The sequence below is a fragment of the Stenotrophomonas sp. AS012628 genome (assembly GCF_010608305.1).
Classification (GTDB): domain Bacteria; phylum Pseudomonadota; class Gammaproteobacteria; order Xanthomonadales; family Xanthomonadaceae; genus Stenotrophomonas; species Stenotrophomonas geniculata.
In genome coordinates this window covers 1-55545 of record NZ_VMBJ01000022.1, presented here as the reverse complement: position 1 = coordinate 55545, position 55545 = coordinate 1, and the positions used below count along the sequence as shown (strand labels likewise).

The 55545-nt window shown below is 67.4% G+C and carries 55 protein-coding genes, 2 pseudogenes and 1 riboswitch (1 of these 58 only partly in view); of the genes and pseudogenes, 23 read left to right on the top strand and 34 right to left on the bottom strand.

Annotation, left to right across the window (positions count from 1 at the left end):
* Positions 1 to 1191: the start of a transporter substrate-binding domain-containing protein gene (locus G5A07_RS11710; protein WP_191863342.1), read on the bottom strand. Its footprint begins 2406 nt before the window's first position; 1191 of the gene's 3597 nt are visible here — the first part of the coding sequence; its start codon is at positions 1189 to 1191; its stop codon lies off the left edge, out of view.
* Positions 1192 to 1265: 74 nt separating this feature from the next.
* Between G5A07_RS11710 and G5A07_RS11705 the strand changes: the two genes are divergently transcribed.
* From G5A07_RS11705 to pnuC, 7 genes are all read left to right on the top strand, one after another.
* Positions 1266 to 1904: a response regulator transcription factor gene (locus tag G5A07_RS11705; RefSeq protein WP_010487129.1), complete on the top strand. Its 639-nt coding sequence runs from the start codon at positions 1266 to 1268 to the stop codon at positions 1902 to 1904.
* 378 nt (positions 1905 to 2282) lie between these two features.
* Positions 2283 to 3053 carry a hypothetical protein gene (locus tag G5A07_RS11700; RefSeq protein WP_191863341.1) on the top strand — a complete coding sequence of 257 codons (771 nt, stop codon included), beginning with the start codon at positions 2283 to 2285 and terminating at the stop codon, positions 3051 to 3053.
* 111 nt (positions 3054 to 3164) lie between these two features.
* Positions 3165 to 5156 carry a peptidoglycan-binding protein gene (locus tag G5A07_RS11695; RefSeq protein ID WP_053443778.1) on the top strand — a complete coding sequence of 664 codons (1992 nt, stop codon included), beginning with the start codon at positions 3165 to 3167 and terminating at the stop codon, positions 5154 to 5156.
* Positions 5157 to 5402: 246 nt separating this feature from the next.
* Positions 5403 to 5810 carry a glycine zipper 2TM domain-containing protein gene (locus tag G5A07_RS11690; protein ID WP_005411889.1) on the top strand — a complete coding sequence of 136 codons (408 nt, stop codon included), beginning with the start codon at positions 5403 to 5405 and terminating at the stop codon, positions 5808 to 5810.
* 128 nt (positions 5811 to 5938) lie between these two features.
* A complete protein-coding gene (locus G5A07_RS11685) occupies positions 5939 to 7063 on the top strand; it encodes a phosphotransferase (RefSeq protein ID WP_191863340.1) in 1125 nt (374 codons plus the stop codon).
* 43 nt (positions 7064 to 7106) lie between these two features.
* Positions 7107 to 7202, top strand: a riboswitch (TPP riboswitch).
* 70 nt (positions 7203 to 7272) lie between these two features.
* A complete protein-coding gene (locus G5A07_RS11680; protein ID WP_191863339.1) occupies positions 7273 to 9462 on the top strand; it encodes a TonB-dependent siderophore receptor in 2190 nt (729 codons plus the stop codon).
* 8 nt (positions 9463 to 9470) lie between these two features.
* Positions 9471 to 10040, top strand: a complete 570-nt coding sequence (gene pnuC / locus G5A07_RS11675) for a nicotinamide riboside transporter PnuC (RefSeq protein WP_019338380.1) — start codon at positions 9471 to 9473, stop codon at positions 10038 to 10040.
* Positions 10041 to 10146: 106 nt separating this feature from the next.
* Here the strand turns inward: pnuC and G5A07_RS11670 are convergent, their stop codons facing one another.
* The 5 genes from G5A07_RS11670 to G5A07_RS11650 all read right to left on the bottom strand — a co-directional run bounded on the left by G5A07_RS11670 (position 10147) and on the right by G5A07_RS11650 (position 13648).
* Positions 10147 to 10563, bottom strand: coding sequence for a hypothetical protein (locus tag G5A07_RS11670; protein ID WP_049480475.1), 417 nt, complete (start codon positions 10561 to 10563; stop codon positions 10147 to 10149).
* Positions 10564 to 10648: 85 nt separating this feature from the next.
* Positions 10649 to 11623 (bottom strand): Dyp-type peroxidase, encoded by a 975-nt coding sequence (locus G5A07_RS11665; protein ID WP_049480473.1) that lies wholly within the window; start codon positions 11621 to 11623, stop codon positions 10649 to 10651.
* Between the two features lie 121 nt (positions 11624 to 11744).
* Entirely contained in the window at positions 11745 to 12113 is a 369-nt protein-coding gene (locus G5A07_RS11660; protein ID WP_049410042.1) for a VOC family protein, read from the bottom strand.
* Between the two features lie 68 nt (positions 12114 to 12181).
* On the bottom strand, positions 12182 to 12949 hold the full coding sequence (locus G5A07_RS11655; protein ID WP_191863338.1) for a DUF6597 domain-containing transcriptional factor: 768 nt from the start codon (positions 12947 to 12949) through the stop codon (positions 12182 to 12184).
* Positions 12950 to 13072: 123 nt separating this feature from the next.
* Positions 13073 to 13648, bottom strand: a complete 576-nt coding sequence (locus G5A07_RS11650; RefSeq protein ID WP_004134798.1) for an Ax21 family protein — start codon at positions 13646 to 13648, stop codon at positions 13073 to 13075.
* 206 nt (positions 13649 to 13854) lie between these two features.
* Here G5A07_RS11650 and G5A07_RS11645 point away from each other — a divergent pair, with 206 nt between their 5' ends.
* From G5A07_RS11645 to G5A07_RS11635, 3 genes are all read left to right on the top strand, one after another.
* The gene (locus G5A07_RS11645) at positions 13855 to 14805 is read left to right on the top strand and encodes a DUF2268 domain-containing putative Zn-dependent protease (protein WP_099559720.1); all 951 of its coding nucleotides are present in this window, start codon (positions 13855 to 13857) and stop codon (positions 14803 to 14805) included.
* 212 nt (positions 14806 to 15017) lie between these two features.
* The gene (locus G5A07_RS11640) at positions 15018 to 15290 is read left to right on the top strand and encodes a hypothetical protein (protein WP_010487149.1); all 273 of its coding nucleotides are present in this window, start codon (positions 15018 to 15020) and stop codon (positions 15288 to 15290) included.
* A gap of 157 nt (positions 15291 to 15447) precedes the next feature.
* Positions 15448 to 16134, top strand: coding sequence for a hypothetical protein (locus tag G5A07_RS11635; RefSeq protein ID WP_049480469.1), 687 nt, complete (start codon positions 15448 to 15450; stop codon positions 16132 to 16134).
* A 23-nt stretch (positions 16135 to 16157) separates the two neighbouring features.
* On the opposite strand, the gene arsH is transcribed toward G5A07_RS11635, so the two are convergent.
* Positions 16158 to 16886 carry an arsenical resistance protein ArsH gene (gene arsH, locus G5A07_RS11630; protein WP_029380128.1) on the bottom strand — a complete coding sequence of 243 codons (729 nt, stop codon included), beginning with the start codon at positions 16884 to 16886 and terminating at the stop codon, positions 16158 to 16160.
* Between the two features lie 17 nt (positions 16887 to 16903).
* Here arsH and G5A07_RS11625 point away from each other — a divergent pair, with 17 nt between their 5' ends.
* The 5 genes and pseudogenes from G5A07_RS11625 (at position 16904) to G5A07_RS11610 (ending at position 20103) form a co-directional block, all read left to right on the top strand.
* On the top strand, positions 16904 to 17233 hold the full coding sequence (locus G5A07_RS11625) for a metalloregulator ArsR/SmtB family transcription factor (RefSeq protein ID WP_010487154.1): 330 nt from the start codon (positions 16904 to 16906) through the stop codon (positions 17231 to 17233).
* 1 nt (position 17234) lies between these two features.
* A pseudogene (arsN2, locus tag G5A07_RS22490) lies at positions 17235 to 17654 on the top strand (arsenic resistance N-acetyltransferase ArsN2); the annotation flags it as partial.
* A gap of 36 nt (positions 17655 to 17690) precedes the next feature.
* A complete protein-coding gene (locus G5A07_RS22485; protein WP_049480513.1) occupies positions 17691 to 18194 on the top strand; it encodes an arsenate reductase ArsC in 504 nt (167 codons plus the stop codon).
* A 13-nt stretch (positions 18195 to 18207) separates the two neighbouring features.
* Positions 18208 to 19239, top strand: a complete 1032-nt coding sequence (gene arsB / locus G5A07_RS11615) for an ACR3 family arsenite efflux transporter (protein ID WP_019338372.1) — start codon at positions 18208 to 18210, stop codon at positions 19237 to 19239.
* A 489-nt stretch (positions 19240 to 19728) separates the two neighbouring features.
* The gene (locus G5A07_RS11610; RefSeq protein WP_010487161.1) at positions 19729 to 20103 is read left to right on the top strand and encodes a hypothetical protein; all 375 of its coding nucleotides are present in this window, start codon (positions 19729 to 19731) and stop codon (positions 20101 to 20103) included.
* A gap of 60 nt (positions 20104 to 20163) precedes the next feature.
* On the opposite strand, the gene G5A07_RS11605 is transcribed toward G5A07_RS11610, so the two are convergent.
* Complete coding sequence (locus tag G5A07_RS11605) at positions 20164 to 20838, bottom strand: Ivy family c-type lysozyme inhibitor (RefSeq protein ID WP_019338210.1); 675 nt, start codon at positions 20836 to 20838, stop codon at positions 20164 to 20166.
* Between the two features lie 135 nt (positions 20839 to 20973).
* On the opposite strand from G5A07_RS11605, the gene G5A07_RS11600 reads away from it, so the two are divergent.
* Positions 20974 to 21426, top strand: a complete 453-nt coding sequence (locus G5A07_RS11600) for a nuclear transport factor 2 family protein (protein WP_010487164.1) — start codon at positions 20974 to 20976, stop codon at positions 21424 to 21426.
* A 142-nt stretch (positions 21427 to 21568) separates the two neighbouring features.
* On the opposite strand, the gene G5A07_RS11595 is transcribed toward G5A07_RS11600, so the two are convergent.
* The 5 genes from G5A07_RS11595 to G5A07_RS11575 form a co-directional block, all read right to left on the bottom strand.
* Positions 21569 to 22594, bottom strand: coding sequence for an NAD(P)H-dependent glycerol-3-phosphate dehydrogenase (locus G5A07_RS11595; RefSeq protein ID WP_191863336.1), 1026 nt, complete (start codon positions 22592 to 22594; stop codon positions 21569 to 21571).
* A gap of 20 nt (positions 22595 to 22614) precedes the next feature.
* Positions 22615 to 23133, bottom strand: coding sequence for a protein-export chaperone SecB (gene secB / locus G5A07_RS11590; RefSeq protein ID WP_004153553.1), 519 nt, complete (start codon positions 23131 to 23133; stop codon positions 22615 to 22617).
* Positions 23134 to 23232: 99 nt separating this feature from the next.
* Complete coding sequence (locus G5A07_RS11585; RefSeq protein ID WP_004153552.1) at positions 23233 to 23670, bottom strand: rhodanese-like domain-containing protein; 438 nt, start codon at positions 23668 to 23670, stop codon at positions 23233 to 23235.
* Between the two features lie 57 nt (positions 23671 to 23727).
* Positions 23728 to 24153, bottom strand: a complete 426-nt coding sequence (locus G5A07_RS11580; RefSeq protein WP_071306495.1) for a hypothetical protein — start codon at positions 24151 to 24153, stop codon at positions 23728 to 23730.
* A 32-nt stretch (positions 24154 to 24185) separates the two neighbouring features.
* Positions 24186 to 24653: a YiiD C-terminal domain-containing protein gene (locus G5A07_RS11575; protein WP_005407593.1), complete on the bottom strand. Its 468-nt coding sequence runs from the start codon at positions 24651 to 24653 to the stop codon at positions 24186 to 24188.
* A 35-nt stretch (positions 24654 to 24688) separates the two neighbouring features.
* Here G5A07_RS11575 and G5A07_RS11570 point away from each other — a divergent pair, with 35 nt between their 5' ends.
* From G5A07_RS11570 to G5A07_RS11560, 3 genes are all read left to right on the top strand, one after another.
* Positions 24689 to 25498: a uroporphyrinogen-III synthase gene (locus tag G5A07_RS11570; RefSeq protein WP_191863335.1), complete on the top strand. Its 810-nt coding sequence runs from the start codon at positions 24689 to 24691 to the stop codon at positions 25496 to 25498.
* A gap of 104 nt (positions 25499 to 25602) precedes the next feature.
* Positions 25603 to 26580: a uroporphyrinogen-III C-methyltransferase gene (locus G5A07_RS11565; RefSeq protein WP_029380131.1), complete on the top strand. Its 978-nt coding sequence runs from the start codon at positions 25603 to 25605 to the stop codon at positions 26578 to 26580.
* Between the two features lie 6 nt (positions 26581 to 26586).
* Positions 26587 to 27882 (top strand): heme biosynthesis HemY N-terminal domain-containing protein, encoded by a 1296-nt coding sequence (locus G5A07_RS11560; protein ID WP_019338206.1) that lies wholly within the window; start codon positions 26587 to 26589, stop codon positions 27880 to 27882.
* Between the two features lie 118 nt (positions 27883 to 28000).
* Here the strand turns inward: G5A07_RS11560 and G5A07_RS11555 are convergent, their stop codons facing one another.
* Positions 28001 to 29296: an acetyl-CoA C-acetyltransferase gene (locus G5A07_RS11555; RefSeq protein WP_029550824.1), complete on the bottom strand. Its 1296-nt coding sequence runs from the start codon at positions 29294 to 29296 to the stop codon at positions 28001 to 28003.
* A 93-nt stretch (positions 29297 to 29389) separates the two neighbouring features.
* Between G5A07_RS11555 and G5A07_RS11550 the strand changes: the two genes are divergently transcribed.
* Complete coding sequence (locus tag G5A07_RS11550) at positions 29390 to 30277, top strand: hypothetical protein (protein ID WP_191863334.1); 888 nt, start codon at positions 29390 to 29392, stop codon at positions 30275 to 30277.
* 212 nt (positions 30278 to 30489) lie between these two features.
* Here G5A07_RS11550 and G5A07_RS11545 read toward each other — a convergent pair whose 3' ends face one another.
* The 11 genes from G5A07_RS11545 to glnA all read right to left on the bottom strand — a co-directional run bounded on the left by G5A07_RS11545 (position 30490) and on the right by glnA (position 42810).
* The gene (locus G5A07_RS11545; protein WP_019336498.1) at positions 30490 to 31116 is read right to left on the bottom strand and encodes a superoxide dismutase family protein; all 627 of its coding nucleotides are present in this window, start codon (positions 31114 to 31116) and stop codon (positions 30490 to 30492) included.
* 31 nt (positions 31117 to 31147) lie between these two features.
* Positions 31148 to 31717 carry a superoxide dismutase family protein gene (locus G5A07_RS11540; protein ID WP_010487189.1) on the bottom strand — a complete coding sequence of 190 codons (570 nt, stop codon included), beginning with the start codon at positions 31715 to 31717 and terminating at the stop codon, positions 31148 to 31150.
* A 93-nt stretch (positions 31718 to 31810) separates the two neighbouring features.
* A complete protein-coding gene (gene ntrC, locus G5A07_RS11535) occupies positions 31811 to 33259 on the bottom strand; it encodes a nitrogen regulation protein NR(I) (RefSeq protein ID WP_043400755.1) in 1449 nt (482 codons plus the stop codon).
* Positions 33252 to 34313 (bottom strand): ATP-binding protein, encoded by a 1062-nt coding sequence (locus G5A07_RS11530; RefSeq protein WP_029380135.1) that lies wholly within the window; start codon positions 34311 to 34313, stop codon positions 33252 to 33254. Before G5A07_RS11530 ends, ntrC begins: the two co-directional genes overlap by 8 nt.
* A gap of 114 nt (positions 34314 to 34427) precedes the next feature.
* On the bottom strand, positions 34428 to 36473 hold the full coding sequence (locus tag G5A07_RS11525; protein WP_191863333.1) for a TonB-dependent receptor: 2046 nt from the start codon (positions 36471 to 36473) through the stop codon (positions 34428 to 34430).
* Between the two features lie 138 nt (positions 36474 to 36611).
* Positions 36612 to 36926, bottom strand: coding sequence for a hypothetical protein (locus tag G5A07_RS11520; protein WP_134958154.1), 315 nt, complete (start codon positions 36924 to 36926; stop codon positions 36612 to 36614).
* Between the two features lie 84 nt (positions 36927 to 37010).
* Complete coding sequence (locus tag G5A07_RS11515; RefSeq protein WP_191863332.1) at positions 37011 to 38195, bottom strand: MltA domain-containing protein; 1185 nt, start codon at positions 38193 to 38195, stop codon at positions 37011 to 37013.
* Positions 38196 to 38262: 67 nt separating this feature from the next.
* Positions 38263 to 39009 carry an N-acetylmuramoyl-L-alanine amidase gene (locus tag G5A07_RS11510; protein ID WP_099559727.1) on the bottom strand — a complete coding sequence of 249 codons (747 nt, stop codon included), beginning with the start codon at positions 39007 to 39009 and terminating at the stop codon, positions 38263 to 38265.
* Between the two features lie 257 nt (positions 39010 to 39266).
* A complete protein-coding gene (gene amt, locus G5A07_RS11505; protein WP_043400789.1) occupies positions 39267 to 40694 on the bottom strand; it encodes an ammonium transporter in 1428 nt (475 codons plus the stop codon).
* Between the two features lie 22 nt (positions 40695 to 40716).
* Positions 40717 to 41055: a P-II family nitrogen regulator gene (locus G5A07_RS11500; RefSeq protein ID WP_004134334.1), complete on the bottom strand. Its 339-nt coding sequence runs from the start codon at positions 41053 to 41055 to the stop codon at positions 40717 to 40719.
* A gap of 345 nt (positions 41056 to 41400) precedes the next feature.
* Positions 41401 to 42810: a type I glutamate--ammonia ligase gene (glnA, locus tag G5A07_RS11495; protein WP_010487206.1), complete on the bottom strand. Its 1410-nt coding sequence runs from the start codon at positions 42808 to 42810 to the stop codon at positions 41401 to 41403.
* A gap of 224 nt (positions 42811 to 43034) precedes the next feature.
* Here glnA and G5A07_RS11490 point away from each other — a divergent pair, with 224 nt between their 5' ends.
* Entirely contained in the window at positions 43035 to 43829 is a 795-nt protein-coding gene (locus G5A07_RS11490) for an undecaprenyl-diphosphate phosphatase (protein WP_010487209.1), read from the top strand.
* A gap of 73 nt (positions 43830 to 43902) precedes the next feature.
* Positions 43903 to 44730 carry an META and DUF4377 domain-containing protein gene (locus G5A07_RS11485; RefSeq protein WP_010487212.1) on the top strand — a complete coding sequence of 276 codons (828 nt, stop codon included), beginning with the start codon at positions 43903 to 43905 and terminating at the stop codon, positions 44728 to 44730.
* Positions 44731 to 44859: 129 nt separating this feature from the next.
* Here G5A07_RS11485 and G5A07_RS11480 read toward each other — a convergent pair.
* The 9 genes and pseudogenes from G5A07_RS11480 to G5A07_RS11440 form a co-directional block, all read right to left on the bottom strand.
* Positions 44860 to 45470, bottom strand: a pseudogene (locus G5A07_RS11480) (YbhB/YbcL family Raf kinase inhibitor-like protein).
* A 10-nt stretch (positions 45471 to 45480) separates the two neighbouring features.
* Positions 45481 to 47550 carry a tetratricopeptide repeat protein gene (locus G5A07_RS11475; RefSeq protein ID WP_191863331.1) on the bottom strand — a complete coding sequence of 690 codons (2070 nt, stop codon included), beginning with the start codon at positions 47548 to 47550 and terminating at the stop codon, positions 45481 to 45483.
* 56 nt (positions 47551 to 47606) lie between these two features.
* Positions 47607 to 48596, bottom strand: coding sequence for an alpha/beta fold hydrolase (locus tag G5A07_RS11470; protein WP_029380138.1), 990 nt, complete (start codon positions 48594 to 48596; stop codon positions 47607 to 47609).
* 52 nt (positions 48597 to 48648) lie between these two features.
* The gene (locus G5A07_RS11465; protein WP_019337597.1) at positions 48649 to 49440 is read right to left on the bottom strand and encodes a lysophospholipid acyltransferase family protein; all 792 of its coding nucleotides are present in this window, start codon (positions 49438 to 49440) and stop codon (positions 48649 to 48651) included.
* Between the two features lie 120 nt (positions 49441 to 49560).
* Entirely contained in the window at positions 49561 to 49995 is a 435-nt protein-coding gene (locus tag G5A07_RS11460; protein WP_010487227.1) for a hotdog fold thioesterase, read from the bottom strand.
* A 10-nt stretch (positions 49996 to 50005) separates the two neighbouring features.
* Entirely contained in the window at positions 50006 to 52057 is a 2052-nt protein-coding gene (locus tag G5A07_RS11455) for a phospholipase D family protein (protein ID WP_191863330.1), read from the bottom strand.
* The gene (locus tag G5A07_RS11450; RefSeq protein WP_043400783.1) at positions 52054 to 52671 is read right to left on the bottom strand and encodes a YceI family protein; all 618 of its coding nucleotides are present in this window, start codon (positions 52669 to 52671) and stop codon (positions 52054 to 52056) included. The genes G5A07_RS11455 and G5A07_RS11450 overlap by 4 nt, the downstream gene beginning before the upstream one ends.
* A 4-nt stretch (positions 52672 to 52675) precedes the next feature.
* Positions 52676 to 53152 (bottom strand): histidine phosphatase family protein, encoded by a 477-nt coding sequence (locus G5A07_RS11445; RefSeq protein ID WP_191863329.1) that lies wholly within the window; start codon positions 53150 to 53152, stop codon positions 52676 to 52678.
* Between the two features lie 49 nt (positions 53153 to 53201).
* On the bottom strand, positions 53202 to 53831 hold the full coding sequence (locus tag G5A07_RS11440) for a ParA family protein (protein WP_010487235.1): 630 nt from the start codon (positions 53829 to 53831) through the stop codon (positions 53202 to 53204).
* 123 nt (positions 53832 to 53954) lie between these two features.
* Here G5A07_RS11440 and G5A07_RS11435 point away from each other — a divergent pair, with 123 nt between their 5' ends.
* Complete coding sequence (locus tag G5A07_RS11435) at positions 53955 to 55439, top strand: AAA family ATPase (protein ID WP_019337592.1); 1485 nt, start codon at positions 53955 to 53957, stop codon at positions 55437 to 55439.
* The last annotated feature ends 106 nt before the right edge of the window (positions 55440 to 55545 follow it).

The window sequence follows — 55545 nt, the reverse complement described above, 5'->3', positions numbered from 1 at the left end:
CAGCACCCGCCTGCCCTGCAGGTCGGACAGGCCCAGCAGCGCCGGGCTGTCACGCTGGCTGACGATCACGTTCGGCACGCTGATGAAGGGCTGGCTGAACACCCAGTCCGGGCCCAGGTAGCGCGAATCGGCAGGAATGCCCATTACCGCCTGCAGCTCGCCGCGGCGTGCCTTCTCGCGCACCTCGTACCAGTCATGGCTGTTTTCCACCTGCAGGTTGGCGCCGGCCTGCAGCAAACGCCGCAGGTATTCGCTGGCCAGGCCGCTGGGTCTGCCATCCTGGTCCGCGAACGACAGCGGCGCCGCGTTCGGCGCGAAGCCGATCTTCAACGGCTGCTCCAGTACCCGCTTCTCGGCCTGGCTCAGCGCCAGCTGTGCCGATGCCGACCACCGCGGAGGTGGCAGCCAGCGCTGCACCAGCGCATCGCGCTGGGCCTGGCTGGTCGCGGCCAGCGCCAGGTCCAACGCTTCGGCCAGCGGCTGCTTGCTGTTGGGAATGCCGAAGTGCAGCCGTTCGGGCGGCAGATCGCTGGGGCGCAGCAGCACGACCCCCTGCAGGTCCTCGCGGGCGATCAGTTCGGTGGCTACGTACGCATTGCCGATGTAAACGTCAGCCTTGTCGTCTCTGACCATCTCCAGCGCCGCCAGCGAGCTGTTTGCGACAAGCTGTCGTGCCCGGGGGAAGCGCGCCCGCACCTGCGGGCCGGTCAGGAAGTCCTGCTCGATCACCACCCGCAGTCCATCCAGGTCGGGGATGTCGGAGGCACGCAGGTCATCCGGGCGTCCCACCAGGGCCAGCGGCGCCTCGCCATAGGCGGCGGTATAGACCATGCAGCGGGTGAGGTCGGCACTGAGACCGACATTCATCACCACGTCGATCTCACCACGACATGCCGCGTCCAGCACGGATGTCCAGTCGGAATAGCGCCTCGCCTCGACCTTCATGCCTAGCTGACGGGCGAGAAGCGACAGATAATCGGGTCCGAGGCCGACCTGCTGGCCATCACGGAGGGACTCGAACGGCGGCCAGCCACTGTCATACTGGCCCACGACGATGCTCGGATGCGCGGCAACGTACTCGCGCTGCAGCGGGGTGAGCGGCAACGGTCCAGGCACCGCCTGTGCCAGCGCCGCAGGCAACGCCAGCACGGCCAGCAGCAGGACCAGCCCGCGAACAGCCCAGCTACGCATCGGCGTCGATCTCCTAGAATCTGCCAGGAGCCGCGATGGTCGCGGCCCGGCCTGCCCGGTGGTCATACTAGAGCATGAGCTTGCGCATCATCATCGCAGACGACCACCCGGTGGTCCGTATCGGTACCCGCGCCGTCATCGAATCGAGCGGGGTTGGCCGCGTGGTCGGCGAAGCCGACAGTGCACAGGCGCTGATGGCTCTGCTTGGCAGCCAGCCCTGCGACCTGCTGGTGACCGACTACTCCATGCCCGGCAGCCCACAGGCCGACGGCTTCGCCATGATCGGCATGATCCGCCGGCGCCATCCCGACCTGCCTGTACTGATGCTCAGTGTCTCCAACAATCTGGCGATCCTGCGCATGGTGCTCGACAGCGGCGTGCTCGGCCTGGTCGACAAGAGTTCGTCGATGGACGAACTGCCGCAGGCCATCCAGTCGGTCTACCGGGGCCAGCCCTACATCAGCCGAAGCCTGCGCGAGCGGGTCGAGGCCGCCGGCAGCTGGCGCATGCGCGAGGGCGACGGCAAGCCGCTGTCGCCACGCGAAGTGGAGGTGCTGCGGCTGCTGGGCACCGGCATGACCGTGAAGGAAATCTCGCTGCAGCTGCACAAGAGCGTCAGCACCATCAGCCGGCAGAAGGGTGACGCCATGCTCAAACTGGGCCTGAAGGGCGACGCCGAGCTGTTCGATTACCTGCGCGACGGCAATATCTGAGAGCCAGATCACACAAGAAGGGCATCTGCCGCCGCCCTCTTTGACCCGCCGCCGATCTGTGCCAAGATGGACCGGCATGAGTTCTCAATGCGAGGTCGAAGGAATCGACCGGCTCATGTCCTCGCTCCCGTCCCTGGTGGATGGGGTGCGGTTTCCTGCCGGCCGTCTGGCCCGGCAACGCTGACCATGGAGAGGCGCATGCATCATTCCCCCAAGCTACGTTGGACCCTGCCGGTGCGACCCCTGCGCGCATTCGCGGCGTGCCTGCTCGTCTCTCTTTCCGCTGCCGCCTGCAGCGCCGCCGATCCGGCCCCCTCGTCCTCCCAGCCCGGCGCTCCTGCGCAGGCTGCCAATGCGCCCCGACAGGATGTTGCCCCGATGCAGACCCCCACCCCCGATGCCGCCGTCACCCCGCCCGACGCGCCGACCGTCATGTATTTCACCTACCAGGTGGACGGCGATGGCGCGACCTCCTATGAGGTCCAGAACGGCAGCGTGGCGACCTTCTGGTTCGGCCACACCTTCACCCTCGGTGGCACCACGTACTACACGGGTTTCTCCTGGGATACCCGCGAGCACTACGGCAAGCCGGGCGAGCAGACGCCGGCCGGTCCGGATGACCGCGCCAACCTCGCCGAGGCCACCTTCGTGCTGGCCGGCACCGACGCCAGGAAGCCATGGAAGTTCCGTGGCCAGGAATGGACCATCGGCGCACTGGGCGCGTACGACAAGGCCGACGATGTCGATACCCGGCGCAAGCCACTTGAACATCGCACCGCCGACGGCCGCCTGCTGCTGGCGGTGCCGACCCGCAGCTTCGACCGCGGCATCAGCAGCACCGGCTATGCGCTGCTGCTGTTCAACCCCAAGCGCAGCGAAGACGACGTGGACAGCAAGGTCTGGCGCTATGTCGGCTCGGTGCGCACCGGTGAGGACAACAGCGCGGCCTGCGACGAAGGCAACGTGATGCCCTGCACCGGCAGCGACGGCGAACTGGCCTTCGCTGCCGAGGGCAACGGCCTGCCGCGCCTGACCGTGACCTTCAAGGGCACCACCATCGAAGGCCCCGGCAAGACCCGCGCCCTAGGTGCCAGCGACGCCGTGCACTACACCTTCGACAGCGCGACCCAGCAGTACGTCGCGCCCTGATAGCACCCGCCACGCGCGGGTTCCCTGTTGACCGACATGTTCTTGACTCACGGATGAGTCCGGTTGGCGATTCGCGGCATGCGCCGCTCCATCAACCCCGAGGAAAACGTCATGGCACAGCATGACTACAGCAGAAAGGAAGTCCTGGACATCGTCGAGCAGGTCGCCCGGCAGAAAGGCATTCCGGTCGATGACTTCATGCGCTTCGCGCACATCGAGACGGGCGGCACCTTCAACGAGCGCGCCCACAACACCTCGTCCGGCGCCAAGGGCCTGTTCCAGTTCGTGCCCGGCTCCGCGCGCCAGTACCACCTGACCGGCCACGAGTTCGACCCTACCCGCAACACCGAGGCGGCCGCGCAGATGTACCAGGACAACCTGGACTCGATGGCGCGCCGCAACGAGCGCACCGGCAACCCGTACCTGTCCGGGGGCAACACGCCCACCGGCCTGGACCTGTACCTGGCCCACCAGCAGGGCAGCGCCGGCTATGGCTCGGTGCAGACCGCCATTGCCACCGGCACCTTCGGCGTGGTGCGCAACAGCCACGGCGAAGAGATCAACATGCGCCGCAACGTGCTGAACCAGATCGGTTCCGACGCGAAGGCGCTGACCGGCCACACCCTGGCCGAGATGCGCGGCATGAACGATGGCGACCTGGCGCGGACGTTCTCCAGCTACTACATCCACAAGTACGCAGCGATCAGCATTCCGGAAAAGAACATCGAACCGCAGGCGGTGGCGCAGGGCCAGGGCCAGACCGCGGCAGCGCCCGCACAGGTCAGCGCAGCCGTAGCGGCCGGTGCTGCCACGTTGGCGGCAACCGCAACAGCCGCTGCCGCGCCGAAGCCGGGCATCGAACTGCAGGCCGCCTACGAGGCCGGCGTGAAGTACGACCACGTCAAGTACGCCATCAACATCCCGGGTCACGCGCTGTACGTGCCGGGCAAGACCGGCAAGAACGTGGAGCAGGGTTACATCGACTGTTCCGGTTGGGTCGGCACGCTGCAGAACCGGACCATGGACGAGATCAACCAGAAGGCCGGGCATGCGGTGTTCAGCAAGGCTGACCGCATCGACCTGGGCAACCTGGGTTCCGGTGGCATCGTGCGCAAGGCGTTTGACCAGTCCGGCGTGCTGCTGGACCGCGACGCGATCCTGAAGCCCGATGCGCTGAAGGAAGGCATGATCATCGGCCTGGATACGGCCAGGACCCGCCATGAGCACTGGAACGGCATCGACCACATCGTGATGGTGGTGCGCGACCCCAACACCGACAAGCTGCTGATCAGCCAGTCCACCGGCAGCAAGGGCGTGCACACCATGCCGGTCGAGGACTACCTCAAGCAGGTGAAGGAGCACCCGAACTGGAAGCTGTACGCCTCCGATCCGCTGTCCAAGGCGCGCGACCTGCTGGAAAACCGCACCCAGTCGCACGAGCAGACACAGGGCAAGCCTGCGGCCGAGCACAAGGCCGCTGCCACCCCGCACGCCGAACTGTACAAGCAGGGTGCGCACAGCGAGGGCGTGCGCAGGGTGCAGGAGCAGCTGGGCCACCTCGGCTACGTCGGTGCCGACGGCAAGCCGCTGGTCGAGGATGGCCGCTTCGGCCGCAACACCGACGCGGCGGTGCGCCAGCTGCAGAAGGACAACGGCCTGGTGGCCGACGGCATTGTCGGGGCGAAGACCCTGGAGGCGATCAAGGACGCCCGCGAACGGCCATTGCTGAACGACGAGCGGCACCCGCGCAATCCATTGTTCATCCAGGCCAGCAAGGGTCTGGAACTGATGCCGGCAGGCACCTTCAAGGATCGCCACGCGCTGGAAAGCGCCGCTGCGGCCCTGACCAAGGAGGCGCATGCCGCCGGCCTGCAGCGCATCGACACGGTGGTGCCGAGCCCGAACGGTGAGCGCCTGTTTGCCGTGCAGGGCACGATCGGTGACCCCGCCGCCAGCCGCGTGGCGGTGGATACCCGTGCCGCCAGCGAGCAGAGCCTGGCGCTCAGCAGTGGTGCCGTGCAGGGTGCGCCCAACGTGCTGCACCAGCAGCAGGATGCCCAGCAGGAGCAGGCCCGGCAGGCACAGAAGGCGATGGGCATCTAAGCCCGCAGCGCCTTGGGAGAGAAGGGAGGGCCACGTCCGCGTGGCCTTTTCCCTTTCTGCCAGCTGAGCGGCCGAGGCCGCTTTCAGCCTCGCTTCATGCCACCTGCCGCTAGATGAATGCGCAAGCCGCACGGTGGACCAGGCAATGTTCCGGCAACGTTGGAACGCCAGCGTGGACACCACGGCAGCCGGGGCGCCCCGCGCCCTCCCTGCCCAGCGTGGCATGCACCTCACAGGAGAACTTACATGCTCAGTACTTCCGCACTCAGCTTCCGTGGTCTGGCGATGGCTCTGGCACTGGTGGCCGGTGTTGCCGTGGTCAGCGATGCCAGCGCGATGTCGAGGAAGGACAAGCGCACCCTGGTCGGCGCCGTGGTCGGTGGCGTGGCCGGCAACCTGCTCTCCAACGGTGATCCTGCCGCCACCGTGGGCGGCGCCGTGGCCGGCGGGGCGATCGGCAACCTGACGACCTCCGACCGCCGCGACCGTCGTTACTACGACAATCGCCGTTACGACGACCGCTACGATCGCCGTTACGACCGTGGCTACTACCGCAGCGGCTACTACGACCGCGGTGACGACCGTCGCTGGCAGCGCGAGCGCTACTACGACAACCGCTACTACCACGACCGCGGCCGCCATCGCGGCTGGTAGGCCGCGCGGCGGCATCACCGCAGCTGATGCACGGACGGGCGGGTCGATGACCCGCCCGTTTGCGTTGGCCGCGTGCATGGCGTTGAATGCGCAGCCTTGGATGTGACTTTCCCCACCGGGGCTGCGGCATGAATTCTTCTTCCCACCGCGTGCAGGGCCTCAACAACGACGAGGTCGCTGCCGACTGGCCACCGATCAGCGCGGCGGACATCGCGTGGCTGCGCCAGCGTTACCCGCAGCTGGGCGAGCACAGCCAACCGCGCTGGCACAGCCCCCGACCGCTGTCGGCCGCCGCCATCGTCGACGGCGTGGACGGCGCGCTGTTCATCAAGCGCCACCACCACAGCGTGCGCAGTGCGGCCTGCCTGGAAGAAGAACACCACTTCATCGCCCATCTCGCCGCCGCCGGCGTGCCGGTAGTACAGGTGCTGCCGGCCACCGATGGCCACACTGCCGTCGAGCATGGCGAATGGACCTTCGAGCTGCATGCGGTTGGCGTCGGTGAGGACCTGTATCGCGACGCGGTGTCGTGGTCGCTGCTGACCGATATCGCGCAGGCCCGTGAAGCCGGACGCGCACTCGCACAGCTGCACCGTGCCGCAGTCAGCTACCACGCGCCCCAGCGCAGCACCCATGTGCTGGTCGCGCGCGACGATCTGATCCGCGCCGACGATCCGGTCGCGGCCATCAAGGCAGGACTGCACGAGCGCCCCGGGCTGGCCCGCTATCTCGCGCGCATTCCGTGGGAAGCGCAGCTGCAGCGTGACGTGTTGCCGTGGCATGCCGGCCTGGCCAGGCGCCTGCGCGACGAGCCGCGGCTGTGGGCCCACAACGACTGGCATGTTTCCAACCTGCTGTGGCGCGATGGGCAGATCAGCACCGTGCTGGATTTCGGCCTGGCCTCGCCCACCAGCGCACTGTTCGACCTCGCCACCGCGATCGAGCGCAACGCGGTGGCGTGGCTGGAGCTGGAGCGCGGCATGGAGGCGGTGCGCATCGATATCGCGCTGGCCCTGCTCGACGGCTACCGCCAGGTGCTGCCGCTGTCGGCGGCACGCGTGCACCTGCTGGCCGACCTGCTGCCGATGGTCCATTTCGACTTCGCACTGTCCGAAGTGGAGTACTTCGAAGGTGTCACCGGCTCGACCGCGAATGCCGACGTGGCGTGGCAGCCCTTCATGCTGGGGCACCCGGCGTGGTTCCACAGCGCGCCGGGACAGGCACTGCTGCAGGCCCTGCACGCGGCAGCCTGAAGGGCGCCGGCTCGCAAATCCGTACCATTTGTAGTGAAATGGTCACCTGAAGCGGGGGTGCCTGGATCTGCCAGGCTGAGAGAGTCCCTTGGAACCTGATCCGGTTTGCACCGGCGTAGGGAGCTTTGAGCCGCAGCCACACCCCCGTCATGGGCCGGTGCACCTGCGCGCCGTCGCTTCGTCTCCCTTGTTGTCCGAAGACGAATCGAATGAACCGCTGCCTTCGCCCCACCCTGCTCTCCCTCGCCCTCTGCGCCGCGCTGCCGCTGCACGCCAGCGAGGCCGAGGCGTCCCCTGATGCGGCTGCCAATGGCGCCGAACGCTCGCCGACCGAATTGGCAGCGGTGCGCGTGCAGGCCGGCAAACCGAAGGCCGATACCTCACGCGTGAACGCCTTCGGTGGCGGCAGCTGGAAGGACACGCCGGCCTCGGTGAACGTGCTCGAGCGCGACTACCTCGATCGCCGCCAGGTGCGTTCGCTGTCCGAGCTGGCCAGCAACGATGCCTCGCTGGGTGATGCGTATGCGCCGGTGGGCTACTACCAGAACATCGCCATCCGTGGCTTCGCGCTGGACGCCGCCACCGGCTACCGCTTCAACGGCCTGTCCATCGCCGGCGAACAGCGCCTGGCGCTGGAGAACGTGCAGTCGGTGGAGATCCTCAAGGGTGAAGCCGGCCTGGCCGCAGGCGTGATGGCGCCCGGCGGCATCATCAACTACATCGGCAAGCGCCCGGCCGAAGTGCGCACCGCCACGCTCGGTACCGATTCGGAAGGCTCGCGCTACGTCGCCGTCGATGTCGGCCACTGGATCACCCCGCGCTTCGGCCTGCGCCTGAATGCCGCGTGGGATTCCAGCAATTCCTATGTCGAGCACGCCGATGGCCGCCGCAATTTCTACTCGCTCGCGGCCGACTGGCTGATCGGCGAACGCGGCAAGCTGGAAGTGGATGCCAACTACCAGACCAGCTCGCAGCGTTCGGTGTCCGGCTACCAGCTGCTGGGCGCGCGTGACCTGCCGCGCGGCGTCGACCGCGAGCACCTGCTCGGCTACCAGCCGTGGCAGCGCCCGGTGGATATCGCCAGCACCAACATCACCGCACTGCACACCTACGACTTCAATGACGCCTGGCAGTCGCGCGTGTCGCTCGGCCACAGCCGCTCGGTGATCGATGACAACGTCGCCTTCGCCTACGGTTGCTACTACGCCACGCAGTGCGCCGACGGCAGCGTGCCGGGCAACTACTTCGCACCCAATGGCGACTACGACGTCTACGACTACCGCAGCCCGGACGACACCCGCCGCAACCAGCAGGCCCGTGCCGAGCTGCGCGGCCGTTTCGAGACCGGCAGCGTCGGCCATGAGCTGACCCTCGGTGCCGACTACTTCCGCCGCACCGTGGACAAGCGCCCCAGCGTCAACGAGTACGTCGGCACCACCAACATCCACGAGGCACCGGTGCCGGTGTTCGAGCCGTCGCCGAAGATGCCCGGCCCGTCCGCACGTCGCCTGGACAGCCGCCAGACCTCGTTCTTCGCGCTGGACCGGATGAGCCTCGGTGACGACTGGCAGTGGCTGGCCGGTGGCCGCTTCGTGCGCCTGGACGAGCGGGCCTACGACAAGCGCGGCACCCCGCAGCGCCACAGCCGCCTGTCGCGCTTCCTGCCGCAGACCGCGCTGGTATGGAAGGCCACCGACCAGCTCAACGCCTATGCCAGCTACGTGCGTGGCATTTCGCTGGGCCAGGAAGCGCCGTTCTGGACCAGCAATGCCGATACCTTCCTGCCGTCGGTGCAGTCGCGCCAGCTGGAAGTGGGCGTGAAGTACGTACCGGTCGAGGCGTTGACCCTGGGTGCGGCCGTGTTCCGCATTTCGCAGCCGTACCAGTACGCCAGGCCGGACAACAGCGACGTGGGCTACACCTTCGTCGAGGAAGGCACCCAGGCCCACACCGGCCTGGAGCTGACCGCCAACGGCCAGCTGACCGACGCATTGCAGATCGTGGCCAGTGCCAGCGTGCTGCAGGCGCGTGCGCGCGACACAGGCACGCCGGCTTATGAAGGCCATCAGCTGGTGAATGTGCCGAAGGTGCGGGCCAGCGTGCATGTGGCCTATGCGCTGCCGTTCGTGCAGGGCCTGGATGTCACTGGCGGCTGGCGTTATGCCGGTGCCAACGTCGCACGTGGCGACGGCGGCGTGCGCGCACCGGACTACTCGGTGTTCGACGCTGGTCTGCGCTTCCAGCATCGCCTGCACGAGCGTGCGGTGACCTGGAACCTGTCGGTGGACAACGTGTTCAACCGCTTCTACTGGCGCGATACCGGCAGCAGCGGCGGTGACTACTACCTGTTCCCCGGCGCACCGCGACAGGCCCGCCTGTCGGTGACGTTCGCGCTGTGAGCGGCGTGATGCTCGAGTGGACCGCCGCACTGTGCAGCATCCTTGGCGTCTGGCTGATGGCCCGGCGCCGGCTGGTGGCGTGGCCGGTGGGCCTGCTGTCGGTGACGCTGTACGGGCTGGTATTCGCCGAGGCCAAGCTGTACTCGGACACCCTGCTGCAGGTCGCCTTCGGTGGCTTCCTGGTCTACGGCTGGCTCAACTGGCGGCAGCATGCCGCCGATGAGGGCAGCATCCGCATCGTGCCGCTGGCGCGCGGCAAGCTGCTGCGCGACCTGGCCATCGGCCTGTGTGGTGGCGTGGCGCTGGGTGCGGCCATGCATACCTTCACCGATGCCGCACTGCCCTGGCTGGACGCGATGCTGACCGCGCTGAGCCTGGTCGGCCAGTGGTGGCAGGCACGGCGGCATGTGGCGTGCTGGTGGGTGTGGATTGCGGTGGACGTGGTCTACGTGGGTGCGTACCTGTTCAAGTCGCTGCACGTGACCGCCGCGCTGTACGTGTTCTTCCTCGGCCTGGCCGTGTTCGGCCTGCGCGCATGGAGCGCGGCCGCGCGTGAACCGCAGGTGGCAACGCAGTAGAGCCACGCCATGCGTGGCTGGGGGCCACCGGTAGTCGCCAACCTTGGTTGGCGTGCCTGCCGACCAAGGTCGGCATCTACCAGGCATATCCACGCATGGTGTGGATCTACTGGGTAAGCACCAGGCCCAGCCGCAGCGGCTGGCGCATGTCGGCCGGTGGCGCCGCCTGCAACGGCGCTGCCTGCAGGGTCGCGCGCAGGTCTGCATCAACCTGGGCATCGCCCAGGCTGTCGAATTCCAGCTTCGAGATGCGGCCATCCGCCGCGATCCACACGCTCACCGGCAGCGGCGTCGGTGCGTCCGGATGTGCCTGCAGCCATTCCAGCACGCGCTGCGCCTGCGGGTCCTGCTCCTGCTGCAGGCGCTGCTGCAGTTGGCCCCCCACGGCGGCGGCATAGGCCATCCAGTGTGCAGGAGCTTCCTGCGCGGACACCGCGGCGCTCCCCAGTGCCAGCGCACCGAACAACGCGGCCAGCGGCCGCCACCAGCGGCGTGCGCCGGTTGTGTTCCTTGCCATCGCCATCGCCTGCCTCCTGCACTCGCATCCAACAGCAGATGGTCGGGGCGGTAGATGACAGGCAGATGGCGGTCGCCGCTGCCCGGCGCGATCAATCGCCCAGATCGGCCAGCACTTTGCGCGAGGGCGCGAAGAAGGTCACGCCGGTGGTGGCGGTGGAGAAATCGAGGATGCGGTCGTGCAGCGGCGCGGGATTGCCGATGAACATGCGCTCGAGCATCTTCTCGATCACCCACAGGCGGCGGGTGTAGCCGATGAAGTAGGTGCCGTACTCACCACGGCCCGGGTTGGCGAACGGCATGTTGTCGCGCAGGATCTCGTGCTCGCCGTCGGCGTCTTCAATGGTGCACAGGGTCTTGTGCGACTTCTGCGCATCCGCCGGTGCGTCATCCAACTCGATGTTGTCGTGCTTGGTGCGGCCGATGATGGCTTCCTGCGCTTCGGTCTTCTGTGCGCGCCAGGCATCAAGGTTGTGCAGGTACTTCTGCACCACCACATAGCTGCCACCGGCATGTTCGGGATCTTCCTCGCCCACGATGGTGGCTTCCGGCAGCGACAGCCCTTCCGGATTGGCGGTGCCATCGACGAAATCGAGCAGGTCGCGGCCATCGAAATAGCGGAAACCGGCTACGTCATCGACCGCTTCCACCGCATCGCCGAAGGCCATCAGCAGGTTGCGCTCGAACGCCACGATCAGGTCCATGGTGCGTGCACGGATGTGGTACAGCAGGTCACCCGGCGTGGACACGGCGGTGTGGGTCGCGCCCTTGATCTCGCGGAACGGCTGCAGCTCACGCGGCGGCGTGGTGCCCACCAGCGGCTTCCACACGCGGTGACCAATGGCCACGTTGCAGGTGAAGGTGCGCTCGATCTCGCGGATGGCGGTGTTCTTGATCAGGTCATCGGTGCTGGCCAGGACCTCGCGTGCCTTGGCGATCGACGCCTCGTCGTCCTTCACCTTCAGCACCAGGAACGCCGCCGAATGGGTCAGTGGCGCAGTGATCTGCTGCGGCTCGTTGTCGAGCGTGTGGTTGAGGGCGGTGATCGGTGCGGGCTGGGAGTTCACGGCGGTTCCTGCTGGCTTGAGGCGGGCGCATCGCGTGGCGATGTGCGGGCGATCATAGCGGAACCACCTGGCCGGGGACGGAGCGGTTCTCGTTCCGTCCACCAGCGAAGGTACGAAGACCTCAATCCACATCACTCCAGACCGCCAACTCGTAGCCATCCAGATCGCGGAACTGGAAGCGGCGGCCACCAGGGAACGCGAACACCGCCTGCACCACCTCGCCCCCAGCGGCATTCACACGCTGCTGTGCATCGGCCAGGTCCGCGCAGTAGAGGATCACCAGCGGCCCGCCGTGGGCACGCACCGGCGCGTCGGCCACGAAGCCGCCTTTCAGGCGGCCATCGTCGAACTCGGTGTAGGCCGGCCCGTAGTCGGTGAAGTGCCAACCGAACACCTCGCCGTAGAAGCGTTTGCTGCGAGCAATGTCGGCGACGTTGAATTCGATGTTGTCGATGCGGCATTCGGCATCGTGGGGTGCGACGTGGCTCATGGCGTGGCTCCGTGGTGGGAGCCCCAGCTTCAATCAGCGCGGTATCGAGGTCTTGAACGAAACGGCCATCATTGGCCCCACTCCAGACGCAGTTCGCGTGCGGTCATGCCACCCAGCTCACGCGCCTCGCGACTGAGATGGGCCTGGTCGGCATAGCCGGCCTCGGCGGCCAGCATCGCCAGCGAGTGCTGCGGCAGCGCGCGGCTGCGGCGAAGAAAACGTTGCAGGCGCAGGATCCGCTCCAGCGTCTTGGTGCCGTAGCCGAACTGCGACTGGCTGAAGCGCCGCAGGCTGCGCGGACTCAGGCTCAGGCGTGCCGCCAGCGTATCCAGCGTGGCGTCACCAATGGCGAGCGCCTGGAACAGGGCATGTGCACGCTGCGCCGGGGTATCGAGCGCGGACGCACCCATATGCTGTTGCAGGCAGTGCGCCATCCGCTGCAGGCGCTGTGCAGGCGCGGTGTCACCAATGGAGGCCGCCGCCTTGCTCGCCCACGCGCCCTTCAGATCGGCCAGTGGCACGGCCTGGCCGATGATCTCGGCCAGGGGCAGGCCCAGCGCGGCCAATGCCTGGCCGGGACGGAAGCGTGCCCCCAGCACCTGCGCACCGGGTGCCAGCGCCGGGTGCGCGGCCACGCGGTCCGGGCCGACCACGAACAACGCACCGTCGCGCCAGAGGATATCCACGCAGCCATCGGGCAGTACGGTGATGTGCCCATCGGCATCGTCAGGAAGCTGGCTCTGCCACAGCTGACCAAAGTGGCCGCGCAGCGGCGCAGGCGCCGGATGCTCCTGGTAGGCCGTGCCAGTACCTGCGAGGGGGGAAGAGTCGCCCATGCCGCATTGTCGCGCTACAGGGCCCATAAAAGTGAAGCCCGGCGCGAGGCCGGGCTTCGGTTGGCGTGTGGGAGAGAGAGAGAGTCACACGCCAGCACAACACGCACTAACGACAGGCGTTTGTTACCAGGTGAAGCGCGGGCCCACGAACCACTCGCGGTCGCCAGCCTTGGCCAGCTTCACTTCGCCGCTCAGGCCCCAGTTCTGGTTGAACTTGGCGGTGGCGCCGACACGGCCGTAGAACTCGCCGTCCGGGTTGTAACCGTGCTTCTTGCTGAAATCTTCGTAGCCGGCCATCACGTAGCCTTCCACGTACGGGTTGAACGCGGTGCGCACGCCCACTTCAGTGGAGTAGCCGTTGAAGTCCAGGCCGCGCTTCTCGTCGTACTTCTGGTACGCAACACGGGCCACCAGATCGGTGTTCGGTGCGATGCCGTAGTTGTAGCCGACACCCAGGCGCCACTGGTCGACGTCATTCTTGAACTTGTCGGTTTCCTGGGCGCTGTAGTCGCCAAAGACGTGGAAGTTCGGGTGCACCGCAACGGAACCCTTCACCTTCCAGCCATCGGCGTCGCCGCCCTTGGCATCGGTGTTCACGTAGCCGCCTTCAACGTAGTTGTACGACAGGCCATCGGTTGCCGATGCAGCGAACGGCAGGGCAGCCAGAAGACCCAGGGCAAGCAGCGAATTCTTGTTCATCGGGACACACCTTTAATTATTTTGGTTTCGTCGACCGCCTCCCGGGAGGGGGAGAGAAAGGAGGCGGTCGACAGGTGTGAATTATCCGTTAGGGGGTCTAATCAACCCTGAATATTGAACTGACTGGTGTATAAATAAGGCTGGCGTTCAGGGAACTCTGCATGGCACCGCTGCCGGCTTCTTATACGCACCACGCTCGATGCTTGATGTGGGCACTGATCCTGATCGCCTCGCCGGTCGCGCTGCTGCAGGCACAGGCGGCTGAGCGCATCGTTTCTGCCGGGCACATCGTCGTGCAGACAGACGATGTCACGCGCTTCTTCAAGGTGATGGACGCCAACCAAGGGCGCCCAAGCGCCGATGAACTGCAACACGGCTATCTGGATGCGGGTACGGATGCCCTGCGCAGCTTCACCGACAGCCGTATCGGCTCGATGGAGCGGCTGGCCAGGGCCATCCAGGACAAGCCGGCATTGTTTGCGAAAGCGGGAACCTGCGCGACAGCATTGCCATCGATCCGCACGCGCGTCGCCGCTGCCGTCGATCAGCTGGGCGCCTTGTTGCCGTCTGCGCGCTTTCCCCCGGTCACCGTACTGGTGGGCCGCGGCAACAGTGGTGGCGTGACCACCGAAGCAGGCGTGGTCATCGGCCTGGAAGCGCTGTGCAACGCCGACTGGATGCAGGCCGATGTGAGTGACCGCTTCGTGCATCTGATCGCCCATGAGTATGTGCACGTGCAACAGCCTGGTGCACGCGTGGAGGTCGAGCAGCCCACCCTGCTCTATCAGACGCTGCTGGAAGGCGGCGCCGAGTACGTGGCCGAACGGATCTCCGGGCAACCGGCCAACGCGCATCTGCAGCGTTGGACGCAGGGTCGTGAGTGTGCGCTGGAGCGCGCGTTCCTGCAGGACAGCATGGGCACCGATCTTTCGAGGTGGCTGTACAACGGCCCCGGCGACGATGCGCGCCGTGGAGATCTCGGCTACTGGATCGGCTACCGCATTGCCCATGCCTACGTTGCGCGCGCGCCCGACACGCGCAACGCCATCGCCGAACTGCTGAATGTCCAGCCTGGAAACGCTGCAGCGCTGCTGGAAGCAAGTGGATGGCAACCTGCGTGCGCAGCAGGCGAAAGCGCGCAGGCGCAGATACCGTGATGCCGGCTTCATGCTGGTGAATGGGTGATATTGAACAGGCACAAGGCGCTTGGCCGGCGCAGATCAGCTCGCCTGATCCCGCTTGTTAAGGTTTGTTGATTTACAGGCCTTCACAGCCCATCCACGTACTCAAATTCCAGCTGAAAGCGCTTGGTAGCGACGGGAACAAACGCCGCTATATTCCAGCTTCCCCAGACGAAGGAGGGAGTGCAATGAACCTGAACCCGCAACACATGAAGACGGCCCGCGCACTTGCTGTAGCGCTCATCGCCACCGTCAGCCTTGGCGCCTGCGCCTCTTACAAGAACGAGTTTGCAACCATCAACTCGCGTCTCGATCAGCTCGACGTCAAGGTGCAGGGTGCTGCGCAGAGTGCGGAATCCGCCAACCAGTCCGCACAGCAGGCCAACCAGCGTCTGGACCAGATCGAAGGCCGCGTGCAGCAGCTTGAAAGGGCACCGGCCGGCCGCAAGCCGCGCGGGTAATCGCTCCCTCACTGCTTGAATTGATCCATCTCTGTATCGGGAACCAGTGGCCTTCGCCGGCCACTGGCGTCCTTCCACCCAAGACTGCATTGCAAGGAGCCGTCTCATTCGTACCTACTCCTCCCCTGCACGCCGCGCCCTCCATGCCGCACTGGCCATGGCACTGGTCGTTGCGTGCAGCGGCGTAGCCAACGCCAGGGACAAGGACGCACCTGCATCACCGGTAGCCGCCGTTGATGAACTTCCGGCTGACCAGAGCGTGTCCGAAACGGTGATCGAGCTGGCCGGCTGGGTCGTCGCCAGCAAGGACAACCAGGGCTATCCGTTCGCAGTCATGGACAAGGCGGCGGCGCAGGTTCTGATCTTCAGCGGCGACGGCAAGCTGCGTGGCGCGGCACCGGCGCTGTTCGGTTCGGCCATCGGCGATCATTCCGCACCCGGCGTCGCCAAGCTGGCACTGAGCGCGATTCCCGGCCACGACCGCACCACGCCGGCCGGCCGCTTCATCGGTGGCTACGGCCCCTCCGACGATGCCGGGCGCGTGCTGTGGGTGGATTACGATTCCGCGGTTTCAATGCACCCGCTGCCGCCGGGCAGCCCAAAGGAAAAGCGTGCCGAACGACTGGCATCGCCCACGCCGGACGACAACCGCGTCACCCACGGTTGCATCAATGTCTCGCCCGCGTTCTACGGGCAGATCGTGCAGCCCATGTTCGAGAAGGGCGGCGTGTTCTACATCCTGCCGGACAAGGATTCGATCACGAAGACCTTCCCGGAGTTCGCGCAGAGCCGCGGGGATGCGAAGGACGAAGACGAGAAGGGCGCGCGGCGCGCAAGCAAGTAATACGCTCGTCGGCAGATTGGAATTCAGGAAGCCGCAGCCCCTGCGGCCCGCGCCAATACCGCGGCATGCGCGTCGCCCTTCCGCTCGCTGTAGCGGTCCACCAGGTAGTCCGACCGCCCTCGCGTCAGCAGCGTGAACTTCACAAGCTCCTCCATCACATCCACCACGCGGTCGTAGTACGGCGAGGGCTTCATGCGCCCATCGTCATCGAATTCCTGCCAGGCCTTGGCCACCGATGACTGATTGGGGATGGTCAGCATGCGCATCCACCGGCCGAGCACGCGTAGCGTATTGACGGTGTTGAACGACTGCGAGCCACCGCTCACCTGCATCACCGCCAGCGTCCTGCCCTGCGTGGGCCGCACGCTGCCATCTTCCAGCGGCAACCAGTCGATCTGGTTCTTGAACACGCCGGTGACCGTGCCATGCCGCTCGGGGCTGACCCAGACCTGGCCTTCCGACCACTGCGACCACGCACGCAACCGCTGCACTTCAGGGTGGCTCGTGTCCACGCTGTCGAGCATGGGCAGCGCATGCGGATCGAACATGCGGGTTTCGCACCCCAGATGGCGCAGCAATCGCTCGGCTTCCAGCGCCAGCTTGCGGCTGAACGACTGCGGCCGCAGCGAGCCGTAGAGCAGGAGGATGCGTGGCGGCCCCAGATCTGCCGCGGCGAGCTGGTGATGATTGGGCTGGGGCAATGACGATTCCACCAGATTGGGCAGGTCAGGGCTTGTGATTGGCTTATTCATTCGATTATTCTAGAAATATGGAAACGTTAAATGCAATCACCGCCCTCACTGCGCTCGGTCATGCCACCCGCCTGGCTGCCTTCCGCCTGCTGGTGGAGGCTGGCCCGGCAGGGCGCATGGCGGGCGACATCGCCACGGCCCTGCAGGTGCCCCCAGCCACGCTCAGCTTCCACCTGAAGGAGCTGGTGCAGGCCGGGCTGGTGGAGAGTGAAAGCCAGGGCCGCCATGTCTGCTATCGGGCCAACTTCGATGCCATGAACGGCTTGATCGAGTACCTGACGCACAACTGCTGCGCGGGCTCGCCGGACGAGCGGTGCGCGGTGAGCGAACCGGCATGCAGGTGCTGAGATGAAGCCAGACCCCGTGATTCGTGCCGGCACACGCGACGACCTGTCCTCCATCCGGGACCTTCTGCAGCAGGCGCAGTTGCCCGTGGCCGATCTGGAAAGCAGCAAGGTCGTGTTTTTCGTCGCGGACCTCGACGGCGTCCCCGTGGGCGCCGTTGGATTGCAGGTTTTCGGCGCCTCGGCGCTGCTCCGCTCCCTGGTGGTGTCTGATGACCGACGCGGCGCCGGCCTTGGACGCGCATTGCTGGCAACGGCCGAAGAGATGGCCCGCCGTATGCAGGTCAGGGAACTGGTGCTGCTGACAACATCGGCAGGCACGTGGTTCGCGCGGCACGGCTATGCCGGATGTGATCGCGCGCAGATAGCGGAGGCGATCCGCAGCTCTGCCGAGTTCACTCGTCTCTGCCCGGCCAGCGCGCTTTGCATGTCCAAACCGCTCACTGACCATGGAAGCCACATGACCCGCAATGTCCTCTTCCTCTGCACCGGCAACAGCGCCCGCAGCGTGCTTGCCGAATCCACTTTGCGTGCCTGGGGCGGCGATCGCTTCACCGCCTTCAGTGCCGGCAGCCAGCCCACCGGCCAGGTCAATCCGTTCGCACTGGCGCAGCTGCAGGCCGAAGGCATGCCGATCGATGGGCTGCACAGCAAATCGTGGGATGTGTTCGTGGACGCGGCCCCGATGGACCTGGTCATCACCGTATGCGATTCGGCGGCCGCCGAAGCTTGCCCAGTGGTGTTCGGTGACTTCATCCGCAGCCACTGGGGCCTGCCCGATCCGGCGGCCGTCGCGGGTAGCGATGCCGACAAGGCCGCAGCATTCGCGCAGGCCCATGCCATCGTGAAGCTGCGACTGCGTGCATTGCTCGCGCTGCCCGAATCGTTGTGGTCCGACCGCACGACGCTGCAGCACGCGCTGGACCGGATCGGCCGGCTGCTGCCGACCGACGGCGCGCAGTGACGGTGCCACTGCCATGAGCCTGTTCGAGCGACACCTGACGCTGTGGGTTGTGCTGTGCATTGCGATGGGCACGCTGCTGGGCCATGTCCTGCCCGATGCCTTCGCGGTGCTGGCCTCCGCCGAAGTGGCCAAGGTCAACCTGCCGGTTGCACTGCTGATCTGGCTGATGATCATCCCGATGCTGCTGAAGGTCGACTTCACTGCGATGCGCCAGTTGCAGCAGCACTGGAAGGGCATCGGCGTAACGCTGTTCATCAACTGGGCGGTGAAGCCGTTCTCGATGGCACTGCTGGGCTGGCTGTTCCTGCGCCATGCCTTCGCCGACTGGTTGCCCGCAGCACAGATCGACAGCTACATCGCCGGGCTGATCCTGCTGGCGGCCGCGCCCTGCACCGCCATGGTGTTCGTGTGGAGCAACCTGTGCCGTGGCGATGCCAACTTCACCCTGAGCCAGGTGGCGTTGAACGACGCGATCATGGTGGTGGCCTACGCGCCGGTGGTTGCACTGCTGCTGGGCCTGTCGGCGATCACCGTGCCGTGGGATACGTTGCTGCTGTCGGTGGGCCTCTACATCGTGGTGCCGGTGCTGGTGGCCGCGTTGCTGCGGCGCTGGATTCTGATGCGTCGTGGCGAGGCAGCGTTGCAGCGGGTGCTTCGCAAGCTGGCGCCCGTCTCGCTGTGCGCGCTGCTGCTCACACTGGTGCTGCTGTTCGGCTTCCAGGGCCGACAGATCGTGGAGCAGCCGCTGGTGATCGCACTGATTGCGGTGCCGATCCTGATCCAGGTCTATTTCACTTCCGGCCTGGCTTACCTGCTCAATCGTCGCCTGGGCGTGGCGCATTGCGTGGCCGGCCCTTCGGCGTTGATTGGTGCCAGCAATTTCTTCGAACTGGCGGTAGCCACCGCGGTGGGACTGTTCGGCGTGCATTCGGGGGCTGCACTGGCGACGGTAGTTGGTGTGCTGATCGAGGTGCCGGTCATGTTGTCTGTGGTGCGGATCGTGAACCGTACTCAAGCCTGGTACGAGAGACGCGAAGAGCACTGACACACCGGAGTGCGCCGAAGTCGATTTACGTTCTTCGCCCCGCACTGTCGTCATCGGCCTGGTGGAGTGCCCGTACGCCACGTCATCAACTTCGACCCATGTCGCATATTCCCCATGCCGCTACGGACGTTGCGGCGCCTGCGTCTGCGACGGCTTAACAGCATGCAAAAATGCCAAAAGCGTCTTTGATCCAGCGTTGAATGCAACTCTTCTGATTGGCGTTACGCAGCGACGGCGGTACAGATGGTGGGCCACCGGAAAAGGGTGGCCGGGCATCGAAAACCCGTGGCAATGCGTACGTTGTTTGCGCCTGCCCGTCGGCGTCACCCTGTGTGGCGCCGACGGGCAATTCGTCTGCCGGTCATGGTGGGCGGAGCGTGGAGGCCTTGTGCCTGCCGGCCTTGTACGCACTGTCCCGGTTTTCGAGCCACGTCTCCGCCCGCCACCTTTGCGTGGCGGCTGCCGTCTGTCCTGCACGGAGCCTTTGCCATGAGCACACCCGAATCCTCCCGCCTGCGCGCGCAGTATGTGCCCGCCAACGCGGACGCGCCCTCGGAAGCACTGCACCCGCACGATCCGCACGGTTTCATCGCCACGCTCGACCGCATCGGCAAGGGCGCGGCCGCCGACGGCCAGCCCTGGCCCGAACGTCATCAGATGCCAGGGCGCCGCATGGCGCTGGCCGACGCGGACTGTGCGTTGGCCGGGCTGCGCGTGGCGCTGGAAATGCTGCTGGCTGCCGAGCGCGTACGCCAGAACGGGCCCGAGGAGGAATACGTGGGCGACCGCGTGATGGAGGGCCTGATGATGGCCAGTCTGTCGCTAGCCGCACAGGTCAGCGCACGCATGCGGCCGGAAGGGTGATACGGGGAACAACGCTCACTGCAGCGCCGGGCACGGCCCGGCGCTGCAGAGCGCGCCACATCACTCGCAGAGCACGCTGTCTTCCTTCAACGCGGCATCCTGCAGTGGCTGGCGCTGTTCGATCTGCGCACGCTGTTCCGCCGTCGGCTCGCCCAGCCACCACACACGGCAGCGCGCGGTAAGACGGCCGACCAGCTTCGACTGATCGGGCGAGTACAACATCGCCAACGCGGTGCCGGGGCAATCGTGGGCCTGGCAGGCGGTGTAGAACCACCACGGCTCGCCCTGCAGCACCAGCAGCTCGCCAGGGCCACTGGGTCCGCTCAACAGGCGCTTGCGCAGCGACGGAATGTCCTTGTCGCTGGATTCGGCGTCCTGCGTGCCCTTCATCAGCGCATCGAACGCGGCCAGCACCTTCGGGTCCTTGCGGCCGCAGTCATCCACGGTGTTGCCGCCCACCAGAGTAAAGAAGTGGGTCGCCAGCGGATTGTCCGCGCAGGTCAGTTCGCCGCCGGCGGCCGGGTCTTCCGGCTCGCCTTCGTTGTCCCACACCGCAGGGTCCACGCCTTCTTCGATGGACGGTTCCTTCTCGACCACGGTGGCCGTGGCGGCCGGTGCTTCGGTGGTCGGCGCTGGCGCCGCAGCAGGTGCAGTCCCGCCAGTCTTCTCCGGTGCCTGTCCGCAGGCTGCCAACAGCGCGGCCATCATCGCCATCCCTGTGATTCGCATCTTCATTCCGTGTCCTTGTCTGATCTGCGCTGCATCCGCCGAATCTGCGGCCGCGTGATTCTAACCAGCACCGCGCTAGGATGCGTTCGCAGCTTCCCGTCATCGCCTGGAGCCGGACGCATGCGCCGTAGACCACTCGCCATGATCTTCTGCAGTGCCCTGCTGCTGGCAACGCCGGCAATTTCCCACGATGCAGAAGGCACGACGTCTGCGCGCCTGCCCGATACCCCCCTGCCCGCACCGCTGGATCGCGTACTGCGCGATTACGAGCAGGCGTGGCGCACCGGTGATGCCAAGGCACTGGCTGCACTGTTCGCCGAAGATGGCTTTGTGCTGCAGAGCAACCAGCCGCCGGTGCGCGGCCGCAGCGCGATCGAGGCCGCGTATGCCGGCCAGGGCAGCAGCCCGTTGCGGTTGCGTGCGCTGGCCTACGCCGTGGAAGAAAACACGGGTTACATCATCGGTGCCTACAGTTACGGCAACAACGTGGGCGATACCGGCAAGTTCACGCTCACGCTGAAGCGTGAGGGGGATGGGCCGTGGGTGATCTTCTCGGACATGGACAACAGCAACGCGCGGCCGCGCGCGCGGTGATGAATGCCGCCGGGCATGGCCCGGCGCTACCGGGCACCAACCAAGGTTGGCAGCTACCAGAAGCGGGTTCCGTCCTAGATCCACGCTATGCGTGGATGGGGCGCGCACAAAAAACCCCGGCACTGGGCCGGGGTTTTTCGATTCACTTGAACAGCGTGTCCGGGTATTCCGGTTTCTGTTCCCGCGCCAGCAGTGCGCGCAGGCCTTCTTCCGGCGTCTGCTCGCCGTGCAGCACGGCGCGCACGCGGTCGGAAATCGGCAGGTCGATGCCATGGCGGCGTGCCTGTCGCATCACTTCGTCGGCGGTCTGCACCGACTCGACCACCTGGCCGATTTCGCGCACGGCATCCTGCAGCGTCTGGCCACGGCCCAGGGCCAGGCCCAGGCGGCGGTTGCGCGACAGGTCGCCGGTGCAGGTCAGCACCAGATCGCCCAGGCCAGCCAGGCCCATCAGCGTTTCCGGCTTGGCGCCGATGGCAGCGGCCAGGCGCAGCATCTCGTTGAGGCCACGCGTGATCAGGCCGGCACGAGCGTTCAGGCCCAACTGCATGCCATCGGCCACGCCGGTGGCAACGGCCAGCACGTTCTTCATCGCACCGCCCAGCTCGGCACCGACCATGTCGTCGCCGGTGTAGGCGCGGAACGCTGGGCCATGCATCGCTTCGGCCACCGTCTGCGCGAACTCGGGCACGTCGCCGTGCACGGTGATCGCGGTCGGCAGGCCCTGGGTCACTTCCTTGGCGAACGACGGGCCGGTGACCACGGCCAGCGGCACGTCCTCACCCAGCACTTCGCGCGCTACTTCATGCAGGAAGCGGCCCGAACCGGGCTCGAAGCCCTTGGTGGCCCAGGCCACACCGGCACCGGCCGGGCGCAGCGGCGCCAGCGCACGCACGGTTTCACCGAAGGCGTGCGACGGGGTCACCACCAGGATCCAGGCCGCGCCCTCCACCGCCGACGCCAGGTCGGTGGTGGCACGCAGGCTGTCCGGCAGCGGGATGCCCGGCAGGTAACGCGGGTTCTCGTGGCGCTGGTCGATGGCTTCGACCACGGTAGCGTCGCGCCCCCACAGCACGGTCGGGTGACCGTGCCGTGCGAGCAGGCTGGCCAGCGCGGTTCCCCAGGAACCGGCGCCAAGCACGGCGATCTTGTCAGCGGGAGTGCTCATCCGTGACGTCGCGGCAGGAATCAGGCGTTGCCAGCCGGCTCGGAGTCAGCCAGCGACGGTGCGTCGCCCTGCTCCTGGCGCTGGCGCAGGGTTTCTGCGTACAGGCCTTCGAAGTTGATCGGCTGCAGGAAGAACGGCGGGAAGCCGCCGGCCTGGATCAGGTCGCTGACCAGCTGGCGCACGTACGGGAACAGGATGTTCGGGCACTGGGTGCCGAGCAGCACGTCGATCGACTGCGGGTCCAGGCCGACCAGGCCGAACACGCCGGCCTGCTTCACTTCGGCCACGTAGGCGGTGCGCTCACCGGCCTGGCAGGTCAGGGTCACGGCCAGCACGACTTCGAAGGCGTTCTCACCCAGGCGCTGCACCTGCTGGTTCAGGTTCAGCTGCAGCTCCGGCTGCACCTGGTCATTGAAGATGGTCGGAGCGTTCGGCGACTCGAAGGAGACGTCCTTGACGTAGATCTTCTCGACGGTGAAAGCGGGGCCGGTGGCGGCATCGACCGGCGCAGCGGCGCCGTTGGTGATCTCTTCGGACATTTCCAGTAACTCCAATGAATGCAATGAAAACGATGGTCGAATTACTGCGATGGGGGCGGGATCAGGCCCATACAAGGCCGGATCCGCCACCTGCGGCAATCAGTTGCGGCCCTTGACCAGCGGCAGCTCGGCCTGCTGCCAGGCGGGAATGCCGCCGTCGAGCACGTAGACCTTCTCGAAACCGGCCTTCTTCAGCGCCTTCGCGGCGGTTTCCGAAGCGTTGCCGCTGCGGCACACCAGCACCACCGGCGACTGCTTGGCATTGGCCACCAGCTTGTTGTCCGGGCCGAAGGCACTGGCCTGGGCGTTGCGGCTGCCGGCAATGTGGCCCTTCTCGAAGTCACCGCTGGCCGACAGGTCGACCACCACCGTGCCGCCCGCGTTCATCAGCTGGGTCAGTTCGGCGGGCTTGATGCCCTTGAAGCCCCGGAACAGGCGGCGGATCTCGGTGACGATGATGGCCACGGTCAGGCCGACCAGGGCCGCGGACAGCATCGGGTTTCGGCCTGCAAAGGCCAGCAACTCTTCGTAATTCACTCAGGTCACGGGTCGATTAAGCGGGCGCCGATTGTCGCACAAGCCGGACGCGGCCCGTCACTGCCCTTTCCACAGGTCCGGCAGGCCGGCGGTCTGCCACCAGCGCTTGGCTTCCGGGTCCCAGCGCCAGCGCTCGACCACGACCACGGTGCGCTCGGCCTGGGTGTTCTGGTTGATCACCCCGATTTCGACGCGGCGTTCGACCAGGCCCCCGTCCAGCGAGGCGCTGCTGCGCTCGCGGTAGGACGACACGCGCAGCTGCGCGTAGCGGTTGAGCTCGAACTCGGTGGGCGGCTTTTCCTTGCGCAGCGTGGGGTCCAGATAGCCGATCGCATCGTCCATGCTGCCCCAGCGGATGGTGGCGCCGTAGGCGATCTGGGTCTCTTCCAGCAGCTTGCGCTGCTTGCGGCTGAGGTCGTCGGCCGAAGCCACGGCGCTGACCAGCAGCAGGGAACACATCAGGAACTGGATGAGGCGGCGCATCGGTGGTTTCCCCAGAACGTCAGCCTGCCATCCTACCCTTTGGCGAAGGCAACGAAGCGACCGCTGAACTCGGCGGCGGGCTTGCCATCGGCACCGGGCTGGGTGGCGATGATGCTGATGCGGGCTTTGCGGCGCTGCCGGAAGGTGTTCAGGAAAGCGTCCCAGCCGGTGGCTTCGGCCGCTTCGGCGTGGGCGTGCAGGTCTTCGTAGACCGGCGCCAGGTAGCGCAGGTTGCTGTCGGCCACGTAGACCTCGGCATCGTGGCCGGCCAGGCGCAGGCGCAGGCTGACCAGGGCCCAGCCCGACAGGGTCAGCACCGAGGCCAGGCTGCCACCGAAGGCGTTGCCCTTGTCGTTGACGTTGGCGGCCAGCGGCGCGGTGATGCGCAGCACGCCATCGGCATAGCCGTCGAGCTGGATCTGCATGGCGCGTACCGCCGGCATGCAGTCCAGCACGTCCTGCAGGGCGGCCAGCGAGGAAGTCAGAGCATCAACGGACATCGGAGCAGAGACCACGACAACGAAGGGCCCGCATAATGCAGGCAATGGCCGACCATACGATACCCACTGGCGCCGCCGGTTCCGAGCCGGGCTGGACCTTCATTTCGCTGCGACCGCAAGGCCAGAATTCCGCGCTGCGCCGCGCCGTTGCTGGGCTGGGCGGGCATGTGCTGGCCCTGCCGCCCTGGCGTCTGCAGCGCCTGAACGGCACGCCAGTGGTACGTCAGCTGCAACGCACGCTGAACTGCGATCGGGTGGTGTTTACCAGCCCGGCCGCCGTTACTGCGGCCGCCACCCTGCTGCCACTGGCCGAAGCACAACGCAGCCCGTGGCTGACCGTGGGCGAAGGCACCGCGCACGCGCTGCGGGCGCAGGGCGTCGCCGAGGTGCATGCACCGCAGCGGATGGACAGCGAGGGGCTGCTGGCGCTGCCGGTGCTGGCCAACGTACAGGGCCTGTGCATCGGCCTGGTCACCGCCCCTGGCGGGCGCGGCCTGATTGCCGCGCAATTGCAGGCGGCGGGCGCCACGATCGAACGCGCCGACGTCTACCAGCGCCGATTGCTGCGCCTGCCGCCCCGCACATTGGCTCGATTGGCGCATTCAGCGCAGCCGTGGGTGCTGGCGGTCAGCAGTGGTGAGGCGTTGCTGCATTTCTGGCAGCAGCTTCCGCCGGCATTGCAGCAACGCTTTCAGGCGCTGGCCACCGTGGTCGTGGCCAGCGAACGGCTCGGCGAACAGGCGCACGCATTGGGGCTGCAACGCGTGGCGCGCGCGGCCGGGCCCACCACGGCACAACTGGTGGCCGCTGCACACGCCACGCTCACCGTCCCGGCAGCGACCTGAACAGGGACGTGGGTCACGCTTGCCGCTGTGGTCGGCAACAGTGATGCTGTGCACAACGCGGCCTGCCGGAACCTGACCGGCGACGTTGCCGACAAGGAAGCCCCATGAACGAGACTCCGCCCGTTTCCCCGCCCCGTCGACCTGTGCGCTGGCTGTTGCCGCTGGCCGGGGTGGTCGTGCTTGGCGTGGGCGGCTATGCCGGCTGGTACGTCTGGCAACAGCAACAGCACGAACAGGAAGCGCAGGCACAGACCACGGCCGTGCAGCTGCAGGGCCTGCAGGCGACGCTGGATGCATTGCGCCGCGACCAGCGCGCGACCAGCCAGCGCCTGCAGGATGCGGCGACCACCAACCGCGTGCTGCGCGACGAGATGCTGGGCCTTTCGCAGCGCAGTGCATTGCTGGAAGAGAACCTGGCCAAGCTGGCCGACAGCGCCAACCAGGGCCGCCAGGCGGTACAGCGCGATGAGGCCGAGCTGCTGTTGACCCAGGCGGCACAGCGACTGAACTACGCCGACGACGTGGAAGGCGCACGCCGCCTGTATGCACAGGCCGCCACCGCGTTGGCCGATCTGCCCGACAGCGACGGCCTGAATCTGCGCCAGGCCCTGGTGCAGGAGCGCGATGCACTGGATTCCCTTGGTGCCGGCCCGCGCGCGCAATCGCTGCAGCGCCTGGATAGCCTGGCCAAAGCCCTGCAGGGCCTGCCCTCGCAGGTAACAGGCGACAGCGCGCCCGGCGCCGGCAAGACCTGGTGGCAGGCCACGCTGGCCCCGTTCGTGGACATCAGCCCCAGCCGCCAGAACGGTCCGCTGACCGCCGCCGAGCGCCGCAATGCAGACGATGCACTGCAACTGGAACTGACCTTGGCGCGCGCCGCGATCGAACGTGGCGACCGCACCGGCCGCGATACTGCGCTGGCACGCGTGGAGCATTGGGCGCAACGGCGCTGGCCGGATTCACCGGCCCTGCGCGCGCAACGTGCTGAACTGAAGGCCTTGCGCGAGCTTCCGCTGCAGGCCAGCAATGCTGTTCTTGGCAGCACCCTGCAGCAGCTGCGTACCCAGACCGACCGGAGGTAATCCCACATGAAACCCCTGCAATCCCTGGTCGTGCTGTTGCTGGCCGTGGCCATCGGCGTGGTTGCCGCGCAATGGCTCGGCGCCGATGACCTCAACCGCTTCGGCGAAGTGACTCTGCGCTACGGCGGCTACGACTACCACAGCAACCTGCCCAAGGTGGCGCTGCTGTCGGTGATCGCGGTGCTGGTACTGTGGCTGCTGTGGAGCCTGATCGCTGCACCGTTCCGCGCCTGGGGCCGCTACCGCCGCAAGCAGGGCCGGGTGCGCCTGATCGACGGCCTGCAGGCCTATGAGCACGGCCAGTGGCAGCGTGCCGAGAAGCTGCTGGACGGCGCCGCCAAGGATCCGGAAGTGAGCGCGGTGGCGCTGGCCAACGCCGTGCGCAGTGCGCAGGCGCGTGCCGACGGCCCTGCCGGTGAAGCGCTGCTGCAGCGCCTGGGCGAAAGCGATGCCACCCTGCAGGCGCTGCTGCGCGCCGAACAGCTGCTGGCGCGCGATCTGCCGGTGGATGCAATCAACGCATTGGACGTGGCGGCGATCCAGCCGCTGCCGCCGCGCGGCCTGTGGCTGCGCACCGAAGCACTGGCACAGGCGGGCCGCGCCCACGAGGCGTATGGCCAGCTGGGTGCACTGCGCCAGAGCAAGGTGCTGCCGGCCGACGCCAACAGCGAACTGGAAGCACGCCTGGCCGCACAGGCGCTGCTGGAAGCGGCCGACGTCAACGCGCTGGCCGCGCAGTGGGAAGCCACGCCGAAGGCGCTGCGCCCCACCCCGGACGTGGTCGGCGCGTATGCCAGCCGCGCGGTGGCCCTGAACTGGGATGAGCCGGCGCTGCTGGCGCTGGAACAGGCCCTGGACCATCGCTGGGACGACGAACTGGTGGCGCTGTATGGCCGCCTGCCGGCCGAGCGCCTGGCCACCCGCCAGAGCAACCTGGCGCGCTGGCGCAACGTGCATGACGAGTCGGCCGCGCTGCGCCTGGCACAGGGCCGCGTGGCCCTGGCCCAGCAGCAGTGGGATGCCGCCGATGCGTTCCTGCATGAGGCCATCGCCGCCGGCGCTGGTGCTCCTGCGTGGGAAGCACTGGGTGAGCTGTTCGCGCAGCGTGGCGAGCACGCGCTGGCCGCGCAATGCCTGGCCAATGCGCTGCGACTGCAGCGCGGCGAGGACAGCGTGGAGCTGGTGCGCGGCATTGAAGCACCTGCACGCGCCACGGTGGAAGAGCAGCCCATCACGGTGCAGCCGCCGGTGTATGACGCCAACGAAGAGCGCGACGAATTCGGTAATCCGCGGTTGCCGTGAAGCGTGCCGACCAACGGTCGGCACTCACCAGAGCAAGAAAAAACGCCGCCCATTGGGCGGCGTTTTCATGTGTGGAACCCGGTAGTCGCCAACCTTGGTTGGCGTGCGGTCGCAACAATCAGCGTTCGACGATCGCCACCACGCCCATGCCGCCGGCGGTGCAGATCGACACCAGCGCGCGGCCGCCGCCGCGTTCGGCCAGCTGCTTGGCGGCCGTAGCAATCACGCGGGCGCCGGTGGCAGCGAACGGGTGGCCGGTGGCCAGCGACGAACCCAGCAGGTTGATCTTGTCCGGGTCGATGCGGCCCATCGGTGCATCCAGGCCCAGGCGGTTGCGGCAGTAATCCTCGCTCTCCCACGCACGCAGGGTGCACAGCACCTGCGCGGCGAAGGCTTCGTGGATCTCGTAGATGTCGAAGTCCTGCAGGGTCAGGCCATTGCGCTTGAGCATCTCCGGCACAGCCACGGTCGGTGCCATCAGCAGGCCTTCACCATGCACGAAATCAACGGCCGAGACGTGGGCATCACGCAGGTACGCCTGCGGTTCGTGGCCGTGTGCGCGGGCCCATTCCTCGCTGGCCAGCAGCACCGCGGCAGCGCCATCGGTGAGCGGGGTGGAATTGGCTGCGGTCAGGGTGCCGCGGCCGGAGACCTTGTCGAAGGCCGGCTTCAGCGTGGCGAGCTTTTCCAGCGAGGTATCCGGGCGCAGGATGTTGTCGCGCTCGACGCCACGGAACGGTGCGATCAGGTCGTTGAAGAAGCCACGCTCATAGGCGGCAGCCAGCTTCTTGTGCGACGACACCGCCCACTCGTCCTGCGAGTCGCGCGAGATGTTCCATTCCTTGGCCATGTCCTCGCAATGGTCACCCATGCTCTTGCCGGTGCGCGGCTCGGCCACGCCCGGGAACTCGGGCTTCAGTTCGGAGAACTTGAAGCCGGCGGTGAGCGCACGGATCTTGTCGCCGGTGCTCTTGGCACGGTTGGCGGCCAGCAGGCGCGCGCGCAGCTTCTTGCCGTAGACGATCGGCACGTCGGAGGTGGTGTCCGAACCACCGCCGATGCCGGATTCGATCTGGCCCAGCGCGATCTTGTTGGCGACGGTGATGATGCTGTCCAGCGAAGTACCGCAGGCGCGCTGCAGGGTGATGCCCGGGGTCAGCGGCGACAGGCCGGAGGACAGCGTGGCTTCGCGGCCCAGGTTCCAGTCGCTGGAGTGCTTGATCACCGCACCCATCGCCACTTCACCCAGCTGCTGGCCGTGCAGGCCGAAACGTTCGACCAGCGCGCCCAGCGTACGGACCGACATGCCGAGGTTGCCGACATCCGAATACGCGGTGTTCTGGCGGCAGAACGGAATGCGGACGCCACCGAGGATGGCGACGGGACGAGCGTTGGGCATGGAGATACCTGGCATGGATGAGGGTGTCTGCAACATGGCCTGCACGGCGGAGCAGGCATAATGGAGCCAAGTGTAGCTGCCGCCCTGTGATGGGCCAACCGTGGAACCATGAGCAAACCCGACCCCGCGATGAATGCCCTTGGCGTGCTGGCCCTGGAACTGGCCGGCGGCGAAATCCCCCGCCAGGCGGTACTCAGCGCCGAACAGGCCGGTGAACTGGCCGATCGCGTCGGCCGCGACCTGTCCAAGCTGGTGCCGCAGGTGGCCGAGCTGGACCTGGTGTTCGCCGCCGCCCATTTCGACCCGGCCGAAGTGCTGCGCCCGGGCTGGCCGATCCATCGCCGGCTGGAAGAACTGCAGATGCGTGCGCCGGGCCGCAACCAGGGCCCGCGCCTGCTGGCGTTCGGTACCGACGCCCAGGGTGACGTGCCGCTGCCGTTCCAGGCCGATGCCAGCCTGGTGGGTGGTGGCCTGCGTGTGGTGCCGTTCCTGCTGACCGGCAGTGACGTGGCCACCACCAATGCGGTGGCCGAGGCGCTGGAAGAGACGCTGCTGGCCAACGGCATGGCGCATGCCGACACCGCGTTGATGGCGCAGAACACCTTCGGTGCGCGCATCGAGCACGCGCGCTATTTCACCGTGAACGACCTGGCCGCGATGATGTCGATGCAGTACGACAACCAGGGCCTGGCCGCGCTGTGGCCGCTGATCGAGACCGCGATCATGGCGCCGGGTGAGGACGAGTGGCTCAACGCCGCACCCGAGCCGCTGCTGCGCTATACCCATGGCGAAGCACGCATGGCGCTGTTCGACCCGGCCGGCTGGTGCGCGCACTACGATCATGGCAAGAACGACTGCGACCGCCTGAAGGGCATCTACGAGCAGTTCCTGATGCGCCAGCGGCAGATGGCCGCCGTGCTGGAAGCGCACGGCGTGCCGGTGTTGTTCGTGCACTGCGAGCCCGGGCAGGACGCGCGCGAGCTGCTGGCGCGCTGATCTGCGGATGCGCGCCGCCGGGCATGGCCCGGCGCTACCGTGCAATTGCGTTTCGCCGGGGCGCGACCGCCGTGCGTATTGCTGTAGAGCCGAGCCCATGCTCGGCTCAGGCCGCCGAAAGCACAGCCGAGCATGGGCTCGGCTCTACAGAAAGCGATGCAAAGAAAAACGCCGGCTTGCACCGGCGTTTTCCGTTTCCAGCAAAAGCGCCCTTACGGGGCCTTCTGGATCACCGCACATGCCAGGCGCGCGCCGGCGTTGCCGGTCGGCTGGGTCTTGTAGTCGTCCGCGTCGGCGTGGACGATCAGGCCACGGCCGATGATGTCGAAGTCATCACCCTTGCCGATGTTGACGTTGCTCGACACCGGGCCGTCGATGGTGGCCACGCCCTTGTCGTCGGCCTTGATGTTGGGCATGTCGCCACCGTGGTGCGGATCAGCGGACACGCTGCCGTGATCCTGCTTGCCCGGGTTGAAGTGGCCACCGGCGCTCATGCCGTCCGGGGCGCTGCAGTCGCCCTTCTCGTGGATGTGGAAGCCGTGCTCGCTGCCCGGCTTCAGGCCGCTGATCTGGCCGGTCACGTGGACCTTGCCGTCAACCACCTTGAAGGTGACGCTGCCCTTGGTCTCGTTACCCTGGGTCGGTGCCAGTTCGGCGGTGGCGGTGGCATCGGTGGCCGCTGCAGCGGCCGGCGCCGGCGTTGCGGCCGGTTCGGTGGTGGCGCCGTCGGCCGGTGCGGCCGGCGGGGTTTCAGCCTGCGGCGCGGCCGGCTGCTGGTTGCAGGCCGCCAGGCCCAGTGCAGCAATGGCTGCGAACAGCGACGTGTGGATCAAACGCATGGAATCTCTCCCTGGATGATGCCTGCAGTGATCAGCGGACAACCCGGATCACGCCACAGGCGATGCGGACGCCGGCATTGCCGGCGGGCTGGCTGCGATAGTCGTCGGCGTTGGCATGCACGACCAGTGCACGTCCGGCGATATCGGTGGCGGCGCCTCCGCCAAGGGTAACGCCCTTGAGGTGGATATCGACGTTGGCGCGGCCCTGGGCGTCGGCACGCAGATTGTCCATGTCGCCCAGGTGGTGCTTGCCGGTGCCGGCGCGGCCATGCGCAGCGCCACCGGGATTGAAGTGATTGCCGGCACTGCTGGCATCCACCGCGCTGCAGTCGCCACGCTCATGGATGTGGAAGCCGGCCTGCTGCATCGGCTGCAGGCCACCGATCAGGCCGGTGATGTGGAGGCCACCGGGCTCCACCATCAGCGCGATGCGACCACTGACGATACTGGCCGAGGCCGGCGAGAGATTGGCCTCGGCCTGTTTCGCGGCGCTGACCACGGTCGGTGGTGGCGGGGTGGGCTCGGCCTTCTTCGGCGCGCTGCCACAGGCAGACAGCAGCACGGCGGCGGACAACGGCAGGATGGCAAAGGACAGACGCATCGAAGACTCCTTGCAGGTGACACTACGGACGGCATCGTCCATGAACGATCAACGGTTCGGCAAGCGGGCGCGAGGATCGCGTGCAGGGACCGTTCAATGGCCCCCGCGGCGGCGGCCAGCGCCCAGCTTGCGGGTAAGGGTATTGCGGCCCAGGCCCAGGCGGGCAGCGGCTTCGGCACGACGGCCATGGGTGATCTGCAGCGCGGCCTCCAGCAGGGCATGGTCGACCCGCTCACGCACCTGCGCGTGCAACCCTTCCACGCCTTCGGCCAGCTGACGGCGTGCCCATTCGGCCAGCAGCGCTTCCCACTGGCCGGGATCGGCACCGCTGGTGCTGCCGCGACGGCCGCGCGTGCGGTTCAGCGCGGTATCGACGTCGGCCACGCCGATGGTGTCGGCGGCGGCCAACGCCGCCATCCGCCAGCACACGTTTTCCAGTTCGCGCACGTTGCCCGGCCAGTCGTGTTCGCGCAGCGCCTGCAGTGCGGCAGCGGTCAGGCGCTTCGGCGGCGTATCCAGCTTGCGCGCGGCGGCGGCCAGGAAGGTGCTGGCCAGTTGCGCGATGTCCTCGCGGCGCTCACGCAGCGGCGGCAGCTGCAGGCGCACCACGTCCAGGCGGTGCAGCAGGTCGGCGCGGAACTTTCCCTGTGCAACCAGGCCTTCCAGATCCTGGTGGGTGGCGGCGACCACGCGCACATCGACGCGGATCAGCTCGCGGCCACCCACGCGGAAGAACTCGCCCTGCGCCAGCACGCGCAGCAGGCGCGTCTGCAGCGGCAGCGGCATGTCGCCGATCTCATCGAGGAACAGCGTGCCGCCGTCGGCCTGTTCGAAGCGGCCGATATGGCGGCGCTGCGCGCCGGTGAAGGCACCAGCCTCGTGGCCGAACAACTCGCTTTCCAGCAGCTCGGACGGGATTGCAGCGGTATTGAGCGCGACGAACGGCCCCTGCGCGCGCGGCGATTCGCGATGCAGCGCATTGGCCACCAGCTCCTTGCCGGTGCCGGTCTCGCCGGTGATCAGCACCGCCAGCGGCGCCTGCGCCAGGCGGCCGATGGCACGGAACAGCGCGCGCATCGGCGGGGTATCGCCCACCAGTTGCGGCGGTTGGTCGCTATGCGCTTCCGCCGCAGGTGTGGGCGCCGCCAGTGCCGGCGCAATTGCCGGCAGCACACGCTGCGCCAGCGCCACCGCGTCGTCCAGGTCGAACGGTTTGGACAGGAATTCATGCGCGCCACCACGGAACGCACCGGCCGTGCTGGCCACATCGGTATAGGCCGACATCACCACCACCGGCAGCTGCGGCAATGCGGCTTTCAGCTTGTCCAGCAGCACCAGGCCGTCGTCGCCGGGCATGCGCACGTCGGTGAACAGCAGCGCCGGCGGTGGGCCCTCGTTCAACGCCTGCAACGCGGGCGCAGCGCTGTCGAAATCGACGACCTGGTAGCCCGCCTCGCGCAGCGCGGTGCACAGCACGAAGCGCACGGCACGATCGTCATCGACCACCCAGATGCGCTGCGGGGACGAAGAAGACTCAGACATCGCGCGGGGCCTCCTCGGCCGGGGCGGTGCCACTGACGATCGGCAGCAGCAGGGTGAACACGGTATGGCCCGGGCGCGAGCGGTAGGTCAGCGTGCCGCGGTGCTCGCGCGCCACCTGCTGGGCCAGCGCCAGGCCCAGGCCAGTGCCTTCGGCGCGGCCACTGACCAGCGGCAGGAACAGGTGCTCGGCCAGTTCCTCGGGTACACCACGGCCGTCGTCGGCAATTTCCAGGCGCAACGCCAGCGTGTGCAGCTGCTCGGCGATGCGCACGCCATGCTCCACGCGGGTACGCAGGGTGATGTTGCCGGCACCGGCCTGGATCGCGTTGCGCACCAGGTTCCACACCGCCTGGGTGAGGCGGTCGGCGTCGCCATGGAATTCGGGAATGCTGGGGTCGTAGTCGCGCTGCAGGCGCACCGCCCAGCCGGCCTCGTTCTCGGCCAGTCGCAGCACGCGCTCAAGCGCGGCATGGATGTTCAGTTCGGCATGCGGCGCGGCCGGGGCCGGCGACAGCAGCTGGTCGAGCAGGCCGTTGAGGCGCTCGATCTCCGAGCCGATCAGTTCGATCAGCTCGCGTTCGCTGGCATCGCGCTGGGCCGCGCGGCGGGCCAGCAGCTGGGCCGCGCCCTTCAGCCCGGCCAGCGGGTTGCGCAGCTCGTGGGCCAGCCCCTTCAACGCTGCACTGAGCGCGCTGGGCAGGGCCTGGGTCGGGTCCAGCCCGGGGAATTCATCGACCGGATGCGCCTCCAGCAGCCAGCCGCCATCGTCGCGGCGGCTCATCCAGCCCTCGGCGAAGCGCGGGGCCTCGCCGGGCACCGCGAGCGCCAGCCGGTTCAGGCGCAGGCTGTCGCGTTCATCCCGGGCCAGGAAATGGGCCAGTGCCTCGCCCTGCACTTCCAGTGCGGCCAGCGGCCGACCCAACAGGCGCCGGACGCTGACGCCCAGCCAGCGGGCGAAAGCCGGATTGCAGCCGGCAATGCAGCCATCGGCCCCGGCCCAGGCCAGCGGCGTGCCGAGGGCATCGAGGGACGGCGGGGGTGCGGGGTCGGACATTGCACCAATGTAGTGCAAAACGTGGGTTCGGGGTCAGAGCCCTTTCCGTCAGGAAAGGGCTCTGACCCCTGCCGCAGGTCGAGCAGGCTCGACCACTACCGGGTGCGTGGCCGATTACAGCTTCATGTTCAGGCCGACGAACACGCTGCGGCCCGGGGCAGGCGAGAACATCGGGCGGGCGCTGTCCCAGAAGAAGCTGTCGTACCAGGCGTAGGCGTACTCGCGGCCGGTGACGTTCTTCAGCTGCAGGTCCACGCTCCAGCGCGGGTTGATCTGGTACGCGGCGCTGAGGTCGAGCACGGCGAAGCCTCCGAACTTGCCGGCCGCGTTGCGCTCTTCCAGGTAGTAATCGCCCTGTGCACGCGCCTGCAGGCCCAGCCGCAGCGCATCAGTGGCGCGGTAGTCCACGCCCAGATTGCTGATGTGGCGCGGGGTGGCGGCCACTTCGCGGCCCTGCAGGGAAACGCTGGCATCGCGGTCGTCGCGGGTGATCTTCGCTTCCTGGTAGGCGTGCGAGGCCCAGACCGTCCAGTCGTCGCCCATCTGCAGGCTCAGCTGCGCATCCACGCCGCGGCGGCGGGTCTTACCCAAGGTGACCGTCGTACCGGTAGCCGGCATGTTGGATACCTCGTTCTCTGCATCCTGCTGCCACACCGCCAGGCGTGCCTGGCTGCCGGCAAACGGCTGGAATTTCAGGCCCAGCTCCATGCCGGTGTTGGTGGACGGCTGCATCGGCGCCTGCCCCGGGGTGAGGTAGGCCGGTGCGGTGGAACCGGTCAGCACCTGGAAGGTGCGGCCCCAGTTCGCGTAGACGTGGGTGGTCTGGCCCAGGCTGTGGATGACGCTCAGCTTGGGCTGGCCGATCGTGCCGTAGTCCTGCAGGCGGCCGCTGATCCCGCTCATCAGGTGCGTGCTACCACTGAAGCGGTCGATACGGTAGGCCGGCACGATCTTCCACGCCTCGCCGGGCTGGTAGATGGCCTGCACGTAGGCACCCCAGTTGTCGAAGCTGTGGCGGTCGTTGTTCTGCACGCGCGCCGGTGCCTGGCTGAAATCGGTGGGTTCGGCGTAGGCGTAGCGCTCGCGGACGTAGCCGTTGTCCTGCTGCTCGTAGTTCAGGCCGCCTTCGACGGTAAGCGCGGCGCTGGCCTGCCAGGTGAGCGTGCTGAGCAGGCCGGTCTGGCGCTCATCCCACACGCGGCGCTGGCGCGGCAGGTTGCCGGTGGGCAGGTCGCTGAAGGTCACGCGGCGGTCGTCTTCGTAGCGGTTGTAGTACAGCCGCGTGCCGAAGGCGAGCGCGTCGGACAGCTTCAAGTCCACGTGCGCGGCGATCTGCCGCATGTCGCGGTCATCGCCATCGTTGCCGTTGCGCAGGTCGCTGCCACGACGATGCGTGCGCAGTTCGTCGGCCGTCATGAAGCCGGGTTCGTCCGCTTCGTGGTGGTAGGCGCGCGCGATCAGGCCCACGCGCAGGCCGTTGTCCAGCGACCCGTAGAACCATTTGCCACCCAGCGAATACTTCTTCGAGGTGTCGTGGTCGCGGTACCCATCGCTGGCCTGGGTGCCGACGAAGTAGTTCTGCGCGAAGCCATTGCTTTCGCGGCCGATCGCCAGCTGCGCATCGCGGGTGTTGTAGCTGCCGTAGGCCAGCCGCGCATCGGTGTAGTTGCCGCCCTGGCGCGTACCGAAGTTCACGTTGCCGCCGATGTTGTGCAGGCCGTAGCGCGGGTCGTTGGTTCCGCGCACCACTTCGATGTAGCTGATCTCCAGCGGGAACAGCATGTCGATGAAGCGCTGGTTGCCGCTGTTGACGTTGCTGGGGATGCCGTCGATGAGGGTCTTGATGGCGTTGAGGTAGCCCTCGCCGTTGAAGGCGCGGAAGCTGACCTTGCCCGATTCGGCCCCCTGCCGGGTTTCGGTGAGCTGGATGCCGGGCATCTGCCCCAGCAGTTCCCAGCTGTGCGAGACGTTGCGGTCTTCGATCTGGTCCGCGCCCAGCACGTCCACCGAGGTCAGCACCTGGTGTGCGCTGAGCTGGCCTTCGCCATGCTGGTGCACCTGCACCTTGCCGAGGGTGAGCGCGGCATCGGCGGACTGTGCGAAAGCTTCAGGGGCGAACGGAGCGGCCGCGAGGGCGGCCACCAGCGTGGAGGTCTTCATGGGGGTGGAAGGGTGCGGATGAAATGTAATCATATAACATTTCACACGCCTGCCATGTAGAGTCGAGCCATGCTCGACGGCTCCTGGCAAACAGCAGTCGAGCATGGCTCGACTCTACACAGCGGGGTGGAGCGCTGCTTACACCGGGTAGCCGGTGGCTTCCCTGGCCTTCTTCCAGGCGCTTTCGAATTCGCGCGCGGAGATTTCGTCGTCCTCGTCGAAATCCAGGAACGACACCGGCTGGTCGGCCAGCAGGAAGCGGTCGTCGCTGTGGGCATGCTCGTCGGCCCAGACCATCTTGGTGCCGTAGATTTCCACCTGGCGCACGATCTTCTCGCCGCGTGCTTCCATCAGCACGTTGCCCTTGCCCAGGCCCGATTCGGCCCAGTGCTTGTAGTACTTCTTTGCGGCGGATTTCGCGCCGGATCTTGCGTTGTGCTTTGCGGAGGTCATTGCGGAGGTCCTGGCCGCAGGCGCGGCCGGAAAGTTCGGAATGGCGCCATTATCGCCCGACCTTGCAGCGCGCAGGTGAGCGCTTCATTGGGCCGGCGCCGGCAACGCCACGCCCTTCGGCCACAGCATCCAGATGTTGCCCTTCTGCTTCATGTCACCGGCCAGCTTGCCGGCGGCATCGCCGCTGCCCCAGTACAGGTCGGCGCGCACTTCACCGGCGATGGCACCGCCGGTGTCCTGCGCGGCCACCGGGCGCACCACCGGGCTGCCGTCCGGGCGCGTGGTGGACAGCCACAGCAGGCTGCCCAGCGGCACCACGGTGCGGTCCACTGCCACGCTGTAACCGGCGGTGAGCGGCACGTTCAGTGAACCGCGTGGACCTTCCGGGCTGTCCGGGTTGCGCACGAAAAACACGTAGCTGGGATTGCTGCGCAGCAGTTCCGGCACGCGTGCGGGATTGGCTCGGGCCCAGGTGCGGATGGCGTCCATGGTGACGTCTTCCTTCTTCAGCTGGCCCTGGTCCACCAGCCAGCGACCGATGGCGCGGTACGGGTGGCCATTCTGTTCTGCATAGGCCAGCCGCACCTGCGTGCCATCGCCCAGTCGCACCCGGCCGGATCCCTGGATCTGCAGCAGCTGCAGGTCCATCGGATCAGTCAGCCAGGCCAGCACCGGCGCCTTGGCGCCCTTGGCGCCCTTGGCCGCGATGGTACCGGCGTCGTCATAGGGCTTGAGCACCTTGCCTTCGACGCGCCCGCGCAAACGCTTGCCCTTCAGTTCCGGGTAGAGGCTCTCCAACTGCACCACCACCAGATCATCGGGCGTGCCGTACACCGGCACCGTGGCAGTGGCCGTGCGGGTGAGGCTGCCGGGATAGATCGGTTCGTAGTAGCCGGTAATGAGCCCGTCGGCCTGGTGGCCGCCGGCACGCAGTGCATAGACATCCAAATCGCGCTGCAGGAACTGGCGGATCGCGGCCGGGTCCTTGTCCGCCACCGTCGCGGCGGTGGCGCAGGGTCTGGCCCAGACCGCATCGTTCTTCAGGCGGGTGCAGCTGCTGCGCCAGGCAACGAAGCCGGCCTGCAGATCGCTGTCGGAGACCGGCGGCAGTGCGCTCCATGCGACCTTGGCGTAGGTGGCCGCCGGCGGTGTGACGGCCGTCGGCACTTCGGATCCGGTGCGGGGGGCGGTGGTGGAGCAGCCGGCGAGCACGGCCGCTGCCAGCAGGATGCAGTGCTTGCGCTTGAAGAAGGTGGCGGAATCGATCATGCCGCCATGGTGGAGTGCCGGCCGCTGGGCGGCAACCCAGCGCGGGGTCAAGCGTTCATGCGCGGGGTCACGGCATCTGCAGCAACAGCGAATGCAGGATGCGGGCGTCCTCGGCATCCAGCGTCTTCGGCAGGTCGTCGCGGCCACGGAAACGGCGATGGAAGGCGGCGACGGTGGCCTCGCGGTTGTCCAGCGGATAGCCGAAGCGGGCCAGTGCATTCCACGCATCGAAGCCTTCCGGCGCAGCACCATCCGCAGCGCGCGGCCAGACCCCGAACCCGGCCTCGGCCAGCTGCTGCCAGGGGAAGAAGCGGCTCGGATCCTGCTTGCGCGTCGGTGCCAGGTCGGCGTGGGCGATCACCTGGCGCGGCGGGATGTTCAACCGGGTGGTGAGATCGCGAAGCAGCACGATCAGCGATTCGATCTGCGCCGCACTGAACGGGCTGCGGCCATCGTTGTCGAGTTCGATGCCGATCGAGGCCGAATTGAGATCGGTGATGGTGCCCCAGCGGCCGGCCCCCGCATGCCAGGCGCGGCGCACATCGGCCACCAGCTGGTAGCGATGGCCATCGGCGCCGATCAGGTAGTGCGCGCTGACCGGTCCACCACTGTTGGCCGTGCGCAGCGTGTGCAGGCTCTGCTGCACCGATTTCTGCTCGGTGTGGTGGATGACGATGATGACCGGCGTGCGCGCGTTCTGGTTGGGCGATGGCACCCAGGTGGCGAGCGGGTTGCGGGTTTCCTGCGGCGTGGAGGCGCAGGCGGCCAGCAGCAGGCAGGCCGAGAGCATCAGGGACGTGCGGATCGGGTGCATGGCCTGATTGTGCGCGATCAGCCGCGATGATGCATGCCGCCGTGCCGAGCAAGCTTGGCACCCACCAGAGAGGATGCGGTAGATCCACGCCATGCGTGGATGGGCTACCAGCTGTGCCGACCAACGGTCGGCACCCACCAGAGCAGTCCCAGACCCTGTGCCAAGCAAGCCTGGCACCCACCAGAGCAGGAGCAGTGCCAGGCTTGCCTGGCAGCCACCAAACGCAAAGGCGGCCCCGCAGGGCCGCCCGTCATGCATCAGGCCTCGTAGGCCGATTCGCCGTGCGAGGTCACATCCAGGCCGGTGCGCTCTGCCTCTTCGGTCACGCGCAGGCCGACCACGACCTTGACCACCAGCAGGATGACCGCGGTCACCACGGCCGACCACACCACGGTGAGACCGACACTGACCACCTGCACCCAGACCTGGTGCGCGATATCCAGATCGGCCTTGGTGCCACCCAGCGACTGTGCACTGAACACGCCGGTAAGGATCGCGCCGACGATGCCGCCGACGCCATGCACACCGAACACGTCGGCGGTGTCGTCCACCTTCAGCAGGCGCTTGAGGCCGGTCACGCCCCACACGCAGACCACGCCGGCGACGAAGCCGATGACGATCGCGCCGAGCGGACCGACGGTGCCGCAGGCCGGGGTGATGCCGACCAGGCCGGCCACCGCGCCCGAGGCGGCGCCCAGTGCCGACGGCTTGCCCTTGCTGATCGCTTCCACCAGCGTCCAGCCGAGTACAGCCGCAGCCGTGGCCAGCACGGTGTTGAGGAAGGCCAGTGAAGCTACGGTATCGGCTGCGGCGGCGGAGCCGGCGTTGAAGCCGAACCAACCCACCCACAGCAGCATCGCGCCGATATAGGTGAACGGCACGTTGTGCGGCTTCAGCGCGGTCTGGCCATAGCCCAGGCGCTTGCCGACGAACCATGCGGCCACCAGGCCGGCAACGCCTGCGTTGATGTGGACCACGGTGCCACCGGCGAAATCGATCGCGCCCATCTCACCCAGGTAGCCGCCCCCCCAGACGATGTGCGCCATCGGGATGTAGCTGAGGGTGAACCACAGCGCCGAGAACAGCAGCACCGCACGGAACTTGATGCGTTCGGCGAAGGCACCGACGATCAGCGCAGTGGTGATGCCCGCGAAGGTCGACTGGAAGGCGACGAACAGGTAATCCGGCAGGCCCTTGATCGGCGTGTTGCCGACCGACTCCGGAGTGAAGCCCTTGAGGAAGGCGAATTCGGTGAACGAGCCGAAGAATGGGTTGCCGGCGCTGAATACCGCACTGTAGCCGTACGCCACCCACAGCAGCAGCACCAGCGAGAACACCACCAGGATCTGGCTGAGTACCGACAGCACGTTCTTCGAACGCACCAGGCCGCCGTAGAACAGGGCAAGGCCCGGCACCACCATCAGCAGCACCAGCAGGGTGGAAGTGAGCATCCAGGCTACGTCACCGTGGTCGAACGCCGGGGCCGTTGCTTCGGCAGCGGCAGGTGCTGCGGCCACCGGGGCCTGCAACGGTTCAACCGCTACGGTTTCGCTCGGCAGCGGCGACACCTGTGCCTGGGCATGGGCGCTGCCCGGCCACGCACCGGCGGCGAACGCGCTGAGCAGCATCAACAGCCACACGACATGGAACCGGGCTTGCCACCCGGTGAGAAGGCGCATCTTCATGGGGGAGTCTCCGGAAGGGGGGTTACAGCGCGTCGGCACCGATTTCGCCGGTGCGGATGCGGATGACCTGTTCGACGGCGGTGACGAAGATCTTGCCGTCACCGATCTTGCCGGTGCCTGCCGACGACTGGATCGCTTCGATCACCGCGTCGGCACGCTCGTCGGTGACCACGGTTTCGATCTTGATCTTGGGCAGGAAATCGACGACGTACTCGGCGCCGCGATACAGCTCGGTGTGGCCCTTCTGGCGACCGAAGCCTTTCACTTCGGTCACGGTGATGCCCGACACGCCTGCGTCGGACAGGGCCTCGCGGACCTCGTCGAGCTTGAACGGCCGGATGATGGCGGAGATCAGTTTCATGCGCATGTCCCGATGGTGGATGGGGCCAGCGCGCAGACGCGCGTTGGCATCAGGCAACCCGCGGCCATCAGATGATGGCCGTGGCTGTTGCACCGGACACATACAGGGCCGGGACGGCCGTGCCTCTCTCCTTGCACGACCGACGCGGGAGGGAGGGCGGCCCTGGTCGCGTATCCGGTCTTTCTCTTGCCCCTGGATAAGCGGGCCAAAGGCCCGCGTTCCAATGCAGCGGACCGACAGTCCGCTCTACAACGGCGGGCCTGCGCCCGCCTTGCGGCTCCCCAGCCGCGAGAACGGAAGCGATGGCGGCGGGTGGGAGGGGAAGCCCACCGCCATCGCATCCGGTCAGCTGGCGTAGTACAGCTGGTATTCCAGCGGGTGGGTGGCCGCGCGGAACTTGGTCACTTCCTGCATCTTCAGCGCGATGTAGCCGTCGATGAAGTCATCGCTCATCACGCCACCGGCCTTCAGGAACTCGCGGTCCTTGTCCAGCGCTTCCAGCGCCTGGTCCAGCGAGGAGCAGACCTGCGGGATCAGCTTCTCTTCTTCCGGCGGCAGGTCGTACAGGTCCTTGTCGCTCGGTGCGCCCGGGTCGATCTGGTTCTTGATGCCGTCCAGGCCGGCCATCATCAGCGCGGTGAAGGTCAGGTAGCCGGACTGGATCGGATCCGGGAAGCGCATTTCGATGCGGCGCGCCTTCGGGTTGGAGACCCACGGAATGCGGCACGAGGCCGAACGGTTGCGGGCCGAGTAGGCCAGCATCACCGGCGCTTCGAAGCCCGGCACCAGGCGCTTGTAGCTGTTGGTGCCCGAGTTGGCGAAGGCATTGATGGCCTTGGCGTGCTTGAAGATGCCGCCGATGTACCACAGCGCCAGCTGGCTCAGGCCACCGTAGCCGTCACCGGAGAACAGGTTGGTGCCGCCCTTGGACAGCGACTGGTGCACGTGCATGCCGCTGCCGTTGTCGCCGACGATCGGCTTGGGCATGAAGGTGACGGTCTTGCCATTGCGGTGCGCGACGTTCTTGATGACGTACTTCATGCGCAGCAGTTCGTCGGCCTTCTGCACCAGGGTGCTGAACTTGGTGCCGATCTCGCACTGGCCTGCGGTGGCCACTTCGTGGTGCTGCACTTCCACTTCGATGCCGACCTGTTCCAGGGTCTTGCACATCTCGGCGCGCAGGTCGTGCAGGGTGTCGGTCGGCGGCACGGGGAAGTAGCCACCCTTCACGCCCGGACGGTAGCCGCTGTTGGCGCCGTCGTACTTGGCACCGCTGTTCCAGGCGGCTTCTTCGGAATCGACCTTGAAGAAGGTATTGCCCATTTCATTGGCGAAACGGACCGAGTCGAAGATGAAGAATTCCGGCTCCGGGCCGAAGAACGCGGTTTCGGCGATGCCGGAGGACTTCAGGTAAGCCTCGGCGCGCTTGGCGATGCCGCGCGGGCAACGACCATACGGCTGCATGGTGGCCGGGTCCAGGATGTCGCAGCTGATCACGATGGTCGGATCGGCGTAGAACGGGTCGACGTAGGCGCTGGCAGTATCCGGCAGCAGCACCATGTCCGACTCGTTGATGCCCTTCCAGCCGGCGATCGAGCTGCCGTCGAACATCTTGCCTTCTTCGAACAGCGACGGCTCGATGATGCTGACCGGGAAGGTCACGTGCTGCTCGACACCACGCATGTCGACAAAGCGCAGATCGACGAACTCGATCTGGTTGTCCTTGATCAGCTTCTCAACGTTTTCCACGGACATCGGTACGACCTCGGATGGGGATGAATGCCTGCTGAGGTAGAGCAACGACCGTGCCAACTTTTCGCAGGCTGCAAGTCATTGATTTCAAAAAGGGTGCCCTGAACCGGTGCAAATCGGTGCGCACCAATTGGGTGCACCCAGCACCAGACGCACCCGTTTGGTGCAGCAGGGATCGTCTATCCTCTCGACCTTCTTCCTACCTGCCGCGCGTGCCCGCACTGTCCATGTCCGACCTGCTCTCCGCCCTGCTGCTGGGCATCCTCGAAGGCTTGACCGAATTCCTGCCGATCTCCAGCACCGGCCACCTGCTCATCGCCCAGCACTGGCTGGGTGCCCGCTCGGACTTCTTCAACATCGTCATCCAGGCCGGCGCGATCGTGGCCGTGGTGCTGGTGTTCCGCCAGCGCCTGCTGCAGCTGGCCACCGGCTTGAACCAGCGCGAGAACCGCGAGTACGTGTTCAAGCTGGGCGCGGCCTTCCTGGTCACCGCCGTGGTCGGCCTGGTGGTGCGCAAGGCCGGCTGGTCGCTGCCGGAGACGGTCAGCCCGGTGGCCTGGGCACTGATCATCGGTGGCGTCTGGATGCTGCTGGTGGAGGCCTATACCGCGCGCCTGCCCGACCGCGACCAGGTGACCTGGACAGTGGCGATCGGTGTGGGCCTGGCGCAGGTGGTGGCCGGCGTGTTCCCCGGCACCTCGCGCTCGGCCTCGGCGATCTTCCTGGCCATGCTGCTGGGCCTGAGCCGCCGCGCCGCCGCCGCCGAGTTCGTGTTCCTGGTCGGCATTCCCACCATGTTCGCCGCCAGCGCCTACACCTTCCTGGAGATGGCCAAGGCCGGGCAGCTGGGCAGCGAGAACTGGGCCGACGTGGGCGTGGCCTTCCTTGCCGCGGCCGTCACCGGCTTCGTCGTAGTGAAGTGGCTGATGGGCTACATCAAGTCGCACAGGTTCACCGCCTTCGCCATTTACCGCATCGCGCTGGGCGCGGCGCTGCTGCTGTGGTTGCCGTCCGGCAGCTGAACAGCGCCGGGGCACGGTAACCCCGATGCCGGCCCCACCCCGTTTCCCCCACGGTTCCCCAAGGAGAATCACCATGAACCGCAAGCTCACCCTGCTCCTCCCGCTGGCCCTGATGGCCGCCTGCAGCCAGACCCCGGCCCCGGCCGGCACCGGCGGCGACGACGTGGCCCCGGCCGCGGCCAAGGCAGCAGACCAGCAGACGCTGGCGCACCTGGACGCGCAGCGCCTGCAGAGCCAGCACTGGCTGCTGCAGCAGGCCACCGCCGCCGACGGCAAGCGCATCGACGCGCTGTTCGCCCGCGAAGACAAGCCGGTCACCCTGGACTTCGCTGATGGCCGCCTGTCGGTCAGCAACGCCTGCAACCACATGGGTGGCGGCTACACACTGGCCGACGGCAAGCTGACGGTCAGTGCGATGGCCTCGACCATGATGGCCTGCACCGACAAGGCGCTGATGGCGCTGGACGAGGCCGTGTCGAGCCGCCTGCAGGGCGAGCTGAAGGCCGAGCAGGATGCCGATGGCAAGCTGACCCTGACCACCGCCAAGGGCGACGTGCTGGTGTTCAACCCGGAACCGACCGCTGAAACCCGCTATGGCGGCGCCGGCGAAACCGTGTTCCTGGAAGTGGCCGCGAAGACCGAGAAGTGCTCGCACCCGCTGATCCCGGACTACCAGTGCCTGCAGGTGCGTGAGGTCAAGTTCGACGACAAGGGCCTGAAGCAGGGTGAGCCGGGCAAGTTCGAGAACTTCTACGGCAACATCGAGGGCTACACCCACGAAGACGGCGTGCGCAACGTGGTGCGCGTGAAGCGCTACGAAGTGAAGAACCCGCCGGCTGATGCGCCGTCGCAGGCGTACGTGCTGGACATGGTGGTCGAGTCGGCCATCGAGAAGAAGTAAAACGACAGAAGGGCGGCCGAAAGGCCGCCCTTCTTCATTGTGCGTTGTAGAGCCGAGCTCATGCTCGGCTGCTGTCTATCGGGAAAAGCAGCCGAGCATGGGCTCGGCTCTACAACGCACATTGCCCGCTCAGGCCAATGCGGGGTTCAAGGTGTAGGTACCGTGCAGCGTCGCTTCGGCCAGCACGTGGCCGTGCATGGCGCGATACGCGTCTGCGGCGGTGAAGCGTGCCGGAAGCTCCAACGAGGCCACGTCCAGCGCAAACACGCGGAAGAAGTAGCGGTGCACGCGTTCGTCGTTGAACGGCGGATACGGGCCGTCGTAGCCCAGATAGTCACCGGCCATGTCCGGATTGCCGGCAAACCAGCCGGTGAAGTCGTTCAGGCCCTGGCGGCTGCCGGCCGGCCCGCCGGTGCGGTCTTGCCCTTCACCACGAAGCCATCGCTGCAGCTGCCGGCGGCGATCTCCTGCACCGAGGCCGGAATGTCGGCCATCACCCAATGCACGAAGTCGCAGCGCGGCTGGTCGCGCGGCACGGTCATGTCGCTGCGGCCGACCATTTCCGGAACGGTCGGCACATCCGGATCCACGCACACCAGCAGGAACGAACGCGTGCCTTCCGGCGCGCCGTTCCAGGCCAGGTGAGGGTTGCGGTCCGGCGCGAAGCCTGCGGCATCGCCAGCGGCGAACTCGCGGTCGATCGGCGCGCCGTTGGTCAGGCTGTGGCTGCTCAGTTGCATCGGCTTCTCCTTACTCTTCCGGGTAACCCAGGCGCACCGCAATCGGGGTGAGCTTGGCAAAGGCGGCGCTCATCACGTCGCGATAGTTGCGCCAGTGGCCCGGCGGGAAGCGCGGTGCGCCCAGCTGTGCGGCCGGCGGCATCTGCCGCTCGAACAGGCGTCCCAGCAGCTCGGCCATCGCATGCGGATCGTTGCCGATCTGGTCGATGCGCAGCAGCACGTGCGGGTACAGATCTTCCTCGTGCAGGGTGGCAACCTGCGCCAGCGCGCGTGCCAGCCATTCGCTGGCTTCAGCCAGCGAGGTCATCGCCAGCGGTGCGGCGGCGCCGTAGGCCACCCAGTCCAGCAGCATGTCGCGCGGATCACGCAGCACCAGCACCAGGCGCCCCTGTGGCAGCTGCGGGCGCAGCGCCCACAGCAGTGCGTTGTCCCACCACAGCAGCCAGTCGATGACGGCATCACCCTGCACGCCGCGCACGGGCAGCTGCTCGCGCCAGCGCTGCACCAGGCGCTCCGGGGTCAGCACGCCGGAGGCGAGGTCCTGCAGCGTGTGGTAGTTCTGGAATGCATCATCCGGCGGATTGCTGGTGTAACGGTCGCTGCGCAGCACCGGGCTGGCGGCGGCCAGGCCGGTCGCAACCCGCTCCACGCCCGAACCCGGCGCGCCCCACAGGAAGATCGGCGCGGAGCTGGCATCAGCGTCGATCTCGCCCTTGTCCGGCCAGCTCGGCGGCGCCTTGGCCTGCGGCGGCAGCGGCAGGCGCTGCGGCGCCTGGTCGGCCTGCAGCGCCATCCACGTCTGCAACGCCTGTTCCGGCTGGCCAGCGCGATCCTGGATTTCACCCAGCCAGGTACGCAGGTCGGCGCGATGACCGTCCGGCGCCCTGTCGATCAGCGCCTGCACGCGGGCGATCGCGGCGACCGGATCACGCTGCAACAGGCCTTCGACCAGGCGGGTTTCGCCGCTGACGCGGCCCGGTTCGAGGCTGACGATACGCTCGGCGATGGCTTCAGCCTGTTCGTGTTCGCCCACCATGTCATGCAGGCGCAGGCGCGCTTCCAGGGCCGGCAGATGACCTGGCATCGCATCCATCCAGCGTTCCACGGTCGCAGCGGCGGTCGGGCTGCCCACTTCTTCCACGGCCAGGCGCGCCAGCCACAGGTCGTGCAGCTGCGGGTGCTGCTCCAAGGCGGCGTCCAGGCGCGCGCGGGCCTCGTCTTCGCGGCCCAGGCGCTGCCAGGACATCAGCAGCAGCTGCAGCACCTGGCGGTCGTCGGGGATCGATTCCAGCAACGGCAGCAGGTGGTCCAGCGCCTGCAGCGGCTGGCCACCGCGCAGCGACAGTTCACCGGCCAGGCGGCGCATCGACGGTGTATCCATGCCTTCCTGCTGCAGGGCGATCTGCATCGCTTCGGCAGCCGCCTCCAGGTTGCCCTGGCGCAGCGCCAGCTGCACCACCAGGCCATGCAGCGAGCTGATGGCCGGGTTCAGTTCCAGCACGCGGCGGAACGCCTGCTCGGCGAAGGCCAGCATGTCCTTGCCCAGGTAGGCGAAGCCCAGCGCGTACAGCACGCGGGTGTCGTTGGGCTGCGCCTGGTTGGCCGCCGACAGCAGCGTCAGCGCACGATCCGGATCGTCACGGCGCAGCGCGATCATGCCGTCGATGGTCAGCAGTTCCGGGTGATCCGGCTCAACGCGCGAGGCCAGCGTGGACAGGCGCTGGGCTTCATCGAAGTCGTTGCGGCCGATCGCCAGGTGCGCCTGCATCAGGTAGGCGGAGAAGGAGTTCGGGTCGAGCCCGGTGGTGCGCGCCAGCGCTTCGTCGGCGCCTTCGTACTGGCGCAGGGCCAGCAGCAGGCCAGCATGCTGCAGGTGCAGCTGGGCGTCGTCCGGTGCCAGCTGCAACGCCTGCTGCAGGGCTTCCATGGCATCTTCGGCCTTGCCCTGCTGCTGCAGCGCAAGCGCCAGCCAGCGGTGGGCGCCGGCCTGGCCGGGTTCATCACGGGTCCATGCCTGGGCCAGCTGCACGGCCTGGTCGGCCTGGTTCTGGCGCAACGCTTGGATGATCTGGTCTTGCATGGCGGTCCGGTTCAAGTGCAAACCCGCATTGTAGCGGTCCGCGCACCGGTGCCGGTTCAGCCCGCCAGCACCCGCTGCAGGCGCTGCGCCACCCAGCGCTCGGAGAAGCCGTCACCCCGCCAGTTTTCCAGGAAGCCGCAGTGGCCTCCCCAGCAGGCGGTTTCCAGGTGCGCCTGGCGCGGCAGCTGCCAATCGCTGAAGGTCGCGTACGGGATCACCGGGTCGTCCTGCGCCATCAGGATGTCGGCCGGCACCTGCAGGGTGGACAGGCGGTCACCGGCAATCGAATAGCCATCGAAGTAGGCCTGCAGCGAGCCGAAGGTGGTGTGCCGTTCGACCAGCCAGGCGGTCAGTGCACGGATGTCCAGCTTCAGCACGCGGTCGTCGCAGTCGCTCAACTCCGGGAACAGATCGCGCTTGCGGCGCAGCGAACCGGCCCACTTGCGGCGGAAGTACCAGTCGTACATCGCCGGGCCGTTCTCGATGTTCTCCATGGTCAGCGCCGGATCCAGCACCGGGCACACCGAGGCCACGCGCAGCAGCGGCACGCCGGCGGCCGGTGCACGCAGGGCCAGGCGCAGCACGAAGTTGCCACCCAGCGAATAGCCGGCGGCCACCAGCGGCAGCTGCGGCCAGCGCTGGGCGATGTCGCCTGCGGCGTGCACCACTTCATCGATGAGATTGGAGTGGAAGATGCCGGGATTGAGATGATGGGTGTTGCCGTGGTCGCGGAAGTTCAGCCGCACCACGTCGAAACCCTGCTCGATCATGCGCGCGGCGGCCATGCGCATGTAACTGGATTCGGCACTGCCTTCCCAGCCATGCAGCAGCAGCGCGACACCCTTCGGCTCGCGGCCTTCGACATGACTGTGCCAGCCCTGCAGGCGCACGCCATCACCGCCATCGAGGATCAGCTCTTCGCTGACTGCACCGGTGGCCGCCAGCAGCAGCAGGCCGCGCTGCAGGCGCATGCGGCTGGAACTCAGCATCGACTGCAGGTGCGGATTGCGCAGCCAGCGCGGCGGCTGATAGTCAGCCGCATGCAGCGTCGGCGTACCGGCGTCCAGGACAGGTGGCGGTATCAGGGCCACCGCACCCTCACTGCGTGCTCATGGCCGCCACGATGCGCGCGCGCGAGGTTTCCGCGATGCGTCGACGGCCTTCCAGGTCCTGGGTACCGATCGGCTCCAGGAAATGCACTTCGGTATGCCGCGCCGGCTCACCCAGCAGGCGCAGGAAATTGGCGGCGAAACTCTCGCCCGGGCCGAACGCGACGATGGTCTGTGCGTCGCCCTTCATCCCGTACACCAGCGCCACCGGCTGCACCGGCACGCCGGTTTCAACTGCGGCCTGGAAGATGCGGGCATGGAACGGCCCCACTTCGTGGCCACCGCGGGTGCGCCCTTCCGGGAACACACCGACCGCCTTGCCGGCACGCAGGCGATCGGCCATCACCTGCATCACCCCACCGAGCGATTCGGTGTTGCCACGCTGATGGAAGATGGTCTGGCCGCGCGCGGCGAGCCAACCCACCAACGGCCAGCTGGCGATCTCGCGCTTGGCAACGAAGCCCATCATGCGCTGGCTGTGCAGGATGGAGATGTCGACCCAGCTGACGTGGTTGGCGACGAACAGAACGGCACCGGGCAAGGGCTGGCCCACCCGTGACAGGCGGAAGCCGAAGATCCACATCAGCCCGCCCTGCCACCAGTTCACCACCTTCGCGCCGAAGGTATCCTCGCCCACGCGCAGCTCGCCCCACGGCGGAAGCATGCCGATCAGGATCAGCGGCAGGAACACGGTGATGTGGACCAACAGCAGCGGTACGCGGTACAGGTAACGGCACACACGCGCCACGCCGCCACGGGGGGCCGGAGTGGGGGAAGTCATCCGCGCACGATACCGGAGCGCCGCGGCAGCTGCCAGCCGATTTAGGCCATAACCGCCATTGACCGGGGCAATCGGCGGGGAACGCTGGGTTCTGCCGCCGTCAACACGCCCGACGGGGGCTCAACCGTGGCCGGCGGCCACCACCGCCAGGGTCAGCCGCGAGATGCACACCAGCCGGCCCTGCTCGTCCTCGATGCGGATTTCCCACAACTGGGTACTGCGGCCCACGTGCAGCGCGCGCGCGGTGCCGGTGACAGTCCCCGAGCGCACCGCACGCACATGGTTGGCGTTGATTTCCAGGCCCACGCAGATCTGCTTTGCGGTATCCACGCACAGGTTGCCGGCGCTGCTGCCCAGGGTCTCTGCCAGCACCACCGAGGCACCGCCGTGCAGGATGCCGTAGGGCTGCCGGGTGCGCTCGTCCACCGGCATGGTGGCCTGCAGCCAGTCTTCGCCCGCGGCGCTGAAGACGATGCCCAGCGACTCGATCGCCGTATTGCGGCTGAGCGCATTGAGCTGCTCGATGGAAACAGCTTCGCGGAACACCTGGGTCATGCGGGCACCTTCAGAGAATGGGAACGAGGCCGGCACCGAATGCGGTCAGCATGCGCACCAGCAGCCACTTCGGGCCGACGTTGACTTCGGGGAAGTCGCCGACGGCAACGTAGCAGCGATGGAAATCCGGGTGCTGCCGTGGCAGCGGCTGCGGGCAGTCCGGGCCGGGCTTGAACTCGTAGTCGGTGGCATAGCGCCACGGCCAGAAGTCGAGAATCGGCAGCGCTTCGGAGGCCTTGCCGACGCTGTAGTTCAGGCCCGACAGCACCGGCGGCTTGGCCCGCGGCGCCACCGTCCACGAGTTCTGCGGATGGGTATCGCGCAGGATGCTCTCGGCCAGCTGCTCGGCGAAGACCGGATCGTCGATGATCACCGCGCCTTCGGTGTTGTAGTTCTCGCTGCGCGGATCGAAGTTGTGGGTGCCGACCACGCCGATGCGGCGGTCGACCACCAGCGACTTGGCGTGCAGGCCCATGCGGGCACCCTTGCGGGTGACCGGCAACGGCTTGTTGACCGCCTTGCTGCCCAGGAACGACGGACGCGTCTCGGTACGCAGCAGGCGCGTTTCCACTTCGCTGCCAGCGGCACGACGGCGTTCGCGGGCGTTCTGGTAGGCGCTGCCGGTACGCGGATGGTTCACCGGTACCTGCCTGCGGGTCGCGGCCAGATCCCCATCGCTGCCACCGCCGGCATTGCTGCCAGCGGCGCTGCCGCCAATCAGCGGATTGCGCCCGCCGTCGTCGTCGCCCGCGGGCGCGGCGATCGGATCAGGCAGCAGGTTGCGGTAGTCGACCGGTGCATCCAGCGGGAACGGCTTGTATTCGAAGATGTTGAAGCCCAGTTCGCGCATGTTGCGCCGCTTGTACTTGTACGACAGCGCATACACGATCGGGTTGTCGGTGGCCGCCAGGCTGTTGCTCGACACCACCACGCGCGGCGGCTGCGGGCGCTTGCGCAGCTCACGGAACAGCTTCTGCGCCGGCTTGGACAGCACCAGGTACGGGGTCTGCAGGATCACTTCCTTCTGCGCACCGGCAATGAGTGCATCCAGCTGTGGCTCGGTCACGTGCTGGCCGGCCAGCGGGGCATCGGCTTTCTCGCGGCGGTGCTTGCGCGGCAGGTCGGCGACGTAGCGCACCGAGGCCACCGGCAGCGCGGTATCCACGAAGGAACGGGTGACGAAGTCCATGTCATTGGCTTCGGCGCTGACCCGCTGCACCCGCTCGGGGCGGCGGAAGGTGGCCGGTGGCAGCACCGGCACGCCCTCGCGCAGCAGGGTGCGGCCCACGTCATTCAGGCGCTCGGCCGGCACGCTGCGGTGGGCGCGCCAGAACGCATCGAAGTTGGCCGCCATCGCGCGCGCTTCCGGGCCGGCGATCATGACGTCGCGGTCGCGGAAGTTGTACTCGCGGTCCCAGTCGTAATAGTCGTCCTGGTAGTTGCGGCCGCCGACCACGCCGATCGCATCGTCGATCACCAGCAGCTTGTTGTGCATGCGCTGGTTGAACCGGCGGAAGCAGCACAGCACGCTGCCGGCGTAGTCGAAGTAGTTCAGCCGGGCCTTGCCGAAGGTCGGGTTGTAGACCCGCAGCTGGAAGTTCTGGTGGGCACCGGACAACGCGCCGAGGATCTGCAGGTCGGAAATCGCCGAGAGCTGGTCGATCAGCACCCGCACCTTCACCCCGCGCCGCGACGCGGCCAGCAGTTCGTCGATGACCAGCCGTGCGCTGTCGTCCTTGTCGAAGATGTAGGTCTGCAGGTCGATGCTGCGGGTGGCACTGCGCAGCAGGTTCAGGCGCGCCACCAGGGCGCCCTCCCCCTCATCCAGCAGGGTGGCGTAGTGGCGCGGCTGCTCCGGGGTGGATTCGGTGAACGCCCGGCCGGCCAGCGCACGCAGCGGCGAGTCCTGCGCGCAGCGGTCGGCGCGCTGGCAGTCGACCTGGGTCGATCGCGCCTGCACGGCGATGGCCTCGGCACGGTCGCGCTCGGCAGTGGACAGCGATGCACAACCGCTGCCCAGCAACACGGTTGCCAGCGCCAGTACACGCAGCAGGAGGTTCACGGTTTCGGCGCCTCGCTCAGGCGCGCTCGCAATACGAAGGTCACTCGGTCACTCAAGGCAAGCTGCCAGCTGTCCATTCCATACCGGCCTCGCTGCACGGTACCGCGGCTGACGACGTCGCAATCATAGCCGGGTCGGGCGCACTCCGCCTTCTCGACCTTCAGTGTCTCGGGGTGGCTGATCCCGCGCAGGGTCAGCCGCCCGTTGATGTCGCCCCCGTCTTCCACGGTCTCCGGCCAGTACGGCAGCGAGTCGAACTCGACCACCGGGTGGCGGCCCGCGTCGAAGAACTCCTCGCCGCGCATCCAGCCGGTGTAGCGCGCCTTGCCGGGGATTTCGACCGAGCGCGTGAACATCTTCAGGTGCACCTGGTGGCGGCCATCGGAGAGGACCTCGATGCGACCTTCGAAGTGCGGGAACAGGCCTTCGATGCGCTGCCCGAAGCGGGTGCGCACCTCGAAACCGATCTGCGAGCGTTGGGTATCCAGGCGCAGGACCCGGTGCGCCTCGGCGACCACCGGCGGCAGGGGCGTTGGCGGTGGCGCGGCAGCCCAGGCCGCGCCGGAAACCAGCAGCACGGGCAGCAGAAAGCGGCTGCGCCGCGCCAGGCTCATTGGATCACGGCCACCAGAACGCGTTCAGGCTGGCCACGCCCGGCTCGATCAAGGCCTCGCGCGGGAACCCGAGCACGGCAATGCCAGCCGGCGGCATGCCGCGGTAGTCGCTGCTGGTGCCTTCCGTCATCAACGCCACCAGGCGCTCCAGGCCGGGGTTATGGCCGACGACCAGCACCCGGTCGAGGTCACGGCGGTCGTCCACCAGCGCCGCGAGGGTGCCGGGGGTGGCCTCGTAGATACGGTCTTCCAGGCGCTTCTCGACGTAGCCGATGGTGCCGAGCACGGCTTCCAGGGTTTCCCGGGTGCGCCGCGCCGGTGAGCACAGCACGCAGTCCGGCAGCAGGTTTTTCTCCTTCAGCCACTTGCCGGCGGCTTCGGCTTCGGCGAGCCCCACCGGCGACAACGGCCGGTCGAGGTCGGCCTGGCCGGGGGTCGCCGGTTCGGCATGGGCATGGCGCAGCAGGATCAATTCACGCATCGCGGGTTTCCATGAAGAAGAGGATGCAGCAGAAAGAGTGATGCAGGCATCAAAGCTTGAGCCAGGACAGCAGCGGCTCCCAGTCGGCCTGGTGCTCGCGCACCTGGGCCGAGCGGTAGTCGAACAGGCTGCGGCCGAGGCCGGTCATGACCACGTAGCTCTGGCTGTCGCGCAGCTGCGCGACCACCGGGTACGGCCATTCACCCAGCATCTGCAGCGCCTGCTGCGAGGTCTGGGTCCATGGCTTGGTACGGTTGAGCACCAGCCCCACCGGCAGCTTGCGGCTGTGCACGCGCGGGTTCTGGGCCAGGCTGTTGAGGAAGCCGACGATCGCTTCGATGTCCAGCGCCGAGGGCAGCACCGGTACCACCACCGCGTCGGCAGCGTCGAGGAAATGGGGAATATCGTCAGCCAGGGCACCGGCCGGCGCGTCGATGATGACGGTGTCGGTGCCATCGGGCAGCTTCTGCGCCCACTGCTTCTTCCGATACACATCGATCGGCAGCACCGCACTTTCCAGCCCGGCACGGCGTTGTGCCCAGCGGGTGCTGGAGCCCTGCGGGTCGGCATCGGCAATCACCGTGGCCTTGCCCTGCAATGCCGCGTACGCGGCCAGGTGGGTGGCGACGGTGGTCTTGCCCACCCCGCCCTTGGAACCGGCCACCAGGATCGTCTTCATGCCAGCCTCGCTTCCGGGTACGTGCCCCGAGCGTACACCGGCGATGGTGACGGGAGGTAGCGTCGTGCTGAACCAGCGGCCATCGCCTTTGCTATCGTGGCGCCCCCGAAGGATCGAACCGGCATGAGCGAACTGCAGGATCTGAGCGCGTTGATCCGCGCCAACACCCCACTGATCGTCATCGAGACCCAGGACGAGGGTCGCATCGTCGAGCTGTTCCGGCAGACGCTGATGCACGTATGGCGGGCGCTGCACCGCTGGTCGATCACCGAGGGCCTGCGCCGGATCGACCTGGACAGCGAAGACCCGCCGGTCGGGCCGCCCGACGCCAGCGCGGCCCTGCAGATGATCCGCCAGGCGGAGCAGCGCGGGGTCTACCTGCTGCTCGATTTCCACCCCTACCTGGGCTATGCCAGTCACCAGCGCGCCCTGCGCGACCTGATCCAGCGCCGCCACAGCGAGCCGCATGTGCTGGTGCTGATTGGTGCCAAGGTGGAGCTGCCGGCCGAGCTGGAAGCACTGGCGGTGCGCTTCAACCCGCGCCTGCCCGATGCCAACGCCCTGTTGAAGATGCTGCGCGAAGAGGCCGACGCCTATGCGCGTGAGCATGGCGGCCGCCGGGTTGAAGTCGACAGCGAGGCGGTGAAGAAGATCCTGAAGAACCTGCAGGGCCTGAGCCTGGTCGATGCCCGGCGCATCGCCCGCCAGCTGATCTACGCCGATGGCGCGCTGCGCGACGACGACCTGCCACAGCTGGCACGGCTGAAGTTCGAGCTGCTCAACCGTAGCGGCCACCTGTTCTTCGAGCACGACAGCGCGCGTTTCGGCGACGTGGCCGGCGCCAACCGGCTCAAGCGCTGGATCAACCAGCGCCGCGTGGCCTTCATTGCCGGTTCGGCCCCGGCCGGGCTGGACCCGCCGCGCGGCATGCTGCTGCTGGGCGTACAGGGCTGCGGCAAGTCGATGCTGGCCAAGGCCACCGCCGCCGGCTTCGGCGTACCACTGCTGCGCCTGGACGTGGGCGCGCTGTACAACAAGTACCACGGCGAGACCGAGGCCAACCTGCGCCAGGCGCTGGCCTCGGCCGAGCAGCTGGCGCCCTGCGTGCTGTGGATGGACGAGATCGAGAAGGGCCTGGCCAGCGGTGGCGAGGACGGCGGCGTGTCACGCCGCGTGCTCGGTTACCTGCTGACCTGGATGGCCGAGCGCAAGGCGCCGGTGTTCATCGTCGCCACTGCCAACCAGGTGCACGAGCTGCCTGCCGAGCTGCTGCGCAAGGGCCGCTTCGACGAGATCTTCTTCGTCGACCTGCCCTCGCCTGACGTGCGCGTGGAACTGCTGCGGCTGCACCTGGGCCGGCGCCAGCTCAACGCCGACGACTTCGCACTGCCCGCGCTGGCGGCGGCCGCCAATGGGTTCTCCGGCGCCGAGATCGAGCAGGCGATCGTCGCCGGCCTGTATGCGGCGCATGCCGAGGGCCGGCCGCTGGACACCGAGCTGCTGATGACCGAGATCCGCGCCACGCGGCCACTGTCGGTGCTGATGGCCGAGCAGGTGGAGGCACTACGGGCGTGGGCGTCGGGGCGCACGGTTTCCGCGGACGATTGAGTTTCCAGCGAACGGCGCAGCCCCTCGTGGTTGTTCGCTGAAGGCGAATGCCGGGTGGGGCCGGGCGGGCAGGCCGCGCAGGGGACGCTGCAAGTACGTCCATGTA

Bases quoted from the DNA above. Each gene is read 5' to 3' on its own strand.
- G5A07_RS11705 (WP_010487129.1), top strand. From the start codon at position 1,266: ATGAGCTTGCGCATCATCATCGCAGACGACCACCCGGTGGTCCGTATC.
- G5A07_RS11700 (WP_191863341.1), top strand. From the start codon at position 2,283: ATGCAGACCCCCACCCCCGATGCCGCCGTCACCCCGCCCGACGCGCCG.
- G5A07_RS11695 (WP_053443778.1), top strand. From the start codon at position 3,165: ATGGCACAGCATGACTACAGCAGAAAGGAAGTCCTGGACATCGTCGAG.
- G5A07_RS11690 (WP_005411889.1), top strand. From the start codon at position 5,403: ATGCTCAGTACTTCCGCACTCAGCTTCCGTGGTCTGGCGATGGCTCTG.
- G5A07_RS11685 (WP_191863340.1), top strand. From the start codon at position 5,939: ATGAATTCTTCTTCCCACCGCGTGCAGGGCCTCAACAACGACGAGGTC.
- G5A07_RS11680 (WP_191863339.1), top strand. From the start codon at position 7,273: ATGAACCGCTGCCTTCGCCCCACCCTGCTCTCCCTCGCCCTCTGCGCC.
- pnuC (WP_019338380.1), top strand. From the start codon at position 9,471: ATGCTCGAGTGGACCGCCGCACTGTGCAGCATCCTTGGCGTCTGGCTG.
- G5A07_RS11670 (WP_049480475.1), bottom strand. From the start codon at position 10,563: ATGGCGATGGCAAGGAACACAACCGGCGCACGCCGCTGGTGGCGGCCG.
- G5A07_RS11660 (WP_049410042.1), bottom strand. From the start codon at position 12,113: ATGAGCCACGTCGCACCCCACGATGCCGAATGCCGCATCGACAACATC.
- G5A07_RS11655 (WP_191863338.1), bottom strand. From the start codon at position 12,949: ATGGGCGACTCTTCCCCCCTCGCAGGTACTGGCACGGCCTACCAGGAG.
- G5A07_RS11650 (WP_004134798.1), bottom strand. From the start codon at position 13,648: ATGAACAAGAATTCGCTGCTTGCCCTGGGTCTTCTGGCTGCCCTGCCG.
- G5A07_RS11645 (WP_099559720.1), top strand. From the start codon at position 13,855: ATGTGGGCACTGATCCTGATCGCCTCGCCGGTCGCGCTGCTGCAGGCA.
- G5A07_RS11640 (WP_010487149.1), top strand. From the start codon at position 15,018: ATGAACCTGAACCCGCAACACATGAAGACGGCCCGCGCACTTGCTGTA.
- G5A07_RS11635 (WP_049480469.1), top strand. From the start codon at position 15,448: ATGGCACTGGTCGTTGCGTGCAGCGGCGTAGCCAACGCCAGGGACAAG.
- arsH (WP_029380128.1), bottom strand. From the start codon at position 16,886: ATGAATAAGCCAATCACAAGCCCTGACCTGCCCAATCTGGTGGAATCG.
- G5A07_RS11625 (WP_010487154.1), top strand. From the start codon at position 16,904: ATGGAAACGTTAAATGCAATCACCGCCCTCACTGCGCTCGGTCATGCC.
- G5A07_RS22485 (WP_049480513.1), top strand. From the start codon at position 17,691: ATGACCCGCAATGTCCTCTTCCTCTGCACCGGCAACAGCGCCCGCAGC.
- arsB (WP_019338372.1), top strand. From the start codon at position 18,208: ATGAGCCTGTTCGAGCGACACCTGACGCTGTGGGTTGTGCTGTGCATT.
- G5A07_RS11610 (WP_010487161.1), top strand. From the start codon at position 19,729: ATGAGCACACCCGAATCCTCCCGCCTGCGCGCGCAGTATGTGCCCGCC.
- G5A07_RS11605 (WP_019338210.1), bottom strand. From the start codon at position 20,838: ATGAAGATGCGAATCACAGGGATGGCGATGATGGCCGCGCTGTTGGCA.
- G5A07_RS11600 (WP_010487164.1), top strand. From the start codon at position 20,974: ATGATCTTCTGCAGTGCCCTGCTGCTGGCAACGCCGGCAATTTCCCAC.
- G5A07_RS11595 (WP_191863336.1), bottom strand. From the start codon at position 22,594: ATGAGCACTCCCGCTGACAAGATCGCCGTGCTTGGCGCCGGTTCCTGG.
- secB (WP_004153553.1), bottom strand. From the start codon at position 23,133: ATGTCCGAAGAGATCACCAACGGCGCCGCTGCGCCGGTCGATGCCGCC.
- G5A07_RS11580 (WP_071306495.1), bottom strand. From the start codon at position 24,153: ATGCGCCGCCTCATCCAGTTCCTGATGTGTTCCCTGCTGCTGGTCAGC.
- G5A07_RS11575 (WP_005407593.1), bottom strand. From the start codon at position 24,653: ATGTCCGTTGATGCTCTGACTTCCTCGCTGGCCGCCCTGCAGGACGTG.
- G5A07_RS11570 (WP_191863335.1), top strand. From the start codon at position 24,689: ATGCAGGCAATGGCCGACCATACGATACCCACTGGCGCCGCCGGTTCC.
- G5A07_RS11565 (WP_029380131.1), top strand. From the start codon at position 25,603: ATGAACGAGACTCCGCCCGTTTCCCCGCCCCGTCGACCTGTGCGCTGG.
- G5A07_RS11560 (WP_019338206.1), top strand. From the start codon at position 26,587: ATGAAACCCCTGCAATCCCTGGTCGTGCTGTTGCTGGCCGTGGCCATC.
- G5A07_RS11555 (WP_029550824.1), bottom strand. From the start codon at position 29,296: ATGCCAGGTATCTCCATGCCCAACGCTCGTCCCGTCGCCATCCTCGGT.
- G5A07_RS11550 (WP_191863334.1), top strand. From the start codon at position 29,390: ATGAGCAAACCCGACCCCGCGATGAATGCCCTTGGCGTGCTGGCCCTG.
- G5A07_RS11545 (WP_019336498.1), bottom strand. From the start codon at position 31,116: ATGCGTTTGATCCACACGTCGCTGTTCGCAGCCATTGCTGCACTGGGC.
- G5A07_RS11540 (WP_010487189.1), bottom strand. From the start codon at position 31,717: ATGCGTCTGTCCTTTGCCATCCTGCCGTTGTCCGCCGCCGTGCTGCTG.
- ntrC (WP_043400755.1), bottom strand. From the start codon at position 33,259: ATGTCTGAGTCTTCTTCGTCCCCGCAGCGCATCTGGGTGGTCGATGAC.
- G5A07_RS11530 (WP_029380135.1), bottom strand. From the start codon at position 34,313: ATGTCCGACCCCGCACCCCCGCCGTCCCTCGATGCCCTCGGCACGCCG.
- G5A07_RS11525 (WP_191863333.1), bottom strand. From the start codon at position 36,473: ATGAAGACCTCCACGCTGGTGGCCGCCCTCGCGGCCGCTCCGTTCGCC.
- G5A07_RS11520 (WP_134958154.1), bottom strand. From the start codon at position 36,926: ATGACCTCCGCAAAGCACAACGCAAGATCCGGCGCGAAATCCGCCGCA.
- G5A07_RS11515 (WP_191863332.1), bottom strand. From the start codon at position 38,195: ATGATCGATTCCGCCACCTTCTTCAAGCGCAAGCACTGCATCCTGCTG.
- G5A07_RS11510 (WP_099559727.1), bottom strand. From the start codon at position 39,009: ATGCACCCGATCCGCACGTCCCTGATGCTCTCGGCCTGCCTGCTGCTG.
- amt (WP_043400789.1), bottom strand. From the start codon at position 40,694: ATGAAGATGCGCCTTCTCACCGGGTGGCAAGCCCGGTTCCATGTCGTG.
- G5A07_RS11500 (WP_004134334.1), bottom strand. From the start codon at position 41,055: ATGAAACTGATCTCCGCCATCATCCGGCCGTTCAAGCTCGACGAGGTC.
- glnA (WP_010487206.1), bottom strand. From the start codon at position 42,810: ATGTCCGTGGAAAACGTTGAGAAGCTGATCAAGGACAACCAGATCGAG.
- G5A07_RS11490 (WP_010487209.1), top strand. From the start codon at position 43,035: ATGTCCGACCTGCTCTCCGCCCTGCTGCTGGGCATCCTCGAAGGCTTG.
- G5A07_RS11485 (WP_010487212.1), top strand. From the start codon at position 43,903: ATGAACCGCAAGCTCACCCTGCTCCTCCCGCTGGCCCTGATGGCCGCC.
- G5A07_RS11475 (WP_191863331.1), bottom strand. From the start codon at position 47,550: ATGCAAGACCAGATCATCCAAGCGTTGCGCCAGAACCAGGCCGACCAG.
- G5A07_RS11465 (WP_019337597.1), bottom strand. From the start codon at position 49,440: ATGACTTCCCCCACTCCGGCCCCCCGTGGCGGCGTGGCGCGTGTGTGC.
- G5A07_RS11460 (WP_010487227.1), bottom strand. From the start codon at position 49,995: ATGACCCAGGTGTTCCGCGAAGCTGTTTCCATCGAGCAGCTCAATGCG.
- G5A07_RS11450 (WP_043400783.1), bottom strand. From the start codon at position 52,671: ATGAGCCTGGCGCGGCGCAGCCGCTTTCTGCTGCCCGTGCTGCTGGTT.
- G5A07_RS11445 (WP_191863329.1), bottom strand. From the start codon at position 53,152: ATGCGTGAATTGATCCTGCTGCGCCATGCCCATGCCGAACCGGCGACC.
- G5A07_RS11440 (WP_010487235.1), bottom strand. From the start codon at position 53,831: ATGAAGACGATCCTGGTGGCCGGTTCCAAGGGCGGGGTGGGCAAGACC.
- G5A07_RS11435 (WP_019337592.1), top strand. From the start codon at position 53,955: ATGAGCGAACTGCAGGATCTGAGCGCGTTGATCCGCGCCAACACCCCA.